Raw genomic sequence first — 54201 nt, 5'->3', positions numbered from 1 at the left:
ACGGCGGAGCAGCTCGCCGGTGTCCCGGCCGCCGCACTCGCGGAGGCCGAGCGCCCGCTGATCGGCACCGCCGAGGAGAACGGCGTCATCGACCCGGACGTGCTGTGGTCCTGCACCACCTGCGGTGCGTGCGTGGAGCAGTGCCCGGTCGACATCGAGCACATCGACCACATCGTCGACATGCGCCGCTACCAGGTGATGATCGAGAGCGCGTTCCCGTCGGAGGCGGGCACGATGCTCAAGAACCTGGAGAAGAAGGGCAACCCCTGGGGCCTGGCGAAGAAGCAGCGCGTCGAGTGGACCAAGGAGGTGGACTTCGAGGTCCCGATCATCGGCAAGGACGCGGAGGACCTCTCCGAGTTCGACTACCTCTACTGGGTCGGCTGCGCCGGCGCCCTGGAGGACCGGGCCAAGAAGACCACGAAGGCCTTCGCGGAGCTGCTGAACATCGCGGGCGTCAAGTTCGCGATCATGGGCGGCGACGAGAAGTGCACCGGCGACTCGCCGCGCCGCCTGGGCAACGAACCGCTGTTCCAGCAGCTGGGCCAGGAGAACGTGGCCATGCTGAACATGGCGTTCGGCGAGGACGACGACGACCCGTCGACGAAGAAGCCGAAGTCGGCGAAGCGGATCGTCTCGACCTGCCCGCACTGCTTCAACACCATCGCGAACGAGTACCCGCAGCTCGGCGGCGAGTACGAGGTCATCCACCACACGCAGCTGCTCCAGCACCTGATCGACGAGGGCCGCCTCACGCCGGTCACGCCGGTCGACGGGCTGATCACGTACCACGACCCGTGCTACCTGGGCCGGCACAACAAGGTCTACACGCCGCCGCGCGAGATCATGTCCGCCGTGCCGGGCCTGCGTCAGCAGGAGATGCACCGCCACAAGGAGCGGGGCTTCTGCTGTGGCGCCGGTGGCGCGCGGATGTGGATGGAGGAGCGGATCGGCAAGCGCATCAACAACGAGCGCGTCGACGAGGCCCTGTCCCTGAACCCGGACATCGTCTCCACCGCCTGCCCCTTCTGCCTCGTGATGCTCACCGACTCGGTGAACGGCAAGAAGAACGACGGCCAGGCCAAGGAACACGTCCAGGTGGTCGACGTGGCACAGCTGCTGCTGGACTCGGTGAAGACGCCGGGCCCGACGGAGGCGGAACTGGCCGCGCTGGCGGCGGAGGCCGAGGCGGAAGCTGCCGCCGAGGCGGAGGCCGCGGCGGCGAAGGCCGCTGCCGAGGCGGAGGCCAAGGCGAAGGCCGCTGCCGAGGCGGAAGCGAAGGCGGCTGCCGAGGCCGAGGCGAAGGCCAAGGCGGAAGCGGAAGCGGAAGCCGAGGCCGAGGCGGAAGCCGAGGCGAAGGCCGCTGCCGAGGCGGAAGCGAAGGCGGCTGCCGAGGCCGAGGCGAAGGCCAAGGCGGAAGCGGAAGCGGAAGCCGAGGCCGAGGCGGAAGCCGAGGCGAAGGCCGCGACTGAGGCGAAGGGCGAGCCCGAGGCGAAGGCCGAGGCCGCGCCGGAGCCCGAGCCTGCGGCGGAAGCCGAGCCGGCCGCTGAGGCGAAGCCCGAGGCAACGGCGAAGCCCGACGCCGAGGCCGAGGCCGAAACCAAGTAGGGCGCGCGCAGCACCGGAACGGCCGGTCCCCCACTCGGGGGACCGGCCGTTCCTGCGTACCGCCACTGGTACGGCGAGGACTCAGCCGTGGCAGCGCAGTACGGAGAAGCCCACCCCGGCCGCACCCGCCGCGACCGGGCCGCCGCCGGAGGCGACCAGTACCGGGGTGCCGGCTCCCGCCGGGTCGACCGTGTACGTCTCGATCAGCCTGCCGCTGAAGTCGTACACCCAGCTGTTCCCGCCGCCCCTGCCGTCGATGACGACGAACTTCACGCGCTCGCCGTCCCGGACGAGCTTGTACGTCCAGCCGTCGTGGTACGTGCTCGAACACCCCGGGTCGACCACGCCCAGCGCACGGCCGTTCGGCAGGGAGATCTCGGCGCGCTTGCCGTTCGGTGCGTCCACGAGCTTGGCGATCCGCCCGTCGGACAGAGCGAGCCGCACCGAGCTCTCCTTCCTGACGTCCTTCCCGGCCTCGGGCCTGACGAGGGGCTTCGGCCTCGGCTGCGGATTCGGCTTCGGCTTCGGCTTCGCCGATCCGTCCATCCAGGAGGTGACGGTGCCGTTCGGCCGGAGCACGACGTGCAGGCCGTTGTTCTGCCCGTACGACGCGGCCCCGCCCTTGCTGACCAGCGTGTCCAGCCGGGTGGAGCCGGCGAGGATGTCCGCCTCGAAGTGGTTGCTGGTGATCCTGTAGACCTCGGCGACGGCCCCGTCCGCCAGCTTCACGGTGGTGACGTACGCACGGACACCCGGCTTCGGCTCGGCCGCCGGCAGCACCCCTCGCTCCGGTACGGCCGGGGAGTCCGCGAAGGCGGACCCGACCGGGAGGGCCAGGAGGGTGGCGGCTCCGGCGACGACGGCGGCGCTGCGGAGAGTGGTGCGGCGAGTGTTGCGCATGGTGTGGGCTCTTCTCGTACTCGTTCGGCGACGAGTACGAAGCTACGGACCCGATATGTGCGTATTCCGTCGAGGACGTAACGGAAAGCCGCAGACTGCGATGCAGCCATGTAAACCGGACACGCGGTCAGGTCTGACGCAGGGTGGGGACAGCCCCTCGGGGATCCCCTAAGGGATGTCACAGGTCAGCCGCAAAGGGTGGCTGTTCCGGGCGACCGGCCACCGACGCCCGCCGGACCAGGTACGTTCGATCACGTGGCTGGATTCAGGATCGGACGCGGCCGGGACAACAACCGCTCTCCGCAACAACCCCCGCAGCAGCAGCAGTCGTACGGTCAGCAGCAAACGCCGCCGCCGTACGGCCAGCCGCCCTACCCTCCCGTCGGCGGGCCGCCACCGCAGCAGCAGTGGCCGCAGCCGGGCGCCGGGGGGCAGGGCGAGCCGGAGTACTTCGACCCGTACGGGCAGCAGCAGCCGCACGCGCAGCAGCCCCCGTACGGCCACGGGGGGCACGGCGGCGGGGGCTACACGAACGACAACCCGGGGCACACCCAGGTCTTCGCCGTCGGCGAGGATCCGTACGGCCAGGGCGCGACCTACCACGCGGGCTCGGCCGCGGCGGCGCCGTCCGGTCCGCGGCTGCCGTGGAAGGAACTGCTCCGCGGCATCGTGACGCGGCCGGGGCAGACCTTCCTCCAGATGCGCGACTACGCCGTCTGGGGCCCCGCCCTGATCGTGACCTTCCTCTACGGACTCCTCGCGGTCTTCGGCCTCGACGACGCCCGCGAGGACGCCATCAACGCGACCCTGGCGAAGGCCGTCCCGATCGTCCTCTCGGCCGGTGTGGCCTTCGTCATCTGCGGACTGATCCTCGGCGCCGTCACCCACACCCTGGCCCGCCAGCTGGGCGGCGACGGCACCTGGCAGCCGACCGTGGGCCTGTCGATGCTGGTCATGTCCATCACGGACGCGCCGCGCCTGCTGTTCGCCGTGTTCCTCGGCGGCGACAACATGGTCGTCCAGGTCCTGGGCTGGGCCACCTGGGTCGCGGCCGGTGCGCTCTTCACCTCGCTGATCAGCAAGACGCACGACCTGCCCTGGCCGAAGGCCCTGGGCGCGTCCGCGATCCAACTGGTCGCACTGCTGTCGATCATCAAGCTGGGCACCATCTGACCCGTCCCGCCGAGGCGCTGGACGCCGTTAGGCCGATGTGAAAGGGCCCGCCGCGCGAGATCTCGCGCGGCGGGCCCTTTCACATCGGCCTGACGGCAGGGACGGGGCCAGGACTAGGCGTCGAGGACCTGGCCCTCGCGCTTCACGACGGGCGGCTCGACGGACCAGGGGAAGTTGATCCACTCGTCGGTCTTCTTCCACACGTACTCGCACTTCACGAGCGAGTGGGACTTCTCGTAGACGACGGCGGACCGCACCTCGGCCACGTGGCCGAGGCAGAAGTCGTGGACGAGCTTCAGCGTCTTGCCGGTGTCGGCCACGTCATCGGCGATGAGGACCTTCTTGTCGGTGAAGTCGATCGCCTCGGGCACGGGAGCCAGCATGACCGGCATCTCCAGCGTGGTCCCGACACCGGTGTAGAACTCGATGTTCACCAGGTGAATGTTCTTGCAGTCCAGCGCGTACGCCAGCCCGCCGGCGACGAACACTCCGCCGCGGGCGATGCTCAGGATGATGTCGGGCTCGTAGCCGTCGTCGGCGATCGTCTGCGCCAGCTCGCGCACGGCGCGCCCGAAGCCCTCGTAGGTCAGGTTCTCGCGTACGTCGCTCATGCCTCGTGCCTCACCTGAGTGCGGTGGAAGTTCTGGAAGGAGCGCGAGGCGGTCGGCCCGCGCTGCCCCTGGTACCTGGATCCGTAGCGCTCACTGCCGTACGGGAACTCGGCGGGCGAGCTGAGCCGGAACATGCACAGCTGCCCGATCTTCATGCCCGGCCAGAGCTTGATCGGCAGGGTGGCGAGGTTCGACAGTTCCAGGGTCACGTGGCCCGAGAACCCGGGGTCGATGAACCCGGCGGTCGAATGCGTCACCAGGCCGAGGCGGCCCAGGCTGGACTTCCCCTCCAGCCGGGAGGCGATGTCGTCGGGCAGCGAGATGACCTCGTAGGTCGAGGCGAGGACGAACTCACCCGGGTGGAGGATGAACGCCTCGTCCCCTTCCGGCTCGACCATCCTGGTCAGATCCGCCTGCTCGATCGCCGGATCGATGTGGGCGTAGCGGTGGTTCTCGAACACCCGGAAAAACCGGTCGAGACGTACATCGATGCTGGAGGGCTGCACCATCGACTCCTCGAACGGGTCGATGCGAACCCGTCCGCTGTCGATCTCGGCCCGGATGTCTTTGTCAGAGAGAAGCACGTCCCGAGGATACGCAGAGCGCGCGGGCCACCCCCAATCGAGAGGAGCGACCCGCGCGCCCGGTCCGGCGTCTACCGCTGCCTAGCGCTTCGCGCCACCTACGGGCACGGCATGCCGCAACCGCGCACACCGCGGACACCGCAGCAGCCGCCCGGGCCCGATCCGGCCGGCACCGAGGTGCTGCAGCGGGAAGGAGGCGGTACTGAAAACGTGCCCTTCGGCACAACGGACGACGGTGTGCTCCATCGAGTCCCTTTCCCCAACGAGCCGTACTGCGACGAATCGCCACATTAGGGGATGATCGGCACCCGCTCCAGCCGCCGCTCCGAACCCACACGGTACGCCCCAACTCCCGCACGCACACGCCTCGGTGCATGCCACACACGACAACGACCCCGCGGCAAATTCACCGGGGGTCGATCATGAGGTAGAGTGAGCAAAGCCAGGGATCCAAACAACTGGCTTGCTGTGCGGATGTAGTTTAATGGTAGAACATGAGCTTCCCAAGCTTATAGCGCGGGTTCGATTCCCGTCATCCGCTCTTCTATGAAGCCCCAGGTCAGCGACCTGGGGCTTCGTCATTGTCTAGACCCATCCAGGCGCCGCGCACCACTTGCGCACCACCCGCCTCCCCTGCGCGGCCTGCTCGGCAACCTCCTGCCGCGCGGCGCGACCATCCCGTTCGGCCCCGCCAGCGCCTCCTTCCGCCTGTGGTTACCAGAGTGCCGGTAGATCAACGCGGCCTTGTCCGAGGGCTGGCATGCGCGAACCATGGAGTCCTCCAGGGTGGCAGCGACCCGGAGAGCAATCCGCACTTCGGAATCACCAGACATGTGACGGTGTAGCACCGAGAGCAGCGGCTCATACGACCCATGTTCGTCCGCCTCGCGAAGGGAGTCTGTAGGGCAAAGCCCACATTGCTGCGATGCCCAGCGAATCCGCGATGAAGCCGAATCGGCATGGGACGAATCCCTGGCCAGGCCCGGGAAGGGTCCAGCCCCACACTTAACCGATACTCCGTCGTCAACGGCAGCGGGCCCCCATAGGCCGCGCAAGACATCGAATCCACGAGGGCCTCCTCCACTGCTGTGCAGCGCAATACTGGGCGTGAGCCCTCACCGCCATCCAACTGATCGTCTCTACCGTCAAACCAGAACTCCGCAGCCAGACAATGCCGTTGTCGTGAGTAGCTCGCACGTCAAGGACCGAACAGCCACGTACTCGTAGGGCGTCCCACTCTGCCCTGAAATCAACTTCCACAGAGAGCAACACAGTGGACCTCCTGGTAAGGATCAGTCCGGTATAGACCATCCTTCGCGGATCGAAGATCGAAGTCAGCTGCATACATGAGGCTTTTGTGGATCTTGGGTTGAGGCCCGCACAGGCCGACGGGCACCAGCTCACCGCGAGCAGACCACCGGGCGGATGTGGTCCGGGCCCTCGCCCTTCGCGATTCCCCCTCGCGGAGCTCAAGGCCACCACCGGGCGGGTGCTGCGTCGAGGGGGCCAAAGTCACGGACAGGAGGTGCCGGTCGCCGGATAGAGGGAGACATCCTCGGCTCGCATGCGGACGGCATGCTCGGAAGAGAAGCGACCACGCGCCGGGGAGGGATCCCACACCCACAGGTCGGTGCCTTCCCGAGGGAACACCAGGACCGGCCGGCTCGTCGGGAGCGGGCCCGGCTGGACGGAAATCGGTTTGGCCGGGTCAACCGGTCGCACGCAAACCAGCCGCCCGTTGATACCGAAGTATCCCGGAGGCTGCTCGCCCTTGACCGCCGCCGAGTATGTACGTTCCGCAGCAGCCTGGACCTCCTTCAAGGTCAGCTCCGCCACTCCCAGGGCGGCGAGCAGAACGAGCAGGGGAAACACCCCATTCACCATCACGCCTTGTGAGATGTGCAGGTTGAAATACTTGGCCCATCCGTAGAGGGACACGTAGATCAGTGTGATCACAAGAGTCAGCGCCACCGGCTTGAGTGCCACAGAGGAGCGCCAGTAGAAACTGATGTGCACGGCCGGCTCGGGGATTCCCAACACATCTTCGAGATAGGCCGTGTGAAGGAAGGAACCGATCCAAGGGAGCACGAACGGAAGCGGCGCGATGAGCACGGGCAGAAGCAGCAGCAGATTGCGGCTCAGCCACGAGCGGGAGAAGGCGTGCCAGCAGCCGAAGGCGGTCACCACCATCAGTAGCCCCTGGGCAAACCCCCAGAACTGGGCTCCGAGCCCGGCTGGGCCGTGCACCAACCACTGGTACACCACCCAGGTGGAGCCGCCCACGACGAGCGCACCGCACGCGAGGCGCATGAGCCGGGGCCTTGGCTCGTTCGACGTGATCCAGTGGCCAACCGGCCCGAAAGAAGTGAGAGGCGCCAGTAGCGCCAGAAACCGCCACGGGGAGGAGAACGACGCAATCGTCCAGGCACACAGCAGCGGGAAGGCTACAGCGAGCAGTGCCATCGTCACGGGTCCAAAGCGTCGCAGAACATTACTTGGTGACGATGACCCCTCTGTCTCCCGTCTCGGCCTGGGCCCGATGGAAAGGCGAAGGTCGTGGATGTCGTCGTCGAACACCGCAGATCCCTGGGTGAGACTCGCCCACTGCTCCTTCACCCTGGCCTTCAGCTGCTCACCGTCCTCCCCGGGGACGAGCGGAACAGTCAGCACATGGCCGGTATCGGCTCCGCCGAGGGCCTCGATGTGGCGTCCAAGCCAGCAGCGGAACCTCCCAGCTCCCGGCGGCGTCCGCCGCACCACCCGTACCAGGGTGGTGCCCCGCTCCTCCTCGTACCGGGCGAGTCTTGCCTCCCGGATCCGGAAGTTGACTGGAGGCTTCCTCAGCAGGCGGACCGCCTGCTCCCGGACAGCACCAACCGCCGTCCTCCGCTGGCCGTACGCGAGGGCATCGATGACCAGGACAACGCGCCCATCTGTCACCATCAGCCTGTCGTGCGACTGTGCGGTCCGTACCTTCCAGCCCGGCTGGGATCCGAGTGCCTCGACCGCGCGCCGGGTCTCATCCGGGTCGTCGGGACCCTCAACGATTACCCAGACGCGCTGAGTGGCAGCAGAGAGCACTTCACCCGCCGGGCCGCCGTCGGGCTGACCGGCATCGGCCCCGGCGGCACTGGGCTCATCTCTCTGCGGTGGCACCACCGCCGGGAAGTGGGCCCGCCCAGGGCGCCTCACCTGTACTAACGCATTCAAAAGTCCTGCCATCGTCTTCCTCCTTCTACTCCTGTGAAGTTGAGGAAAAAGAGTGACAGCAGGCACTGACAGAGCACTCACCGGGCAACGTTGCGGCCATTGCGCGCTTGTGCACCACCTAGCCGGCTACGAGGTCACGGGCCTTCGGCCGTTCTCACGTCGTCGCAGGCGGAGACAAGAACCCGTACATGGCCCGGCCGTCCGCCCGGGCGCCCTCGTCGGCCAGTTGGCGCCAAGCTGCATGCTGCGGATCGCTCAAGGCCTTCGCGAACGCGAGCTTCTTACGGTCGCCCTTGTCGAGTTGATCTCTGAGTTGCAGCGGATTGGCGGGCAACGAGAGCAAGAACGCCAGATCGCGGTAGTGGCGCTCCGGTGAAGCGGTCTTGATGCTCACCGCTGCAGCCTTCGCCACGATCGCCCCCAACAGGCTGGGGCGTCGGATCCGGCCCGTCCTCGACCCCAGTCGCACTCTCATAGCCTCGGTTCTCTGCGCAGCCTGCCGGCCGCCCGGCACCTCCAGCGTGCGGCCGGGCGGCGTCGTTGTGAGGTCTGCACGGGGGCCGAGGTTGTCGGGCGCCAGCAGATCCACCACCAACCGCTGCGGCTCCACACCGCGCTGATAGCGGTGCAACAAGTTGCCCTGCGGCGACATGCCGGCGGGGGAGAATCCGAGCCGTTCGAGCGCCGCGACCAAACGACGCAAGCTCTGCTGGTCCGACTGCACGTCAGCCAGGACATCCAGGTCGGCGCTCGCCGCCGGTGGAGTCCGACCGTGCTCCAGGCCGTGCAAGAGCACCATCTGCCCACCGATCAGCGACCATGCATCCGGCACCTGCTCCGAAAGGTCGAACAGCACGCCCCACAACTCCACCAGCGGGCCGGGGAACAGGTCCGACTCCAGTCGCACATCGGGCAGATCAGCCGCCATGATCACACCTTCCGAGGCTGCGCGTAGCGAGTCAGCAGGGACTCGAGCAACCCGGCTGCGGCAGCGTCGGCTCGGCTCTCATGGAGGTCCAGCAAGTCGGCCGCCACCACTGAGGCGGGGACGTCATGGCCCTGCCCTGGGGCTTCAGACCTTGAGGTCAAGAACGGCCACATCTCCGACGGGGGGATTCGGACCGAGACATTGCCCCGCTCTTCATCACGGACCATGCCGAACGCGGCTTCCAGCTTTTCGACCCGGTCGGGGTGTACATAGATCTCCGCAGGGCCGAGGGAGATGTAGTCCGCCCCTGCCTGTGCCGCAGCACTCGCTCCTCCCCGCACCACATCCTGAGCGGCGAGCAGAACTGGCAGTACGCCTGAATGAACGCGGTACGAGCGAACCTCGGCACGGGCGGCAAGGAGTTCCTGGACCAGAGCTGGAGACAGTTGCCCGTGGGCAAGGAGGTTCCGCAACCGCGTCCTCACCCGCGACTTCTCTGCATCGGACAGGCCCACCGGCTGATGGCCGTCCAGCACCGCCAGAACGCCCCATGCATTGCGGGCCGACAGCGGTCTCCGCGAACGGCGGCCCCGGTCTTTGCGATCCCGGACGCTGTCCCCGGCAACCAGCCAACGGCCACCGACACGCTGCCCCTGCAGCTTTCCGTCATGCAGCAACTGACGGACGCGGGAATCATCCACCCCGAGCAGAGCCGCAGCCTCTTTCACCGACAGCAGTTCCATGACCATCTCCTTGCGCCTCCCCTCACGAAACCATGAGAGAACACGCAAGCAGCCTCCCACCCAGACCCCCTTGCGTCAAGCCTCCCGCGATCAGGAGTCAAGGCGCAACCGCCGAGGCAGGGACGTGCCGCACGACCCAGGCCAACGGGCGCGTGCCCCATCCGTGCCCTTCCGAGCGGCGAACAGCGGTCAATACGGGTACGGGCGGACCCTCGAGGCAGCCCTCCCAGAAGGCTGTTTGCGCAGGTCAGATGCCATATGGACACCCCAGGCAACATAGATTCCCAAGCTTATAGCGCGGGTTCGATTCCCGTCATCCGCTCTTGAACGAAGGCCCAGGTCACAGACCTGGGCCTTCGTCGTTGTCCAGACCTGACCTGCGTCGTACGGCTGCCACTGCCTCGTGAATTCGCTCTCCCAAAGAGGCGGTTGGCCGGAAGAGTCCGGGGGCAGACCCGCGACGGGACTACCTCGTGCTCCTTCCCCGCCACCACGCGGTCGACGGCGATGGGGCGGCTCATGGCCCGGCCGTGCCAGTGAGATGGGCGCTGGGATCACCGTTCAGGGCGCCGCGGACCCACCCCACCGGCTCACGCACCGATGGACTGCACGTCGCAACCGGCGGACCCCCCTGTTCCCGAAACGCTGCACCCGGGGGGAATCAATATCTGTCCCCGCGGTCAGAGAGTTTAGTGGACCCCGCGGGGAGAGTTTTTTCGCGCCGCACACGATGGAGATATTTCACGCACACAAACAGTTGCGGCGTGCTACTGTCGATCTCGGTTGCAGTTTTGGTACCCAAAAACTTCAAGCGCCCCAGTCGGCTTTCGCCACATTCGAGCGCTTCATATTTCCGGTCATTTTCCGGCGGGGCATCATCGCGGCGACACGGTGTCCGTACAGTGCGGACGCCGGTGTACTGCCCCAAGGAGATATGACATGGCATCTGGCACCGTGAAGTGGTTCAACGCGGCAAAGGGATTCGGCTTCATCGAGCAGGACGGTGGCGGCGACGACGTCTTCGCCCACTTCTCGAACATCGCCGCCCAGGGCTTCCGCGAGCTGCTGGAAGGCCAGAAGGTCACCTTCGACATCGCGCAGGGCCAGAAGGGCCCGACGGCCGAGAACATCGTTCCCGCCTGACACTGACGCGCATTTCGTAGCTGGGGCCCGCATCCCTCGGGGTGCGGGCCCCAGCTGCACGCATTTCCCGCAACGGTGTCACCCACGGGACGAAACACTCAGGGTAAAACCTCCTCGGAGTTTCAACCCCGCTCGATTTTGCTGCATTTCGCGTCCACATGACGCCACCCTCAGCGCCTGCGACCGTACAGAATCCCTGTAGTCCAGAGTCGCTTTCGCATTCCATTCGGCCCGTTCTTGCGATCCCCTGCGCTTCGTTTCCGTTGCGGGAATTCCTTGATACGTGCCGCATCAAGGAAGGTTCTGAATGAACCGCACTCGTACGAATGACCGCTCCTCCCGCACCCGCAGCCGCACCGGCGGCCCCGCTTTCGGCGCTGCCGCCGGTTCGGAGCGGGGCAGCCGGTTCGGTTCGTCGACCCCGAGCCGTTCCGGACGTCCGAGCCGCTCGGGCGGCTACGGCCGCCGGCCCGCCGCAGTACAGGGCGAGTTCGCCCTGCCGAAGACCATCACTCCCGCGTTGCCCGCCGTCGAGGCCTTCGCCGATCTCGACATGCCGGCCGAGCTGTTGGCCGCTCTCGGCGCGCAGGGCGTGACCGTGCCCTTCCCGATCCAGGGCGCCACCCTGCCCAACACCCTTGCGGGCCGTGACGTGCTCGGCCGCGGGCGCACCGGCTCCGGCAAGACGCTCGCCTTCGGTCTCGCCCTGCTGGCCCGCACCGCCGGACAGCGCGCAGAGCCCCGCCAGCCGCTCGCCCTCGTCCTCGTCCCCACCCGCGAGCTGGCCCAGCAGGTGACCGACGCCCTCACGCCGTACGCCCGTGCCGTGAAGCTGCGCCTGACCACCGTCGTCGGCGGCATGTCGATCGGCAAGCAGGCCGGGGCGCTGCGCGGAGGCGCCGAGGTCGTCGTGGCCACGCCCGGCCGGTTGAAGGACCTCATCGACCGGGGCGACTGCCGTCTGAACCAAGTCGCGATCACCGTCCTGGACGAGGCCGACCAGATGGCCGACATGGGCTTCATGCCGCAGGTCACCGCTCTCCTGGACCAGGTGCGTCCCGAGGGACAGCGGATGCTGTTCTCCGCGACCCTGGACCGCAATGTCGACCTGCTGGTTCGTCGCTACCTGACCGACCCGGTCGTGCACTCGGTGGATCCCTCGGCCGGTGCGGTGACGACGATGGAGCACCACGTGCTGCACGTCCACGGCGCCGACAAGCACCGGACAACCACCGAGATCGCGGCGCGCGAGGGCCGGGTGATGATGTTCCTCGATACCAAGCACGCCGTCGACCGGCTGACCCAGGACCTGCTGAACAGTGGTGTCCGGGCCGCCGCCCTGCACGGCGGGAAGTCGCAGCCGCAGCGCACCCGCACCCTCGCCCAGTTCAAGACCGGACACGTGACCGTGCTGGTCGCGACGAACGTGGCGGCGCGCGGGATCCACGTCGACAACCTCGACCTCGTCGTGAACGTCGACCCGCCCACCGACCCCAAGGACTACCTGCACCGGGGCGGCCGCACCGCCCGCGCCGGCGAGTCCGGCAGCGTCGTCACCCTGGTAACCCCCAACCAGCGCCGCGACATGACCCGCCTCATGCAGGCCGCGGGCATCACCCCGCAGACCACCCAGGTCCGCTCGGGCGAAGAGGCCCTGAACCGGATCACCGGTGCCCAGGCCCCCTCCGGAATCCCCGTCGTCATCGCCGCACCGGTCGTCGAACGCGCCAAGCGCAGCACGGCCTCCCGTGGCAGGCGACGACCCGCTTCGACGGTCCGGCGCGTCAGCGTGCGGCAGTCCGCCTTCGATGCGGCGGCCTGAGAACCACGTGATCAGGAAACTGACCCATCTCTGCAGGAGGCACGTTTTGACGCTGGTCCAGATGCAGCCCCGCTCGGCGAACGCCAACCCTGTACACCGGACGGTGGGCGACGCGATGCAGGCGGCCGGTCCTCAGGTCTGTGACGACATGACGGTCGAGGTGGCCCTGGCTGTCATGGTCAGCTCCCGCGCGGGTCATCTGCTCGTCTGCGACGAGGACGGCCTGTGCACCGGGCTGGTCACCCAGGCCGGGCTCGCCGCCATCCGGGTCAGCGCCGCGTACTCGGACCAGGTTCGTCTCCGCGACCTTCTGGGAGACCTCGGGCCAGTCACCTCGCCCGTGACCACGATGGCCGAAGCCGAGCACGCGATGCGCTACCGCAGGCTCGATGCCCTGCCGGTCGTCGATGACCAGGGCAGCGCTCTGGGCGTCCTCGCCCTTGCCCGCTGAACCGCCTCACCGCGGAACGACCGTCCCCTTCTACTTCCTGTGAGGCAACATGCGCTGTGTCATCGCCCGTTTCCCGTTCGACCTGACCAAGAGCGGTGTCCTGGAGTCGATGAAGGGCATCAAGCCCGAGCAGGTCGTCGGCGAGTCCGTGATCATCGGGCGCCGTACCTACCCCGTCAAGCAGGTCGGTCAGGTCATCACCCGCCAGGACCGGCGTGACTTCAGTGCCGGTGAAGTCCTCCGGGCCATGACCCAGCTCGGTTTCACCTGCCGCGGCCTTCCCCGGGCCGCCGTGCCCACGCATGTCCTCAGCCCGCTCCAGCAGGCTTCCGCGATGCTCGGCATCCCGGTGACCGTCTGACGGACAGCACCGGCGCAAGCCGACACCCGAACAGTGAAGAGGGCCCGACCGGCAAGCGCGCCGGTCGGGCCCTCCCGCGTACCGGGGGTTACGCGAATGTCGGGTCAGTGGTCGGAGTAGCTGAAGTCGCCCATGGTCCAGGCGCTGACGTCCGCGATCGAGACGCGGTACATCCCGCCCGTCTCCGGGATCCCCACCGTGCCCTGGAGGATGCGGGCCACATGGAAGTGCAGATGGGTAGGCGGCCCCTCTTGGGGTGTCGTGGTGGTGAAGATGGCGGCGAACTCGCCCAGGCGGGCGGAGTCCGTCAGGACCTCCGACACCCGCTGCCGCCACACGGCTTCGGGTGCCAGCCGACCGGTGATGACAGCGCCACCGGTGACAACGGTCAGGGACATCTGATTGCTCTGCCCGGACTCCACCAGGATGGCAACGTCAACGAGCAGCTCGTCAGGCTTCGACATGGGAGCCGATTTTATGCACCGGTCGTCCCGTCCTTTCGACCGGTAGCACTACCGGTCGAGAAGAGCGCTGACCGTCTTCCCGCCGGAGGCCCGACGGGTGACCGCGGTCGCTCGGGCGAGGCGGTTGACCATGGGCCAGCCGAATCCACCGGTACCGCCGTGCAGGTCAGGGGTGCGCATACGCGGCGCGTGCGGGCTGGAGTCGTGGACGGCCACCTCGATGCTCTCCTCATGGGCCGTCAGTTCCAAGGTGCAGGTGCCCCCGCCGTGGCGCACGGCGTTCGTGACGAGCTCGGACACGACCAAGACCACGGTGTCCGCGGCTTCTGCGGCCATCGCCGGCTGATGGAGACCGTCGAGGACGGCTCGCACGGCATCGCGTGCCTCTGCAACATCCGCCGTGGAAAGCACGGTTGCGACGCTCTCGGCCATCGTGTTCATCAGATCACCCTGGTCTCTGGATCGTCCACGTCCGGCCCCTGCCTACCTGGTCGCTGTGCCCCACCTCACTGCCCGCCAACCCGACTCAGGTCTTCAGGAAGGGATCGAAGGCAGTCGAAGCCCGACGCCGATCGACGAGACGCGGGGACCCCACGCGCTCGGCTGCGCCCTCCAGAGCCCCTGACCTGCTGTGCAGTCCGCTCTGCGCATCCTGGGACGGCCGTGAAGCTCTAGCTCTCCTCGGCGAGCACGAAAATCTATGACGGCTGGAGTAGACATTGGGCGGTGGCCTGGTTATGGTTTCTCTCGTAGCTCAGAGAGACAGCAAGGCCCGGCAGAGACGAACTGCCGGGCAGCAGTACCCGTAGTTGCAGTGCGCAGGACGGTGCGGTGGTGGAGTTCCGAAGCCAGGGTTGTTGCAGGACGGCGACGGGACTGACGACCGGACCGGGGGGCCCGCAGTGATCAGGGGCCGCCGAGAGCAGTACCGCAGTTAACGCAGTGGCAGTACCCGAAGTAAGTGCAGTTCGCAGTACCCAGCAGTGAAGTGAGTGAGCAGCACCTCGGTGAAGGCGTCGGCTGCGGGCGCGCGCACCGGGAGGTTCGGCAGTGGGGTTCTAAGCCAGAGCAGACGCAGGATGGGCGACGGGGCTGGCTGCCGGAGAGTGGCGCTGGGTCAGGCCACCAGCAGTATGCAGTACCGCAGTATCAGCAGTGCAAGCAGTAACCCGCAGTTGCAGTCTCTCCCGCTGGTAAGCAGTTGATCACCGAGGGAAGAACGGAGGAGTTGAGGCGCCATCAGGATCGCCCGGGCGGAAGTCTGAGCCCGGGTACCGCAGGACATCGATAGTGAGGTGGTCTCCGGTCAAGCAACCGCGATCCCCGCACTCCCGGCAGCGTGTCGGCCGGGTCGGCGGAAACAGTAGGCCGGCGCAGGACTAGGGCCGGCAGATGGTGTAGCAGTTCCTTCGGGGCCCTGGTGCTGTACGCACCAGGGCCCCTCCTCGTATTCCGACCCCTTTTCCTCTACCTGTTTCGCAGTGAGGTGCGATGACAGCAGACGACTCGTTCGGCCGTCTCGACGACGACGACTACCCCGCCTACACCATGGGCCGGGCCGCCGCCATGCTCGGCACCACCCAGGGCTTCCTCCGCGCCATCGGCGAAGCCCGCCTCATCACCCCACTCCGCTCCGAGGGCGGCCACCGCCGTTACTCCCGCCACCAGCTGCGCATCGCCGCCCGCGCCCGCGAACTCGTCGACCACGGCACCCCCATCGAGGCCGCCTGCCGGATCGTCATCCTCGAAGACCAGCTCGAGGAAGCGCAGCGCGTCAACACCGAGTACCGCCGCGCAGCGGTCGAGATCAGTCCACTGACTGTGGCCTGAGGCAGGCGTGCCCGCCGGTCTCGGCGGGCACGCCTGCCCGTGCACGTCGGGGCCGTGACGCGTGCTCGCGCCCCCTGGTGACAGCCCGTCGTGGGCGTGTAGCGTCTGCGTCAGCTGTCGTGGTTCGGAAGTTCCCCTTTGCCCACGCGTTCGGCGTGGGCGTTTTGCTGTGCTGTGCCGCAGGAGCCAGGGCGATCACCTCCGCCTCCCGCATGGAGCGGGAGGCGTTCATCGACTGGAAGGCGTCAGACATGGCTACGGGAACTGTGAAGTGGTTCAACGCGGAGAAGGGCTTCGGCTTCATCGCCCAGGACGGCGGCGGCCCGGACGTCTTCGCCCACTACTCCGCCATCAACTCCTCGGGCTTCCGTGAGCTCCAGGAGGGCCAGACCGTGACCTTCGACGTCACCCAGGGCCAGAAGGGCCCCCAGGCCGAGAACATCACCCCGGCCTGACCTTCACCACCCGCGGGCACCGAGACCGGCACGTAAGGCTGCCCCCTGCAGCTCGTACTGCTCGACCCGAACAGCGGACCCCTGCGATGTCAGGCAGGATCCGAGGCGTACCGAATCAGGGCCGCGCAGCTGCTGCTGCGCGGCCCTGATCTGCGTCCAGGCCGGGGCGACGTGGGTTTCGACGATGACCTGGATGTCGAGGCGGTTCGCGCGGAGCTCAGGGAGGTGACCGTGCCGGCGTGCCGGAGCGCGGTGGTGACGAGCCGGGATCGTGTCAGGCCGGCTCGGACAGGACGCGGGTGGCCTCGGGGAGCTCGTAGACGTGAGCGGCCACCCCTTGCAGCGGCAGGAGAGGGTGCAGGGGACATGAGGTCGGGGTGTGGTCGTGGTCGACTTCCCAGGTGGGCAAGCGTGCGGCCGGGGCGCAGATGGTGGAGACGGCGTAGAGGGTGCCGGAGCAGCCCCGGCACACCAGAGAAGCGTGGATCACGTGAGTGCCTCCGGATGAACCGACTCGGCTGTGCCTTCCACAGGGCGGGGCTCCCCCGCTCTGTGGAGCTGGCGCCAGGTGCTTTCTGCGGCTGCCGCCGCCGGTCTGTGCGGCGCGGCTGGAGTTCGCCCAATGATCATCCGTCACGTTCGTCAAAACGATTCTTCCATCCTCAAGGACACCGGTGCGGGGTGGACAGCCGTCCCGGGGATTGCCCCGAGCGCCCCCAGGCCGGGGGCCCCTGCGGCCCTGGCACCTGCCGTTCCGGCAGTCCGCATACGGCGGCGACCGGCCGTAGGGCCGGAAGCCGGCGTAAAGGGCCCATCACGACCTTGCCCTCCGCCCGGGGCAGCACTGCCGCCCCCAGCCGCTCCTTGTGCTGCGCATCTGCAGCCCCGGCATCGGCCGTGCGTTCGAGTTCGATTACCTCCTCGTCCGCCATGCAAAAATCTATGACGGCTGGAGTAGACATTGGGCGGTGGCCTGGCTATGGTTTCTCTCGTAGCCCAGAGAGACAGCAAGGCCTGGCAGAGACGAACTGCCGGGCAGCAATACCCGCAGTTGCAGTGCGCAGGACGGTGCGGTGGTGGAGTTCCGAAGCCAGGGTTGTTGCAGGACGGCGACGGAACTGACGACCGGACCGGGGGGCCCGCAGTGATCAGGGGCCGCCGTCAGAAGTACCGCAGTTGACGCAGTGGCAGTACCCGTAAGTGCAGTACCCAGCAGTGAAGACAGTGAGCAGCACCTCGGTGAAGGCGTCGGCTGCGGACGCGCGCACCGGGACGTTCGGCAGTGGGGTTCTAAGCCAGAGCAGACGCAGGATGGGCGACGGGGCTGGCTGCCGGAGAGTGGCGCTGGGTCAGGCCACCAGCAGTATCAGCAGTGCAAGCAGTAATCAGTTGATCACCGAGGGAAGAACGGAGGAGCCGAGCGCCATCAGGATCGCCCGGGCGGAAGTCTGAGCCCGGGTACCGCAGGACATCGATAGTGAGGTGGTCTCCGGTCAAGCAACCGCGATCCCCGCATTCCCGGCAGCGTGTCGACCGGGTCGGCGGAAACACAGGGTCGGCGCAGTATCAGGGCCGACAGATGGTGTAGTAGTTCCTTCGGGGCCCTGGTGCCGTACGGCACCAGGGCCCCTCCATGCGTTCCATGAGAGAGGTTCAATGACAGCAGACGACTCGTTCGGCCGTCTCGACGACGACGACTACCCCGCCTACACCATGGGCCGGGCCGCTGCCATGCTCGGCACCACCCAGGGCTTCCTCCGCGCCATCGGCGAAGCCCGCCTCATCACCCCACTCCGCTCCGAGGGCGGCCACCGGCGCTACTCCCGCTACCAGCTGCGCATCGCGGCTCGCGCGCGGGAGCTCGTCGACCAGGGCACCCCGATCGAGGCCGCCTGCCGGATCATCATCCTCGAGGACCAGCTCGAGGAAGCACAGCGCATCAACGCCGAATACCGCCGCGCCGCCGAATCAGGCGCGCCGCCGGCCTCGGCCTGAGGTGAGGGTGCCCGTCGGCATGGGCGGGCCGCGCACCCAGAGGGCTGCGTTCGCGGAACCGGCCCGCCTCGGTCGTCATCGTCGGGTCGTGGCTGCGCGCCGGGTCGTGGGCGGAGTGCTATTCAGGCGCTGATGCTTCTGCGAGGTCCGCCCCGGCGTCTGCGTTGCGCGCGTCCTGATGGGTGCCGTGCCAGTCCAGACACATGACCGTGGCGTCGTCCTGGAGGCGGCCGCTGTGAGCGTGCAGCACCGCTGCGACCAAGGCCCGGGAGGCCTCGCGGGGGTGGAGATCGCATGTGTCCACGATCAGAGAGGGCAGATCCACCTCGACAGCACGGCGCTCCAGCATGCCGTCGGTGAGCATCACCAGCCGGTCACCCGATTGCAGGTCCAGCCGCTGCACCCGGTAGGCGGCACGGGGACGGACCCCGAAGGGTAGATCCACTTCGGGAACGATCTCCTCGACCCTTCCGTGTCTCAGGCGCAGCGGCCAGGGATGCCCCGCGTTGACGAACCGAGCAGTCCCCGTCGCGCAGGCTGACGTGCAGCAGCTGCCCGGTGACGAAGCCCCGCCTGCCGTGGTCGACGACGGCCCGGTTGGCCTCCAAGGCCTGCACTTCGAGCTCGGCGCCGGCACGTCTGGCCCTACGGAGGGCGCCCACCGCGAGGGTGGCGAGGAGCGCGGCTTCCACGTCGTGGCCCATGGCATCGGTGACGGAGAGCTGCATGGTGTCGCGGTCGACGACGTAGTCGAAGGTGTCACCTCCGACGTGCGTCGCCGGTTCCAGCGCTCCGGCGACCGTGAACTGGGCCGCCTCACATGCCAGCGAGGTGGGAAGGAGCCGGTGCTGGATCTCGGCCGCCAGGTTCAGGGGCCGCGTACGGCGGCCCCACTGGTAGACATCGGTGAAGGACCGGTTCGCGATGACGATGTAGGCCAAGGCATGGGCGGTCACACCGATCTGCCCCATCGCGTCCTCATCGGGGTGATCAGGAAGGAAGAGCTCCAGCAGTCCGATCGCGTCGCCGCGGTTGGTCACGGGCGCCACGACCCTGACCGCTCCGGTGCCCTCCCGCTGCACGGCCGGCCGCTGTGTGCGCACCACGTCCCCGTAGAGGGTGCCGGGCAGAGAGATGCGCCGAGGCGGCTCGTCGGACCTGACGTCGTCGGCCGCTCCCAGCCGTACCACCGAAGATCCGGTGAAGTCGACGATCAGGAACGAGACCGAGGCAGCCTGCAGGCGGTCCCGGAGCAGCCGCGCGACAACGTCCAGGGACTCGACCGGGGAAGTGGTTTCCGCTGCCGCGAGCGCGCCGGCAAGGTCCACTTCCCCCTCCTGCTCTCGGCCGGCACACCACTGCTGGGCGCCCGGATCCCCATCCTCAGTGGGTGGCATGGCCTCGCCCCTTGCCGGAAGGCAGTAGTCGCACTCGACACGAGGGCTGCTGCCCGACTCTCGCCGGACCGCCCGAGGCCTTGACGGTCGTCAACGCAGCCGCGCCAAGGCGCCTGCACGTGGACCGTTCCCGGGCCCGCGGCCACGCCCGGCACCCGTCCGAGGAACCCACCGGACCGACCGGTGCCCACCTTGCCCGAGGACCCGCGGACCGGGGGCCTGCCTGCGCCCGTGAAGGCTGTGCTGCCCGACTGGATCACCCGAACAGCAGGCACGGCTCCCCTGCCGGCTCGCACGGCGCTCACGGCCTCGGCAGGGTCAGCGCGCGGGCATCCGGCGACGATTCCGGGCCGGCGTACACCTTGATGACTTCCTCGATGAAACTCCGGGTACCGTCCGGGCTCAGAGCCTGGGCCTGCAAGTGCGCATACATGTCGCCGTAACGTCGAACGTCGGATCGTTTCTCCAGATAGAGGTCGCTGGTGAACCTCTCCAGATACACCACGCTGCCATCGGTGGCCTCGGCGAACTCGAGCAGCGTGAACTGTCCCGAGACACCCGGGTGCGCACCCGCATCGTGGGGGAGAACCTGCACGGTGATGTGTGGCTGGGCGCTGAGGTGGGTCAGATGCTCCAGCTGTTCGCGCATGACCTCGCGGCTGCCCACGACGCGCCACAGCGCCGATGCGTCCAGCACGACCCATAGGCGCAGCGGGTTGCCCGGGGTGCGCAGCCGGTCCTGGCGCCGCATCCGTATTTCGAGGCGTGTGGCGGCCTGTTCGGCAGTGGCGGGAGGGATCGTTCCTGCGATGACCGCCCGTGCGTAGGCGGAGGTCTGCAGCAGGCCGGGGATCACCAGGGGCTCGTAGCACCGGACCGCGGCCGCCTCGGCCTCCAGGCCGATGTAGGCGCCGTACGGGATGTCGTCGTAGGCGTTCCACCAGCCCTGCCGACCCGATTCCCTGGCCATCTGCATCAAATCGTCAACGCGCCGCTGATCCTGGACTCCGTACAGCCCGCAGAGATCTCGCACATCACGGGGCTTGATGATGCGGCGGCCGTTCTCCAGCAGACTGATCTTGGGCTGGGAGATCAACAGGCATGCCGCCACCTGCTGCGTCGTCATGCCGCTGATCTCCCGGAGCCGACGTAGCTCCGACCCCAGTCGGCGCCTGCTGACGGTGGGATTGACAGTGACACCCACGAGGGCATACCTCCGCTCCAAGAACCTTGCGCTGGCGAGAAGACTGCCACGGCCAGCGCAGCTGGATCCGCCTTTGCTCCACGTCAGGCACCGCAATTCGCGCCGGGCACAGCGCGACCCGAACTTCGTTTTGCATCTCAGCCGGCTGACCATATTTTCCGGTTGCAATGAATAAATGACGGGCATCGCCCGGCCGGTGCGCGGTATTCAGCGCGTCTTCAGCCGGATGTCGCTGCCGGTCCAGGGCTCGCGTCTGTTGCATCGGGTGTGGTGGCGATGAGGATCTGAGCGGCCCGGGTGATGTTGTCGGCGCGGACGGCGCGGGCCATCGCTTCGCGGGCGGCGTCGGCGGTGGTGTCCGGGGGGACCACCAGCAGGGCGAAGTGGTCGTTGTGGCCGCGGGTGATGAGGACGGTGTCGTCGCCGACGGGGTCGGAGTCCAGGTGCACGATCCGGTCGTCGATGACCAGGCGGGTGGGGAGGACGTTCCAGGCGGATGCGTCCACGCCGACCCGGGTGATGGGCCCGAGGTACTCGGTCAACGCGCTGATCAGCGCGGGCAGCTCGGTCTCGATATCGCGTGTGCGCGGCCACCACGCACCGTCCAGGAGCCCCTCCCGGGACCTCGTGGTCTCCAACCGCAGTAGCGCCGTGCCCGGTTTGACCGCCCGGTGGATCGCATCCGGCAGGAGCAGCGGGGGTGTGCGGGGGGTGTCGGAGTCAGTCATGTGGGTCCGCCCGTCTACGGGGGCGCCGTGCCTCGACACAGGTCGCACAGGTGCCGACCTGCGACGTACGCGAGCCCGCCGTCGTTTCACGGTACTCCCGCCGCCCGCGCCAGCGCTCTCCACAGCGCCTCCGCCGGAAAATGCCTGGTCAAACCGGCCACAACCCATCGAACAGGCGTACAGTGAAAGCACCGGAAGTACTTCGCGCACCGGCTTTCACGCAGGTGTCACTTCTGGCGATCGCCTAAAATTCGGACTGCCGACGGGCAGTCCGGGGGCAGGTCCGCATCATGACCACCACCCTTGACCGGACCGCGCCCCGCGACCTCGCCGCAGAGCTCCCGGCACGCTTGTCCCTCACCCCGAGAACCACACTCGCCGGCCGGCTGGACGGGGCCTGGTGGCCCCACTCCCGCGATCTCGAAGCGGAGCTCCCGCCGCTCGCGGCCGCCCTGGAGGAACCCTGGGGCCGCGTCACCCGCGTCTGCGTGAACCCCACCCGCTGGCCCGTCGTACCGCACACCGTGCCCGTGGACGGGCGCGTGCTGCACGTGGGCTGGTTCACCGAACAGGACCCCGACAAGCTGATCCTGCTCTCCTACACCGTGGGGCGCTGGGACCTCCTCGTCATCCCGCCGGAGACCGAGCCCGCCGCCGCGGCCCGCCTGATGGCCGCCGCCGCAATACCGGGCAGCGTCCTCACCGCAGGCGTCCTGATGACCAACGAAGCCGCCATCGGACGCGGCATCCGCGACGCCCAGCGCCAGGAAGCCGGCTGGGAGAGCGAAGGCGGGGCCTGCATGTCCCCCTTCGGGAGCCCGATGGACCGGAGCACCCTGTCGCTGCCCGGAATCGGCTGGAGGTGAGCCCCGTGGAGACCATCGTCCTCATCGCGGTGATCATCCTCGTGACCGGCATCGGAGTACGGCTGATCCACCTGCTCAACGCCCAGCACGACGCCCGGATCGAGGCCTACCGCTTCAGTGACCCCCTGCCGAGACCTCCGGGTCTGCCGGACGACACCGGTCGTCGAGCCCACCACACAGGTGCCGACCGGTGAGGAACAGAGGCCTTCCTCCGACCGGGGGCAGCGGGCGGGGCGCCACGGCGCCCCCACCGCCGTCTTCCCGCCCACTCCGAAAGGGAACACGCCTACGTGAAGTACATCGAGACCCAGACACTGCCGTCGCTCGGGCACGCCGAGGTCCGGATCATCGCGCACACTCCGGAAGCCGCCCGCGCGGTCGCGGAGGCGCTCCGCGGCTGTTTCGCAGGCGCGGAACAGCGCAGCTACCCCGCCCTCGACGGCAACACCCGCCTCCACCTCACCGTGGACACGGCGGCACCCGCCGGCCCCGCCCGCTCGTGGCTGGCCGCCAGTAGGACCCCCGTCGGCACCGGCGCACACTCCGACGAGATCTGAGAAGCCCCGACCGACCCCGGAGCGCGCCCCACCCCACCTACGAAAGGACGCGGTCATGGCCACACTGCGCGAACGCAGGACCTACCGCGACCAGGTGCTCCGGGTCCTGTACGAAGCCGTCGAAGGCAACCGCCTCCTCGGCATCACCGGAGCACAGCTGCGGCGCGACCTCCACGTACCGGAACAGGACCTCGCCGCCGCCTGCACCTACCTGGCCGGCGAAGGCCTGATCACCGTCGACTGGGAACCCGGCAACACCCCCGCGATGGTCACCCTCACCCACCAGGGAATCCGGAACATGGAGGCCGAGGAGGAGGAGCAGGGCTGAATGCCCTTGCACAGGTGAAGGGCCCGGCACGTGGGGTACCCGGTCAACGAAGGCCCAGGTCACAGACCTGGGCCTTCGTCGTTGTCCAGACCTCTCGAATGGACGCATGTCATGGCCCGGTCCGCGTGAACACACGCGACGGGAGCGGGGCGGGCAGGGCCCCTGGTCGGCGGAGCGCATTCGGGTACGGCCCAGAAAGCGGCCGAACCGCCGGGCGGCTTCGTAGGACATGATCGTTTCTGCATGATGCCCTCACCGGTATGACCGCACCCACCCGGCTCGCTCTCGCGGCCGCCATCACCGCCGCCCTGGCCCTGGGCGCTCCGCTGGCGGCCGCCTCGCAGTCCGCTCCCGCAGCCCCGGAGCCCACCCCGGCACCCCTGGTCCGCGCGGCCAACCCGGTACCCGGCCAGTACATCGTGACCCTCGACAAGCTCGTCGACCCGGCCAAGGCCGCCCAGAAGCTCGGTCTGAAGCCGACGTTCCTCTACAACAAGGCCCTCAACGGCTTCGCCGCCCCCCTCACCAGCCTCCAGCTGACGATCGTCCGCAACAGCCTCGGCGTGAAGGCGGTGGAGGAGGACGCGAAGGTCCAGTCCGTGCCGAGGCAGTCCCCGGCGACCGGTACCCGCGCGCCGTCGAGCTCCTGGGGCCTGGACCGGATCGACCAGCAGCAGCTGCCGCTCGACAACACCTTCACCCCCCAGGGCAACGGCGCCGGGGTGACCGCCTACATCCTCGACACCGGCATCGACTACCAGCACGCCGAGTTCGGCGGCCGGGCCACCTTCGGCTTCGACGCGATCGGCGACGGACGCCAGGGCCAGGACTGCAACGGCCACGGCACGCACGTCGCGGGCACGGTGGCGGGCAGGACGTACGGCGTCGCGAGCAAGGCGAACCTGGTCAGCGTCCGCGTCCTGGGCTGCGACGGGAAGGGCACGTACTCGGGAATGATCGCGGGCTTCGACTGGGTGGCGAAGAACGCCGCGCAGCCGGCGGTCCTCAACGGCTCGCTGGGCGGGGACCTGTCGCAGGCCCTCAACGACGCCGCGACCGCCCTCTCCGACGCGGGTGTCCTGCCGGTCCTCGCGGCGGGCAACGACGCGAAGGACGCATGCATGGTGTCCCCGGCCTCGGCCGAGCGGGTGGTCACGGTGGCGGCGAGCAACCGCTACGACGAGGAGACGGACTTCTCCAACTGGGGTACGTGCGTCGAGCTCTACGCGCCCGGTGAGGACATCACCTCGGCCAAGCTCGGCGGCGGGGCCGTCTCCCTGAACGGCACCTCGATGGCCTCGCCGCACGTCGCCGGGGTCGTCGCCCTCTACAAGCAGGAACACCCCAAGGCGGACCCGGCCGAGATCGCCGAGTACCTGGGCGACTCGTCCACCAAGGACGTGCTGTCCAAGGTCAGCAAGAGCTCCCCCAACGAGCTCCTCTTCACCAACGGGCTGTAGCCCCCGCCCCTTCCTGCCCGGATATCCCCGCCCAAGGCCCAGGTCATCGACCTGGGCCTTTCCAGGGGCAGGGGTCGAGCTCACAATCCGGCGCGGTGTTTCGTCGAAGTGCCGAGAGGCGAAGCGGACGAAACGAACCAGGGAGCGGTCGCGACCATGAGCACCCCATCCGAGCCGGGGCCCGACAGGACCGAGGTCGAGCCCGCGGCCTGCCGGCAACTGGCATCCTCGGCCCGCCGACGTATTCACGCCTCTCGGGCCCCGTCGGCTGCGACGGCCGGACAGGCAGGCCTGGTACGGGACTTCAAGGAGGCGTGGCAGGCCAAGGACATCAAGGCACTCGTCGATCTCCTCGACCCCGACGCCACGATGACCGCCGACGGCGGCGTCGGCACCGTGCTGCGCCCGGTCGAAGGCGGCGAGCACATCGCCCAGTACCTGATCCACATCGCCGACAAGGCCCCTGGACTGGCCCTCCTGGAACGGACGGTCAACGGCCGGCCCGGCCTGGTCGCCCAGCTCTCCGGCGTCACCGTGACCGTGGCGGCGTTCAGCCTCGACGGCGGCCGCATCACCCGCATCTGGGCGGTCCGCAAGCCGGAGAAACTCCGCCCGTGGACCGAGAACGGACACGACTGAGAGCCATCGGCCTGCCCCGGCCCCGGCCCCCGCAAGCACCCATGTACCGGAGCACACGACACACATGCGCATACGAATCCTCCAAGCACTCGCCCTGCTCGCCACCGGCCTCCTCGCCGGGGCGTTCGGGTACGGCGCCGCCAACCTCGTCCCCACCTTCAACGCGGTACCGCTCGACATGCGCCTGTCGTTCCACGCCGAGCTGATGAAGATGAACGGCATCACGATGCAGGCCGCGATGGCCGTGTCGACGCTGAGCTCACTCACCCTCGCCACGCTGACGCGCGGACGTGCCCGGCTGATCGCGGGTACGGCGGGGCTGCTGACCCTCGCGTCCTTCCTGATCACCCGGCTCTGCAATGTGCCGATCAACGGCCGGATCAAGCAATGGGCACTCACCGCGGCCCCGGCCGACCACGCGGAGATCCTGCGGCGCTGGGAACTCTTCAACAACCTGCGCACGCTCACCGCCCTCACCGCCTTCGTCCTGCTGATCGTCCTCGTCCTGAGGCGACCGCCGGCCCGGGCATCATCCGAGCAGCTCGCTTCGCAGTCCAGGATGCAGACCGTCGCCGTGCGTGTCAGCGTGATCGGAGAGGAGTCCGTACCCCACGCATCAAGAGGAGTCGCCGTCATGGACGGTAGGCAGGAAAAGGGGCAGGAGCCGGGCACGGGTCGCGAGGCGCAGGAGCACCACCGCCCCGGAGACCCCGCACAGCCCCGGCCCGGCAGGTCGTCCCGCGAGAAGGGACAGAAGGGCGGTCAGGAGAAGACCTCGCGCCGCCGCGAGGACGACCTGCTGCGCGAGGAGGACCTGCACGGCGAGGGCTTCTGAGGTCTGCGATTCTGAGGCCCTGGCCGGCTCTGAGGCCCTGGCCGGCTCTGAGGCCCTGGCCGGCTCTGAGGCCCTGGCCGGCTCTGAGGCCCTGGCCGGCTCTGGGGCCATGGGCCCTCCGACCGGCGCAGCACCGCGTTCGACGGCCTAGATGCGGGCGAACGTCTCGGTCTGCCGGGCGAACTCCTGGGCCATGGCGGCGCTGACCGTGGGCCTGGTGTCACCGATCGTGCGCAGGTAGTCGTCGGTGGTGGGACGGGCCCGGGTTCCGGTGTCGAAGGTGCGCTCGAACTGGACCTGTGAGACCGTGCGCGCCACATGGGCGATGTCAGCGGGGGTGAAGCCCTCACTGGCGGACGCCAGCACCGCGCTGTCGGCCTCCGCGCCCGCTCGGGCCAGGTAGCTCTCCCACAGCGCGGTCCTCGCGCGATTGTCGGGCGGGCCGATCGGCAGCACGTAGTCGAAGCGGCCGTGCCGCAGGAACGCGGGATCGAGCGTGGTCACGTCATTCGTGGCGCAGACGAGCAGCCGTCCGTCCTGGCCCCGGAACCGGACGATCGCCTTGAGCAGTTCGTTGACGACGCCCACGGCGGCCGCGTCCGCACCGCTGCGGGTGCCCGCGATCTCCTCGACCTCGTCGATGAAGACCAGGACGTGGTCGAGCCGGGCGATCTCGTCGAAACGCCGGTTCAGCCCGCTGGCCAGCCCGTACTCGGCGGCCAGCCGGGCAGGGAACAGTTCGAGGAGAGGCCATCCCAGACGGCTGGCGATCGCGTGCGCGAAGGTGCTCTTCCCCGTCCCGGGCGGACCGAAGAGCATCACGGCCCGAGGCGGCTCCACTCCGTGCTGGGCGGCCATTTCCGGATGGGCCAGGGGCAGGACCAGGCGCCGCTCGATGAGCTCCTTCTCCCTCTGCATGCCCGCGACCTTCTGCCACAGTCCCCCGGGCGGCAGCTCCGCTCCCAGCGACGCGAGCATGCTGACCGCCTGAGGGGTCACCCGCCCGCGCTTCTCGAAGAAGACCATGCCCGGCCGGGCGCCGAAGCCGCAGTTGTGCAGGGCCGTGGCACCGGTCTCGCCGTCGGGCAGGACGGCGTGCACCGTTCGGACTCCACCGGCGAACAGCCGGTGCTCCAGGGCCGTGATCAGGTCGCTGCCCAGCCCCCGGTGCCGCCAGGCGGGCGCCATGCTGATGCGCAGGATCCACGCCCGGTCCCCCTCCACCCTGCTCACCACGGCGCCGACCACCACCTCGTCCGCCGTGGCCACCACCGCCGGGTGGAGAGCCTGGAGGGCCGCCACGGCGTCCGAGAGCGGAAAGAGGGGTGACTCCTCGGCCGTGCCGCTCTCCGCATCGACGCGGATCACCGCTTCGAGATCGTCCTGGGCGTAGTCCCTGACGCGCCAACCCGTCATGATCATCTCCGCGTGTTCGGCCGTACTCCCATCATCGGCCGATGTGCACGGGACGCGCGCGACAGGGGCCGCGCACCCCCGCCGTGACAGGTCGACGACCTGGGGCCTTCGTCGTCACCGGGGAGTGGTGTCCCGCCTGCCGCTGCGACCCGGGCCCGGCAGGATCCGAAAGAGACGGCCTAGGATCGCGAGCATGGCCCTGATCATGAGTGACGTGGACCGGTTCGAGACCGCCAGGCCGCGGCTGGAGGCCATTGCCTACCGGCTGCTCGGCTCGGCGAGCGAGGCCGAGGACGCCGTGCAGGAGACGTTCCTGCGCTGGCAGGCGGCCGACGTCGGGCGGATCGAGGTGCCCGAGGCCTGGCTGACCAAGGTCCTCACCAACTGGTGTCTCAACATGCTCACTTCGGCACGCGCCCGGCGCGAGACGTACGTGGGGAGGTGGCTGCCCGAGCCGCTGCTCACCGGGGACCCGATGCTCGGTCCGGCCGACACCGCCGAGCAGCGCGAGTCGGTGTCGTACGCCGTCCTCGTCCTGCTGGAACGCCTGTCGCCGGGCGAGCGGGCGGTGTACGTACTGCGCGAGGCCTTCGACTACCCGCACCGGGAGATCGCCGAGATCCTGGAGATCACCGAGGCCGCCAGCCAGCAGGTCTACCACCGCGCCAAGAAGCACATCGCGGACAGGAAGGCACGCACCGAGATCGACGAGGCCGCCGCCCGGAAGATCATCGAGGAGTTCCTGGCCGCGGCGACCAGCGGCCGCACCGAACCCCTCGTACGCCTGCTCACGCAGGACGCCGTCGCGGTCGGCGACGGCGGCGGAAAGGTCCCGGCCCGTGCGAAGGCGTTCGAGGGCGCGCTCGCGGTCGCGACCTTCATGCGCGGCATGTTCAAGCCCAGCGCGGCCAAGCGGGCCCATGTGGGCGGTACGCCCGAGATCTATGCCGCGAGCGCCAACGGCGGGCCCGCCATCGTGGCGGTCGTGGACGGCCGGGTTGCCGGGATCATCTGCCTGGAGGCCACCGCGGAGGGCATCGCCGCGATCCGCAGCCAGGTCAACCCCGACAAGCTGGTCCGCGCGACCGAGCAGTGGGCCGCCGCGGACCACGGGGAGGCGCCGCTCCACACCCTCTGAGGCGATGTGGCACAGGTCACATTCCGATCCTGTCAGGAAACGTCGGGCTGTCCGGTTCAAGGGGCGAAACCACGCCGGACAACGGCGGGGCCCCGTCCAGACAGGAGCACGGACATGCAGCACCGCATCGTCGTCCTCGGAGCCGGCTACACCGGTGCCATCGCCGCCGGTCGCCTCGCCAAGCGGCTGCACCACGAGGACGTCACCATCACCCTCGTCAACCCCGAGGCCGACTTCGTCGAGCGCGTCCGGCTGCACCAGATCGCGGCCGGCCAGGACCTCAGGCCCCGGCCGTTCGGCGAGATGTTCGCGGGCACGGGCGTGGAACTGAAGCTCGCGAAGGTCACCGCCGTGGACGTGGACCGCAAGGTAGTGACGGTCGCCGCCCCGGTCGCCGCCATCACCGGCCCCGAGCGCGAGGAACTGGAGTACGACACCCTGGTCTACGCCCTCGGCAGCGGCTGGAACGACGGGGGCGTCCCCGGCACCGCCGAACACGCCGACGAGATCTCCAGCCGGCCCGGCGCCCTCCGCCTCCAGGGCCGCCTGGCGGCCCTGGACGCCGGCCGGCCCGTGCTCGTGGTCGGCGGCGGCCTGACCGGCCTGGAGGCCGCGACCGAGATCGCCGAGGCCCGTCCGGACCTCGACGTCGCGCTGGCCGCCCACGGCGCCCTCGGCGAGTGGCTCTCGGAGAAGGGCCGCGCCCACCTGCGGAAGGTGGTGGACGGGCTCGGCATCACGGTCCACGAACACACCGAGGTCGACGCCGTGGAGACGGACCGCGTGACGACCGCCGACGGCCGGACCATCCCGGCCGAGGTCACGGTCTGGACCACCGGCTTCGCCGTCCACCCGATCGCCCGGGCCACCGCCCTGGAGCTCACCGACCAGGATCAGATCGTGGTCGACACCACGATGCGCTCGGTCTCCCACCCGGACGTGTACGCCGTGGGCGACGCGGCGATGGCGATGGGCCCGGGCGGCAAGCCGCTGCGCATGTCCTGCGCCTCGGGCGTCCCCATGGCCTGGCAGGCCGCCGACGCCATCGCCGCCCGTCTCGCCGGCACCAAGGTCCCGCACATCGGCATCCGTTACTCCCAGCAGTGCATCTCCCTCGGCCGCAAGCAGGGCCTGATCCAGTTCGTCACCGCCGACGACCGGGCAGTCGAGCGCGCGCTGACGGGCCGCCTGGCCGCCCGCTACAAGGAACTGATCTGCAAGGGCGCGGCCTGGGGCGTCGCCAACCCGACCGTGGGCATGCCGTCCCGCCGCCGGCGTGTCGTCGGGCAGGAGACCGGCAGCCGGGCACGGACGGAGGCAGCGGTCTGAATCCTGCGGGAAAGGTGTTATCGCCGCGCGCCTCGCGGGTCTCCTTCTGTGTCAGGCCAGGTGGGCCGTCACCTCCGAGGAGATGCGATGCGGGATCTACGCCATCACGACGACGAGTTCGCGACCGACCGGCCGCGTCGGGGCCGGGGCCGGGGCGCGCGCCGGGCCGCGGGTCACCGCGGGAGCCCTCGCAGGGCTCCGGTGCTGGCGGCGGCAGCCGTTGTCCTGCTGGCCGGCGTCGGGACCGCGGCCTACACCCTCGGCTCCGACGGGGCCTCCGAACGCACGGCGGCGGTAGGCACCCGCTCGGCGCTCGGCGGCCGGCCGAGTCCGGCGGGCACGGACCTCGTACCGGCCACCTCCACGGCCTCTCCCACGGCGAGTACGAGCGCCTCCGCGGCCGGTACGACGCCGGTCCCGGGTTCCACCGCATCCCCCTCGCCGGCGAAGACCGGCGACCGGAGCACCGCGGGAGCGCCGGCGGAACGCTCCGCCGGGCCCACCGCGCCGAGTACCCGCCCGGCCGGCAGCGGTCCGACAGGACCGGACCCCAAGGTGCCCGGTGCCCGCACCACGACGCAGGACGTCGGCGAGGCCCAGGCCCTGTCCCTGCACCTGCTGAACGCCGAACGCGCCGCCGTCGGGCGGCGTCCGCTCGCGCTCAAGCAGGATCTCAGCGACTTCGCCCGCACATGGGCCGAGCACATGAAGAACAGCGGCTTCTCGCACTCGTCGTCGGACGACCGCGCGTACCTGAAGACGGGCTCGCGCACGTGGACCGGCGAGAACATCGTCTGGTACAGCGATGCCTCGATGACCGCCCAGGAGGCCGCCGAGAAGTTCCAGTCGATGTGGCGCCACAGCCCCGGCCACTACAAGGCCCAGGTCAACCCGGACTTCACGGAGGTCGGCGTGGGCCTCTACCACGACTCCTCGGGCTGGTGGGGCGTGCACAACTTCTCCGACGGCAAGTGAGCCCCGGCCTCCACGAGTTGCGGCGACCGGGGGTCGACGGGACGTCGTCGGCCCCCGGGCGTGGCCCTATTGGCCGGATCGGTGCTGCGCGAGGCGCGGCCGAGCATGAACGCACCCTCCAGCAGGGCGATCACCGCACTCGCGGTGTCACGCGCGGCCGGCTCGGGAAGGCCGCCGGCCAGGTAGAAGGCGGCGAGGGCGGGGAGAGCACCTGAACACCGGCCGGCCGCACCGGGCCGGCCGCGTGGCCGGGCCGGGCATCGGCGCGGCGCACGACGGGCCGATGCCCCGCCCGGAGGGGGCTCAGCCCGCCGCTTTCCTGATGAGCTCGGCGATCAGCGCCTCGTCGGCCGGGGTCAGCTTCGTGAGGGCGTAGGACGTCGGCCACATCGTGCCCTCGTCGAGGTTGGCCGGGTCGCTGAAGCCGAGCGTGGCGTACCGGGTCTTGAACTTCTGCGCGCTCTGGAAGAAGCAGACGACCTTGCCGGCCTTGGCGTAGGCGGGCATCCCGTACCAGAGCTTCGGGGAGAGCTCCGGTGCACCGGCCTTGACGATGGCGTGGAGCCGTTCGGCGAGGGCCCGGTCCGCATCCTCCATCTCGGCGATCTTCGCCAGGACCTCGACCTCCGGGTCCGGCTTGACTGTGCGCGCACCGCGGCCGCTCCCGGGCACGCTCCTTGATCGCGTCCCGTTCCGCTTGCTCGGGTGGTGGTGCCGGGCGGGGAGTCAGGCGGTGGGGGTGTGGGCCCCGACTGCGGCCTCCCACACGAACCCGTCCGGGTCGGTGAAGGGGCCGCCGTCTCCTCCGATCACGAGCCGGTGGGAGCCGGTGCCGTCGATCGGGACGCCGAGGTCCTTGGCCAGGGCTCGGCGCCCGTACAGCGCCACCTTGAAGGGACTCGACGGGGTGGCGAACTCGACGTACTTGCTGCCGAAGCTCCTGGCCACGGTGAGGCCGTGGTCGACGTAGAACCGCTTGCTCTCGGCCACGTCGGCGGTGCCCAGCAGGAGCACGAAGTCGTCGATCCGGCCGGTCGCGGGGCCGGAGTCCCGCTTGGCGGAGGTCGCGACCTTCCAGATCGTCCCGTCCGGCGCCCGGACGACCCCGCCGTAGCCCCAGAACGACTTCGAGGCGGGCTTGAGGGCGGTGGCCCCGGCGGCGAGGGCGGCGCCGACCAGGGCGTCGACGTCGGCCGGGCGGGGGACGGTGAGGGCGAGCCCGAACCCGCGGAAGCCGGTCGTCGGTGCTTCCGAGGCCTGCAGGCGGACCTGCGTGCCCGGAACGAAGGCGGCGTAGAAGTCGTGGGCGGCCGCGGTGTCGGCCACCTGGAGGGTGAGGGTTTCGATGGAGGTCATGAACATCACGCTAGATGCGGCTGCGGGGCGGATGCTTCTCGAATCCTGACCGGTTGCGCCGGCCGCTGCGCGGTACGCGCGTAGGCGCCCGGCGCCATGCCGACCAGCTCGGTGAAGCGGGCGCCGAAGATGCCCGGCGTCGCGCAGCCGACGGCCCGGCCGACCTCGGCGGGCCCGAGATCGCCGGCCCGCAGCAGGGCCTTCGCCCGCTCGATACGACGCGCCGTCAGGTAGGCGTACGGGGATGCGCCGTAGGCCAGCCGGAACCGGCGGCCGAGGTGCCCGGCCGCCATGCCCGCGGCGCGCGCGAGGTCCTCGACGTCCAGCGGACGCGCGTACTCGCGGTCGAGCCGGTCCCTGACGCGGCGCAGCCGCGCCAGGTCCGACAGGTGCGCCGCCTCGATCAGTGCCTGTCTCCATGCGGGATGACACATGGCCGAGCCCCCTTCGTCGGTCTACCCGCTCAGCGGAGTTCCTGGATGCGGATGAGGTTGCCCGCGGGGTCGCGGAAGGCGCAGTCGCGGACGCCGTACGGCTGCTCGGTCGGCTCCTGGACGACTTCGGCGTCGGCGGCCTGGATCTTCTCGAAGGTGCTGTCGAGGTTCTTGGTGGCCAGCAGGATCCAGCCGTAGGTGCCCTTGGCCATCATTTCGGCGATGGTGCGGCGCTCGGCCTCGGTGATACCGGGGTCGGCGGCCGGCGGGGCGAGGAGGATTCCGGTGCCGGGCCGGTCGGCGGGGCCGACGGTGATCCAGCGCATTTTGCCCTGGCCGACGTCGCTGCGGACCTCGAAGCCGAGGACGTCGCGGTAGAAGGCCACGGAGGCATCCGGGTCGTCGTGCGGGAGGGTGCTCAGGTGAATGCTGATGTCCATGGCCGAAACGCTAACTGCGCCTGCACGAAAGGCGCTTCTCGAATCCTGACCGATTCGGCCCCCTGCCCGACCCCGGTGTCACCGACGCCGGGCGCCGTGTCACGGTTTGCCAGGACGGGCGACACGGCCCTTGATCACTACGGGCTGCGGCCGGGCGGGGGATCGTCGAGCGGCGCTCGGGCCGGCTTCGGCGCAGCTCAGGACGGTGCCGTCACCCGGGCGGCCCGAGGCGCGGACGATCTTCCCGGGGTGCGGCCCCCGACGCGGCGGCATAGGTCTGTGCTCGTGGGCGTCACAGGCGTCCCATGCCCCCGTGCGGGGCCACCGCTGCCTCAGCAGCCCTGGTGAGGAGTCACATGTCACGCATCAAGCGTCGGTCCGCCCGGCGGACCACACACCGAGCCGCCCGCCGAGCCACGATCTCCGTCCTCGTCGCCGCCGCCCTGGCCACGGCCGTGCCCGCGGCCGCGCACGACGGTTCGAGCCGCCCCGAGGAGAAAGCCGCCCTCGGCGCCGAACACGCGCAGGAGCATACGAAGGTCCGCGAGCAGCTCCTCAAGCTGGGCGGGTACTCCCAGCTCGCCAGGATCGACAGCCTGAACTCACTCACCCGCTCCCAGGCGGACGTGAACGCGCGCTTCCACCCCAAGACGTACGGGCAGTTCGCCGAGTACTTCCCGTCCCCGGAGTTCGCCGCCCACATCGCCATGCTCCCGACCGGCAAGGTGCTGCTCTTCTCCTTCGAGCGCATGGAGAGCGACCCGACCGAGGAGCCCGCACCGACCAACACCCTGGGCCGGGCCAACGCCGGCCGCGCCTTCCTGTGGGACCCGCGGCGCGGAACGGGACCGGACGCCTTCAAGAAGGTCACCCCGCCCGAGCTGGTCGTGCCGGACGGCACGGGCGAGAAGCGCCCCGCGCCCTTCTTCTGTGCCGGACACGCCTTCCTGCCCAACGGCATGCTCGGCGTCTTCGGCGGCAACCTCGGCTACGGCGGCGGCGCCGGCGCCAAGCTGTCCCTGGTCTTCGACCCGTGGACCGAGGGCTGGTCCGTGAACAAGGACATGGAGGTCGGCCGCTGGTACCCCTCCGTGGCCACGGCCCCCGACGGACGCCTGCTGATCATGTCCGGCCACACCGACCAGGGCTGGGGCACCTCCACCTCGGTCATCGAGCGCTTCCCCGCCAAGAGCCACCCCGTTCCGTTCGAGAAGACCCTGGTCCCGAAGGACGTCCCGACCGACACCCTGCGCGTCGACGCGCCGTTCGGTGCCGACAGCGACTACCCGCACCTGTTCACCCTGCGCGACGGCAAGGTGTACGGCCTGGGCCGCCATGCCACCAGGCAGTGGGCCTTCGACCCGGTCGCGGAGACCCGCGCCGACCTGCCCGCGCGCCCCGACGGCATCCACCGCGGCTACGGTTCGGCCGTACCGCTGCCCGCCGGACTGCGCGGCCCCGACTCCGTACTGGTCCTCGGCGGCGACCGGGACGACCCCAACACCTACCGGCTGACCAGCGGCGGCGCCTGGGAGAAGCAGCAGCCCCGCGCCTTCGGCCGTACGCAGGACGACACGCTGCTGCTGCCGGACGCGAGCCTGCTGACCGTCAACGGGGCCCACGGCATCCGGGACTACGGCAACGGCGACTACAACCCCAAGTCCGATCTGAAGTACCGGCAGATCGAGACCCGCAACGCCCTCGGCGAGTGGAAGCTGGGCCCGGCGCAGCGGCTGCCGCGCGGCTACCACTCCAACGCGCTCGTGCTCCCCGACGGCCGGATCATGGTCACCGGTGACGAGCTGCAGCAGCTCGCCAACGACCCGAAGATCGACGACGACATGAACGGCAGCATCGAGATCTTCGAGCCGGCCTACCTCCACCGGGGCAGCCGCCCGGTTCTCGACCGCGCCCCCGAGGGGCCGCTGCGCTACGACACCGCGTTCAACGTGGGGACCTCCACGCCCGACCGGGTCAAGAAGGCCGTCCTGCTGGCCCCGACCACGGCGACGCACTCGCTCAACACCAGCCAGCGCCACCTGGAGCTGGGCATCGTGAAGCGCCAGGGCAACAACCTGCGCCTGCAGGCCCCGCCCTCCGCCAATGACGCCCCGCCCGGCTACTACATGCTCTTCCTGCTGGACGAGTACGGGGTGCCGAGCGCGGCCAAGTGGGTCTCCTTGAGGTAACCCGCCGGCTGCTCACCGACGCCGTACGCGACAGCCCCGGGTCATCGGCCCGGGGCTGTGTCAGCGCGGGCGCAGCGCGTTCTGGGAGTCGACGTACTTCAGCATGAGGCGGGCGAACTCGAGGCGTTCGCGCTCGGTCCAGTCGGCCGTCACCTGCTCGAACGCCGCGCGCTGGTGCCGCCGGAAGCGGTCCATCATGTCCCGGCCCTCGGGGCTGAGGTGCAGGATCGTCCGGCGGCCGTCCCGCTGCGAGGCGGCACGGACGAGGTATCCGGCGGAGATGTTGTCGGACACCATGCGGCTGGCCACCGACGGGTCGACGCTCAGGTACTCGGCCACGCCGCCGACGGTGATCTCGCGGCCGTCGCCCTGCTCGGCCTCCAGGACGATGTTGAGGACCAGGGTGCGGCTGAGGTCCTTCTGGGAGATCGGATTCTCGACCTCCAGAAGCATGGAGCGCCGCAGCTTCCCGAAGGCCGGACCCACGGCGTCCAGCAGTTCCTCGTCCGTGGCCGGCTCGTGCTTCGTCATGCCCCTCATCGTACATACGTGAATCTCCACAGGCATGTGTTGACATGAAAACGTGTGCATGTGAGCATGCATATGCCATCACGAACGAATGGAGTTTCCGTGACCCTCCTGATCACCGGCGCCCGCGGCCAGATCGGCCGTGCCGTCGTCGAGCGCCTGCATGCGGCCGGCCTCCCCGTCCGCGCCGCCAGTGCCCGCCCCGCCGAACCGACCGTCCCGGCAGGGGTCGAGACCGTCGAGCTCGTACTCGACCGGCCCGAGACCTTCGCCGCCGCGCTCCGCGGTGTCCGCCAGGTCTTCCTGTACCCCCGGCCCGGCGGCATCCACGACCTGGTCGAGGCCGCCGAGGCCGCCGGGGTCGAGCACGTCGTCCTGCTGTCCTCGTCCTCGGTGCTCGCCCCCGGCGCCGAGAGCGACCCGCTCGCGAGCCACAGCCTCACGGTCGAGCGCGCCCTCGCCGACTCCGCGCTCACCACCACGTTCCTGCGCCCCGACGCCTTCGCCAGCAACTCGCTGGGCTGGGCCCGGTCCATCGGCCACTCGCTGCCGGTCCAACTGCCCTACCCGGACGCGCACATCGCGCCGATCCACCCCGAGGACATCGCCGACGTCGCCGCCCGCGCCCTGACCGGGGACTCCCTCACCGGCCGCTCGCTCACCCTGACCGGCTCCGAGTCGCTCACCTTCCGCGAGCAGCTCGCCGTCCTCTCCGACACCCTGGGCCGCGAGATCCCGGTCGAGCACATCAGCCGCGCCGAGGCGGAGCAGCAGATGGGCCGGCACATGCCCGCCCCGATGGTCGGCTCGCTGCTCGACCTGTGGGAGGGCGCGAACCACGGCCCGGCCGCCATAGGGGAGACCACCGAAACCCTGCTCGGCGTCCCCGCCCGCACCTACCGGCAGTGGGCCCGCGAGAACGCGGCCGCCTTCACGGCCGAGTGACCCACCGCACCACCGATCCGGCGACCCTCCGGGGGAGGAGCAGGACATGAAGCCCATCGGCTACTGGCTCAACCGCACCGACCAGGCCCTGACCGCATCCATGAATGCCGTGCTGGCCGAATTCGGCCTCACCCGGCTCGGCTGGCAGGTCCTGAACGCCGTCAAGGACGACCCGCGGGCCATGGACACCGGCCTCCCGGCCGCCCTGGCGGTCCGCACCGGCAGCGACGGCAGCACCGGCAGCGAGGCACTGACCGCAGCCGTCGAGGCGCATCTCGCCGCCGGCCGGTTGTCCCGCCCGGGCCCGGGCCGCCTCGCCCTGACCGACGACGGCCGCGCCCGCATCGCCGAGGTCGGGCGGCGCGTGGAGGCCTTCCGCGAACTGTCGGCGGCGGGCATCACGCGCGAGGAGTACGTCACCGCCGTCAGCGTCCTGGAGCGCATGACCCGCAACCTTCGGCCATCGGACCGAATCTCCCCTGCAGACGTCACCGGCGGCTCCTAGGCAAGGATCTTGGCCTTGGCCCGGTCGAACTCCTCCCGGGTGAGGTCGCCCTTGTCCTTGAGCGCGGAGAGCTTGTGCAGCTCGTCCGCCGAGCCGCCGTCGGTCCCGGCCGTCTTCTGCACGTAGGAGCGGAAGGCCGCCTGCTGCTGCTCCGCCTGCTTCAGTTCCCGTTCGTGCATGCTGTCCCCGCGGACGATCAGGTACACGAGGACGCCGATGAGGGGCACCACCAGCACGAGGACGATCCAGCCCGCCTTCCCCCAGCCGCCGAGGGTGTGGTCACGGAAGACATCCGTGATGACCTTGAAGAGGAGGAAGAACCACATGATCCAGACGAAGAACCACAACATCGTCCAGAAGAGGTTGAGAAGCGGGTAGTCGTCCATGCTCGACTCCGATCAAGCCCGTGGTAATTCATTCATACAGGCGACCCCGGCCATCCGCATGCCGACGCCGGCTCCGGTCGCGCGATGGGCCTGCGGCCGTTCTCCTGAACCCATGGAACGCAACGCAGCCGCGCAGCGCCGACGCGCGCTGCTGGGCCACCTCCTGCGCTCGATGCTCTCGGCCGTCCTCCTGACCGGGCTCTACTTCGTGGCGCCCCTGGAGGGCGGGTTCGGCGTCGTCACCGTCCTGACGCTCGTGCTCGGCCTGGTGGTCTTCGGGCTGCTGACGACCTGGCAGATCTCCGCCATCTCCCATGCGCAGTTCCCCCGGATGCGCGCCCTGGAGGCGCTGGCCACCGGCGTACCGCTGTTCCTGGTGCTGTTCTCCGCGACGTACTACCTGCTCGCGGAGCAGGACCCCGCGTCGTTCTCGGAGCCGCTGACCCGCACGGACGCCCTCTACTTCACGATCACCGTGTTCGCCACCGTGGGATTCGGGGACATCGTCCCCACCGTCCAGGGCAGCCGGGTACTGGTCACCTTCCAGATGGTCGCCGACCTGATCCTCATCGGGGTCATCGCCAAAGCACTCGTCGGGGCGATCAAAATCGGCATGCACAGGCGCAGTTCACAGGCCCCCGGCCTGGAGGACGAGCCCTGAGCGGCGAAGTACGCCCCCGGGGTGGACCATCGAGGAAGCGGAAAGGAAGTGAGCCATGCCGCAGTCGCGTCCTCGATCCGAACCGCCCCCCGGCGGAACGCAGCCGCAGGAGGCCGACGTCCTCAGGCAGACCCTCCGCAGCCCCGGATACCTCAAGCTGCTGCTCTTCTGCGCACTCATCAGCATCCCGGTCTCCCTCGCCTCGTTCTGGTTCCTCGCCGCGCTCCACAAGATGGAACGCGCGATGTGGGCGGACCTCCCCGAGGCCCTGGGCTGGGACGCTCCGCCCTGGTGGTGGCCGTTCCCCCTGCTGTTCGTCGCCGGCATCGTGGTCGGTCTGGTCGTCACGCACATGCGCGGCAACGGCGGTCACCTCCCCGCGGCCGGCCTGCACACCGGCGGGGCCTCCGCCTCCTACCTGCCGGGCGTCGTGATCGCGGCGGTGGCCAGCCTGCCGCTCGGCGCGGTGCTGGGTCCGGAGGCCCCGCTGATCGCCCTCGGCGGCGGGCTGGCCCTGCTGTTCCGCAACCTCGCGCAGGCACCCGTGACCCCGCAGGGCACCGCACTGGTGGGCGCGGCGGGAGCCGCGGCGGCCATCTCGACGATCTTCGGCAATCCGCTGATCGCCGCGGTGCTGCTGATCGAGGTGGCGGGCGTGGGCGGGCCGCAGCTGTTCGCGGTGATGCTGCCGTCCCTGCTGTCCGCCGGAGTCGGGGACCTGGTCTTCACGGGCCTCGGACGCTGGACCGGGCTGCCGGTCGGAAGCCTGAAGCTCGACCTGGGCGTACCCGTGCCGCACCTGGACGCTCCCGACGTGCTCTGGGCGGTGCTCATCGCCGCGGCCCTGGCCGCCGCCCTGCACCCGGTGCTGACCGGATCCCGGTACATCGCCGCGTACGTGCTCGCGAAGCGGCCCGTCCTGCGGACCGTCCAGTGCGCCCTGGCCGCGGCGGCCTGCGCCGCCCTCTACGCGCTCATCACCGGCCGCTCGCCCGCCGAGATCGCCGGATCGGGTCAGTCGACCATCGGCGAGCTGGCCGCCGACCCGCACGCCTGGGGCGTGGGCGCGCTGATCGGCGTACTGATCTTCAAGGGCGCCGGCTACGCCATCTGCCTCGGCAGCCTGCGGGGCGGTCCCGTCTTCCCCGCCCTGTGCCTCGGCGCCGTGGCGGGCGTCCTGCTCGGTCCGCTGCCCGGCCTCGGCACCGTCCCCGCGATGGGGGCCGGCATGGCGGCGACCGCCGCCAGTGCGCTGCGGCTGCCGGTGAGCAGCGTGGTGATGGTGGTCCTGATGCTCGGCGGCACCGCGATGATCCCGGTCGTGATCATCGCGGCCGTGGTCGCCTTCGTGGTCACCGAGCTGCTGCCCGCCGGCCCGCCGATCCCCGACCTGCCCGCCGTACCCGCCGCAGCCGCGGCGCCCGCGGCGCCCGCCGCGAAGTAGCCGGCACCCGTACGAGAAGGACCCCGCCCGGCTCCCCGGGCGGGGTCCTTCGTGCGCGGAGTGCGGAGGCGAATCAGCCGGTCAGCACCGCTGGCCGGTGGCGGCGGCCGTGGTGGCCTGGTCCAGCTGCTCGATCTGCGGCTGCAACTGGGTGCGCGCGTCCTTGCCGGTCGTGTCCCCGGGCAGGTCCTGGTAGCTCTTCTTGAGGTTTTCGGCTGCCGACTGGACCGCGGCGCGTTCCGCGTCCTTGAGCTGGTTCGCGTTCTCCTTGACGTTCTCCCAGTCCTTCTGGACGGCCTCGTAGGCGTCCTTGACCTGGTCCTTGGTCGCGTTGGCCGGGTCCAGGGCCTTCAGCTTGGCGTTGTCGGCCTTGAGGGCGTTGAGGTCGGTGCACAGGTCCGCGGCGGCCTGGCTGGCCTCCTCCGCGGGCGAGCTGTCGTCGGAGCACGCGGAGAGACCGAGAATCGCGCCGACGCAGAGCACACCGATCACCGGGAAACGCTTCATGGGGGACCTTCCTCAATCAGACAAACCGGCTGTACGGGATCTTCCGGTACACCCACAAAATATGCAGATACCGGAACACTCCGCATCTGCACCGCTACGGCCGGATGTTCTGGTTCAGGTGGAAAAGGTTCCCTGGGTCGTAGGCGCGCTTGACCGCGACCAGGCGGTCGTAGTTGCCCTTGTAGTTGGCCCTGATCCGGTCCTGGTCGTCGCCGGCCATGAAGTTGATGTAGCCGCCCTCCTCCGAGTGCGCGGAGGTCGCCTCGTAGTAGTCGCGCACCCAGGCCGTACCGGCCTCGTTGGTGGCGGGGTCGGGCCACATCCCGGCGATCACGGTGGCGAACGAGGCGTCCCGGTAGGCGAAGGCCGTCGCGTCCGGTGCGACGCGGTGGCAGGCGCCGTTGATCGGGTAGATGTGGACCGTCGAGTTCACGGCGGGCAGCCCCGGCGCGTACCGCAGGTGCGCGTCGATCACCTCGTCGGTGAGCTCGGACACGAAGTTGGCCTTCCAGTAGTGCTGGAGGCCGGGCGGTACGAGTGCGTCGAAGGCCGCGTTGAGCGCCGGGTACGGCATCGGACCCACGTGCTCGGCGACGACCGGCGCGAAGTCGTGGAAGGCCCGCAGGGCGCGCTCCCCCTCGTCGAGCGGCCCCGACCAGCACGCCACGATCAGCGCGAAGGGCTCACCGTGCCGGTCCGCCGGGATGAACGGGAGCGGCGGGGCGATCTGGAAGGCCGGGAAGCCGCCCAGCTCCTCCGGGGCCCCGGCGATGTGGTCGGCGAAGGAGCGCAGCACGGTGGCGGCGTCCTTCAGCTCGAAGAGCATCGGTCCGCCGTAGATGTCCTTGACGGGGCTCAGCCGGTACTCGAAGGAGGTCACCGCGCCGAAGTTGCCGCCTCCGCCGCGCAGGGCCCAGAAGAGGTCTGCGTTCTCCTCCTCGCTCGCCACGACGAGCCGTCCGTCCGCGGTCACCACATCGGCCGAGATCAGGTTGTCGCAGCTCAGGCCCAGCCCGCGGGCCAGGTAGCCGATGCCGCCACCGAGGGTGAGTCCGCCGATGCCCGTGGTGGAGATGATCCCGCCGGTCGTGGCCAGCCCGAAGGCGTACGTGGCCGCGTTGAAGTCGCCCCAGGTCGCTCCGCCCTCCGCGCGGGCCGTCCGCGCGGAGGCGTCGACGCGGACGCCGCGCATCGCGGACAGGTCGGCCACCACGCCGTCGTCGCAGGTGCCGAAGCCGGGCACGCTGTGACCACCGCCGCGCACCGCCAGGTCGAGCCCGTTCTCGCGGGCGAAGTCGACCGTGGCCATGACGTCCCCCGCGTTGGCGCAGCGCACGACCGCGGCGGGCTTCCGGTCGATCATGGCGTTGTTGACCTTGCGCGCCTCGTCGTAGGACTCGTCGTCGGGGGTGACGACCGCCCCGCGTACCCGTTCTCGCAACTGGTCGATCGAGAGCTTGCCCATGGCCATCGCTCCTCGTGCATCACGTCGGTTTCGGGCTGCGTAGCTCCACGGCTCAGGGCTGCAGGTGGCTGAAGCCCACCTCGAAACGTTCGACCGAGATGATCTGCTGCCCCTCCCGCTGAGCGGTCTCCTCGCGGATCCGGGCGCCCTCCTCCTCGCTCTCGCTCATGGTCCGTTCGTCGTCCCACAAGGTCAGCGTCTTGGCCACGCCCGTGGTCCGGTCGATGAGGTAGTAGACACCCCGGAAGCCGGGAACGTCCTGGACCTGCCTGACGATCGCCTCCGAATTCGCGCTCACGTCTCCCTCCGCGGGGACCGGTGAACCCTGGTAGGTACTCAGCCTCGCGAACATCTGCGGCAGTCCTTCCTCGCAGGGCCGCCGGTCGGGTCACAGGCGGCTCCACGACCAGCGTCCTCCGCCGCGCCGCCCCCCGCATGCCGGAGCGGCGCGACAATGGTCTTGCCATGGCTGTTTCCATTGCCGAGAGGCGGGACGTCGAGGTGCCGTACATAGCTGTGACCGCCCTGAGTCATGCCGGTCTGGTGCGCGAGCACAACGAGGACAGCCTCGTCATCGGACCGTGGACCCTGTGCGGGACCGTGACCCAGAATCCCCAGACCCTGGTCTTCCCCCTCGGCAGACCGCTCGTCGTGGCGGTCGCGGACGGCCTGGGCGGTCAGCCGGCCGGTGAGGTGGCCAGCGAGCTCGTGGTGCGCCAGCTGTCCTCGCTCGGATCCACGCTGGACGGCCCCGAGGCCGTCGGCGATGCGCTGAGCCTCTGCAACCGCGCCGTGCACTCGGCCACCGAGGGGCGGCCGGAGCTGGCCACCATGGGGACGACGGTCGCGGGCGCCCTCGTCCTGACGGACTCGCTGCTGGCGTTCAACGTCGGCGACAGCAAGGTGTTCCACGCCACGCCGGACGGACTGCGCCAGATCAGCGTGGACGACAGCCCGCCACCCGCACCCGGGCACCGCACCACCTCGGCGGTCACCCAGGTCCTCGGCGGCAGCCGCGCGTACAACGACATCACCCCCCACATCGCGACGCTCGCGGTGACCGAGGGCGATCGCTACCTGGTGTGCAGCGACGGGCTCACGGACCCGGTGCCGAACGAGGAGATCGAGGCGCTGCTCCGGGTGCACGACGACGGCAGGGCCGCCTTCGAGCTGTGGAAGGCGGCCATCGACGCGGGCGGCCCGGACAACATCACGCTGGCCCTGCTGCGCATCGGCGCGTAGTGCCGCCGGCCACCCGGGCGGCCCGCACGTCAGGGCGTGGTCACGCTCTTGGTATAGGCCTCGCCGAGGTCGCGGACGTCCACCGAGGCGTGGACCACCAGGCCCCCGGCCTTCGCCGTGTGCCGCTCGACCAGTTCCAGCACCGCACGGGTCAGGCGGGACTTGGTCTGCGCGGTGCGGCCCCGGGCGATGGCCAGCTCGACGTGCACGACCACCGACCGGCCGTCGGTGCCCTCCCCGACGACGGATTCCTCCAGACGGTGGAAACGCGTCTTGCAGTTGCCGATCGCGGTGTCGAGGATCTCGACCGCCAGCGCGTGCAGTTCGAGCGCGAAGACCCGCCGGTCGAAGGCACCGGTCAGCGAGTCCGAGTAGTCGACGACTGCGTGGGGCACGGAGTACTCCCTGCTCTGCGGATGCGGGGCAACGGGCCCCGGCCCCGCGCCGGTTGGCGGGGCCCTGAGCGACGGTATCCGAGCCGGCGCACCGGTCGGCACGTCCCTGCGGGAACGATTCCGCGGAAAACCATGGCGTTCATATGATTTCCAGGTTCAAAAATGCGCCGCTCCGGGTGCGGAATTTCGGTTCGGGCGCGAGGAAATTTCCGCTGCCATCGGCTCCCGCTGTGCTACGGTGACGTCCGTTGCAGTTGTGGTTCCCAAAAACTTACAAGTGCTCTCACTGGATTTTCCGGTGGGTGCACTTTTTATTTCCGGTGCATGCAGTGAGAATTACGCGTTCCGGTCGGGGCAATCATCACGGCGACACCGGTCCCGCACAGTGCGGATCCGGGCACTGCCCCAAAGGAGAATTCATATGGCATCTGGCACCGTGAAGTGGTTCAACGCGGAAAAGGGCTTCGGCTTCATCGAGCAGGAGGGCGGCGGCGCCGACGTCTTCGCCCACTACTCGAACATCGCCTCTTCCGGCTTCCGTGAGCTTCAGGAAGGCCAGAAGGTTACCTTCGACGTCACGCAGGGCCAGAAGGGCCCGCAGGCCGAGAACATCGTTCCCGCCTGACGTTCGCGCAGACGCGGCCGAGGCCCGCACCCTGGGGTGCGGACCTCGGCCGTCCGCGTTCCCCGGAGTTTCCCGGAATTCGTACGGCCGGTCCGCGGGCACCCTTGCTAGAGTCCGTGCCCATGTCGATCCCTGACGACCTGCTCCTCGATCTCGCCACCATGGTCGAGTCGGAGCAGACCAATCAGATGTCCCTGACCGTCGTGGTCCACGGCGCCGTCATCACAGGCCGGCTCGCCCCCGAGAGCGTCTGGCGTCAGCGGGTGGCCGAGGTCCTGCGGGACTCCGACCAGCTGGGCCCGTTCGCCGAGATCTTCAGCTCTCCGGAACGAGGCGACAGACAGCAGGCCGGGGCACCCTCCCACCTGCATTTCCACGTGGCACGCATCCTCCAGGGCACCCTGGGCATCCCCGAGACCGGCGGTATGTACCGGATCGCGGTCAAGGACGTCAGCGCCTGGACCGTAGGAGACTTCAGCTACTCCGACAAATAGCCCTCCCCCTTCCGGCACGACCGGGAACGGCCCCCGCGATTCGGCGGTTTCTAGAGGCCGTTCCCGACGAACCGGTCACAAGCAGGGCGCCAGGGGCGCATGCGGCCGATGACGGCACCGGCTCCGCGGGGCGCACGTAGCCGGCGCCGCACAGGTCGGCCGTGGCAGCGTCCGCCACCCGATGCGCCTCGGCGATGGCGCACGCGGCACCGTCCGCCCGGGCGGGGATCGGCACGCCCCGGCGGGTACGGCGGGTGGGCCGTACCGGGCGGCCGCGGCGCGGTCACACGCATCGCCGATTTCCCGGAAACGAAACAGTTGCACTTCCCCCGTGACGGGCAGGCGAAACAATCGCGATCCCACGGGCACACCGCCGGAGCGGCTCCGGCCAAAGCGCCGTTGAAATGCCCGCACTTCGCCCGCGGGACGGTGCGCACCCGAGCGACAACCTGTGGACCATCTCCGACTCCCACCATTTCAGACATACGCCGACACCCCCTCGGACAACGCCGTGGCAATACCATCGGGCCGCTCCGCACAATGTCGCCCTGCGGATCTCGATGCCGGGGCCCGCGCCGCGGTGGGAGCCCGTACGGGACCTCGCGCGGGTCAGCCCGGGCGGCCGACCTCCCGGAGGAACCGCTCCTGGTCGGCGAGGAGGCCGGGCGGGAAGAGGGCGCGCGGGGCGAACACCGCCGTCAGGGTCAGCCGCCAGGAGGAGCGCTCGACCTCGGTGCGCAGCAGGGCGTGGGTCGCCCCCGGATAGCGGCGGACCGTGAGGGTTCCGGGCGCCGGCAGGCTCCGGTGGAGCGCCTCGGTCTCGGCGCCGTCCACATTCAGGTCGTCGGCGCCGGAGATCAGCAGCACCGGGACGGGCGGCATCGCCCGCAGGTCGCCCGTCACATCCGCGGTGTGGTTGCGGCTGATGAACGTCCAGCGCTCCGCCGTGAGTTCCCGGTCGGCGCCCGGACTCGCGCGGTACTCCTCGTAGGTCGCCCCGCGCCGCAGCAGCGCCAGCGTGGCCTCCCGGGTGCGCAGGGCGGCCGCCGTGCGGTCGGCGCCGGCTCCGGCCGCGCGGAGCTCGGCCCGCAGGTTGTACTCCCCCTGGCGCTCCCAGTTCACGGCGGTGCCGAGGGCGATGATGAAGCGCACCCCGGGGGCGGGGGCCCGTGCCACCACCTTGGGCATGACCCATCCGGCCTGGCTGGCGCCCCACAGGCCGATGCGGGCGGGATCGATCTCGGGCCGGGTGCGGGCCGCCCAGGAGAGTGCGTCGGTGGTCTCGCGGGCCCGGTCGTCCATGGTCTGGCCGAGCCAGTCGGCGGGCTTGTCGAGGGAGAGCGAGGCGTAGCCGGCCCGGGCGAAGGCTTCCCAGTAGGGGCGGTAGAAGCCGTCGTGGGTGGCGTCGACCTCGCCGTCGCCGTGCACGAAGACCACCAGCGGGAAGGGCCCGCGGCCCCGGGCGGCGGGGGTGGCGAGCACGCCGGGGAGGTCGTGGCCGGCGGCGGGGACGGTGACGCGCTCCTCGTGGAGGTCGTAGTCGTGCTGCCACAGGACGACACCGGCGAGGAGGAGGGCCGTGGTGAGGGCCGGGAGGAGGACGGACAGCAGGGCCCGGCGGAGTCTGCGGGCCGTTGCGGGTGGACGGGGCTCGGTCATCTGCGGCTCCGGGTTCCTCACTCGTGGATTCGTACACTCATTCGCTCACGTCTAGAACGATCGTAGCGGCGACGAACGTATTATGCTTGCAGGTATGACGACGGAGAGCGTGGAGGTACGGCGCGGGGTGCCCGAGGGGGCCGCCGCGCGCGTGGCCGAGCTGTACTGGGAGGCCTTCGGGGGCAAGCTGGGCCTCGCGCTCGGCCCCGCGGCGGCCGGACGGAGATTCATCGCCGAGCACCTGCACGCGGACCGGGCGGTGACAGCACTGTCCGGCGGCGGGGGCCACGACGGCGGCCGGGTGGTGGGTGTGGCCGGCTACCAGCTGGCCGGACGCGGCCTGGTCGGCGGCGACGCGGCCGCGGTCAGGGCCCGGTACGGGCGCGTCCGCGGCTTGTACCGGGTGTTCCTGCTGGCCCTGCTGGAACGCACCCCGGCCCGCGGCGAGCTGGTCATGGACGGCATCGCCGTGGACCCCGCCGAGCGGAGCCGGGGCATCGGCGGGCTGCTGCTGCGGGAGGTCGAGGCGATCGCCGTGGAGCAGGGGTGCCGGCGGATCCGGCTGGACGTGGTCGCGGAGAACCCGCGGGCGCGTGAGCTGTACGAACGGCACGGGTTCCGGGCGGTACGGGTCCAGCGCACTCCCTGGCTGCGGGACGTGCTGGGATTCGGGGCCGTGACGACGATGCACAAGGAGGTGTCGGCGCGATGAGCGGTATCCCCACGCGGATGGTGGTGCACGCGCTGGTCCGCGAGGACGGGACGGTCGCGGGAGGCGAGCTGTACGAGGTCGCCGGGCTGCTCGGGATGACCGACCAGCAGGTGCGGCTGTGCGTGAAGCGGCTGGTGTCCGAGGGCCGGTTCACGGCGCAGGGGCGCGGCCGGCGGGCCGTCCTGCGCCTGGCGGGGGCGGTGGAGCCGGAGCCCGGGCCGGGGCTGCCGCTCGTACCGGAGGTGGAGTTCGTCCGGCACGCCTACCGGCAGGACAGGGGGCTGGAGCCGTGGGACGGACTCTGGCACGCCTTCGCCTTCGCCGTACCGGAATCCGCGCGGGCCGCTCGGGACTCCCTGCGGGACGCGCTGACCGGGCTGGGGGCCGCGCCGGTCCAGGGCGGGCTGTACGTGACCCCGAACGCGATCGGCCCGTACGTACGGGCGCACGCGGCCGAGCTGGGCCTGTCGGAGGCGCTCAGCTGCCTGAGCACCCGGGACCTGACCGTGGGCGGCACCTCGGACCCCCGGGCCCTCGCGAAGCGGCTGTGGCCGCTGCCGGAGATCGCGGCACGGTACACGGAGCTGCGCGCGCTCGCGGAGCAGCCCGCCGGGGCGGCAGCGGCAGCCGCCGGGACGGAGGCCGACGGCGCGGCCGCCGGGCTGGCGCACGCCGTGGCGCTGGCGGCGGCCTTCTCCGCCGCGATGCTCCCCGACCCGCTGCTCCCGCCGGAGCTGCTGCCGCAGCCGTGGCCGGGCGCGACGGCCCGGGCGGCGGCGTCCGGCGCCTGGGCCCGGCTGGAGGCGGCCGCCCCGGCCCCCGGGCCCCGGCTGTTCCGGCTGTACGGCGAGGCCCTGGCCTGACCCGGCGGCAGGGGCCGGCGGACCGGCCCCCGCCGGGTCCACATCGTGGACAACTACGCTCGTTTCATGAACGCAGAAGCCGACGCCCTCGCCGCCGTGAAAGACGCTGACCGGAAGCACGTCTTCCACTCGTGGTCGGCGCAGGAGCTCATCGACCCGCTCGCCGTGGCCGGCGCCGAGGGCTCGTACTTCTGGGACTACCAGGGCAACCGCTACCTGGACTTCTCCAGCGCCCTCGTCTACACGAACATCGGCTACCAGCACCCGAAGGTCACCGCGGCCATCCAGGAGCAGGCGGCCGAGCTGTGCACCGTCGCGCCCGGTTTCGCCGTGGACGTGCGCTCCGAGGCGGCCCGGCTGATCGCCGAGCGCACCCCCGGCGACCTCGACAAGATCTTCTTCACCAACGCCGGGGCCGAGGCCGTGGAGAACGCCGTCCGCATGGCCCGGCTGCACACCGGCCGGCCCAAGGTGCTGTCCGCGTACCGCTCGTACCACGGCGCCACCTCCACCGCGATCAACCTGACCGGCGATGCCCGCCGCTTCGGCAACGACTCGGCGACCGCCGGTGTCGTGCACTTCTGGGGCCCGTTCGCCTACCGCTCGCCGTTCTACGCGAGCACCGAGGCCGAGGAGTGCGAGCGGGCCCTGCGCCACCTGGAGGACACCATCGTCTTCGAGGGCCCGCAGTCCATCGCCGCGATCATCCTGGAGACCGTCGGCGGCGCCCCGGGCGTACTCGTCCACCCGGACGGCTACCTGGCCGGGGTGCGCGCGCTCTGCGACCGCTTCGGCATCGTCTTCGTCCTGGACGAGATCATGGTCGGCTTCGGGCGCACCGGCACGTGGTTCGCCTCCGAGCACTGGGACGTGACCCCCGACCTGATCTGCTTCGCCAAGGGCGTGACCAGCGGCTACCTGCCACTCGGCGGGGTCGCCATCTCGGCCGCCATCGCGCAGACCTTCGCCCGCCGGCCCTACCCGGGCGGCCTCACGTACTCCGGGCACGTGCTGGCCTGCGCGGCCGCCGTCGCGACGATCAACGTGATGGAGGAGGAGGGCATCGTCGAGCAGTCCGCACGCACCGGCGCCGAGCTCCTCGGCCCCGGCCTGCGCGCGCTGGCCGAACGGCACCCCTCGGTCGGGGAGGTCCGCGGACTCGGCACCTTCTGGGCCCTGGAACTCGTACGGAGCAAGGAGACGCGCGAGCCGCTGGTCCCGTACAACGCGGCCGGGGCGGACAACGCGCCGATGGCCGAGTTCGGCGCCGCGTGCAGGAAGGGCGGGCTCTGGCCGCTCCTCGCGGGGAACCGCATCCACGTCGCGCCGCCGTGCAACATCTCGGCGCAGGACGTGGCCAAGGGGCTGGCGATCCTCGACGAGGCTCTCTCGGTGGCGGATGCGCACACCGCCTGACCTGGGGTTCTGTGGGGTCGCCCAAGGCGTGGGTGCTGGTGTTCGGAGGATTTGTACGGGGATCAACCAGCCGCACACATGCTGCAATCCGTACAGGCCGCGAGACACACAACAGGCCAAGCACCTACGAACCGGGATGCACGTCAGGCCCGGGGCGGTCCCTCGGGGAGGGACCGAACGGCGGGGAGCGGGACGTCCTTGATTCGGACGGGCGCTGGACGCCGGGCGTACGGGATCCAGATGACCGGACTCCGTGTTCCCGAGTACCCGAAGGAAGACAGCATGAGCAAGCACGTCCTGGCCCAGAACCAGTACGGCAAGGCCGAGAACCGCATCGTGAAGGTCACCCGCAAGGGCGGCGACGGTTCCTGGCACGAGATCCGCGACCTCAACGTCTCGGTCGCGCTCCGCGGTGAGTTCCGCGATGTCCACCTCACCGGCAACAACGCCAACTGCCTGCCGACCGACACCACCAAGAACACGGTGTACGCCTTCGGCAAGGAGCACGGCATCGACTCCCCCGAAGCCTTCGGCATCCTGCTCGCCAAGCACTTCGTCTCCTCGCAGGAGCCCATCCGCGAGGCCCAGATCCGCATCGAGGAGTACGTGTGGGACCGGATCCCGGTCCCGACGCGCAAGGAGCAGCACTCCTTCGTCCGTAAGGGCCAGGAGGTGCGCACCGCGCAGATCACCTACAGCGAGACGACGGGCCTCCAGGTCATCTCGGGTCTGAAGGACCTGACGGTGATGAACTCGACCAACTCCGAGTTCCACGGCTACATCAAGGACAAGTACACGACCCTGCAGGAGGCGTACGACCGCATCCTGGCGACCAAGGTCACCGCGCGCTGGGCGCACTCGGCGCTGGCCGCCGACGACTGCGGGTACGACTGGGACCAGGCGTACAAGAAGGTCCGCAAGAACCTCCTGGAAGCCTTCGCGGAGACGTACTCGTACTCGCTGCAGCAGACCCTGAACCAGATGGCCGAGCGCGTGCTCGACAACTGCCCCAAGGTCAACGAGGTGCGGCTCAACCTCCCCAACAAGCACCACTTCCTCGTCGACCTGGAGCCCTTCGGCCTCAAGAACGACAACGAGGTCTACTTCGCCGCGGACCGGATGTACGGCCTGATCGAGGGCACCGTCCACCGCGACGGGGTGCAGCCGGTGATCGCGACGTCCGACTGGATCGTCGCGTAGCGGGACCGATTCCTCGCGCAGCGGGACCGATCGTCGCGCAGCGGGACCGGGCTACGGCCCGACGTGCGGCTGCTCGGCCTGCGGCTGCCCCACCAGGAGGTTCCAGCGCCCCGAGCGCCCGGTGAGGGTGGTCACCGACTCCGGCCGTACGTCGAGCCGCCAGAACGCCGCCGCCGACAGTTCCAGTGCGTGCACCACGGCCGCCCGTACGACGGCCTGCTCGACCTCCAGCCGGTGCGTGCCCTCGGGCAGGGCGGCCAGCTCCGCCCCGACGCGGGCAATCAGCGCGTCGACCGACTCCCCGCCCGGCGGCGCGTACGCGGGATCCGACAGCCAGGCCCGCACGGCCGCCGGATCCCGGCCGGCCACCTCGTCCAGGGTGCGTCCCGCCCACTCGCCCGTGTCCGCGCCGCGCAACCCCTCGTGTCCGGGACACGGCCGCGCGTGACCGAAGCGGCCCTGACGGGCGGCTGCGTCCAGAGGGAAGCTGACCAGACGGACTCGCACCAACAGGGTCTTCATAAGGGGAGCGTAAGCGCGGTACGGTCACAAATGACACAATTGAAATGACGACGGTCCGACGGAAGCACGGTGAGAATCCGGCACGGTCGCGCCACTGTGAAACCTCCCGGAGGGGGAGGAAAGTCAGACCCGCCACCGTCGTAGCGAGCACCACTGACCGGGACGCGTGTTCCCCCTGGAGGTTCTGCCATGGCCCACTCCGCCGTGTCCACGACGAACTCACCCGCCATCGCCCCCATCTCGCTCTCCGCACTGGCCCCCTGGGCCGTCTTCGTCGGCATCCTCATGCTCGTCCTGCTGTACTTCGTCGGCGCCGAGCAGGGCGCCACCGCGGTCTTCGAAGGGGAGACCATCCACGAGTGGCTGCACGACGGCCGCCACCTGCTCGGGTTCCCCTGCCACTGAGTCCCCTGCCACCGAACGACGTCTCAGCAAGGGGACCAGAAGCATGACTTCCACTTCTCCGGGTGGGGTCTCCCCCCGGACCCTGCTCGTCCGCGGCATGCTCGCCGGCCTGCTGGCCGGGGTCGCCGCCTTCCTCGTCGCGTACCTCCTCGGTGAGTCCAAGGTGGACGCGGCCATCGCCATCGAAGAGGCCGCCGCGGCCGGTCACGACCACGGCGAGGAGGCCCCGGTCAGCCGGGCCCTCCAGGCCACGGCCGGGCTCGGCACCGGCGTCGTGCTCTACGCGGTCGCGCTCGGCGGCATCGCCGCGCTCGTCTTCTGCTTCGCCCTGGGCCGCATCGGCCGGTTCGGCCCGCGGGCCACGGCCGCACTGGTCACCGGAGGTCTGTACGTCACCGTGACGCTGGTGCCGTTCTTCAAGTACCCCGCCAACCCGCCCGCCGTGGGGGATCCCGAGACCGCCGCCCGGCGGACCGCCCTGTACCTGCTGATGATCGCCCTGAGCGTGCTGCTGGCAGCCGGCGCGCTGATCCTCGGGCGACGGCTCGCGCCGAGGCTGGGCAACTGGAACGCGTCGGTCGTCGCCGGCGCGGCCTTCGCCCTGGTCATCGGCATCTCGTACGCCGTGCTGCCCGGCATCGACGAGGTCCCGGCAGGCTTCCCGGCCGCGCTGATCTGGGACTTCCGCCTCGCGTCCCTGGCCATCCAAACGGCACTGTGGACGACTTTCGGCCTGGCTTTCGGTTTTCTAGCCGAACGAGCCCTTGTGCCCACCTCCACACCCAAGGAGGCTGTGCAGCCGACGAGTTGAGCACGAGGGGGCCGGTAGTACATGGCGACGGCGATCAGGGAATGGCGGGGCTGGACGGGCGCGGCCCCGTTCTGGCTGAACTCGTTCCTGCTGCTCCTGGCCCCCTGCTGCGCCATCACGCTGTTCGGCCAGATCGGCATCATCGCCGCACTGGCCGCCCTGGGCGGGCTGGCCCGTCACCTCTGGTACGGGGACTACGGGCACCCGGCCATGCACCTGGCCGCCGCGCTGATGGGAGCCGGCACGGCGGCCGTCGTCATGTGACCCCCGGGGTCATCGGCCCCGCACGGCTCTCACCCCTTCGGGCGCATGGCCGTCAACCCCGGCAGCCGGTGGGCGGACCCGTCGCCAACTGCAAAGACTCCCCGCTCGGGCGCGGACACGCCCGTGACGTGACGTCAGTCCACCGTGTTGCACGGGGTGCCGACGGGCAGAGGAGGTGTCCACTGCTCACATGACCCGGCCGCACGAGCCGGACAGGAGGGAATCCCATGCCCCGCGCCAAGTGGGTCGTCGCCTCGCTGACGGTGGTTCTGCTGTCCACCGGCATCGCGGTGTTGCAACGGACCGAGGGCGCCCGGCCCGCAGCCGTGACCACCGACGACGCACTGCCCACCCGGGCGTTGGGGCTGTCCGGCCACCGCCGTCTGGTGCGGGAACTGGAGCAGTCGGGCGAGCACGTCACCGGTGTGGGGGCCCGGTCACCGAGGACCGCCCCCGGACCCCTGCGGACGGTCACGGGACCCTTGCGGGCCGCGCGGCCGCTGCGGTTGCGCATTCCGAGCCTGGGCGTCGACGTACCGCTGACGGGTGACCGCGAGGAGGCCGCCTGGGACACCGAGGGTCCGGCGCCGGGTGCGGCCGGGACGGCCCTGGTGACCGGAGAGGGCCTTCGCCTCGGCGAGTTGCGGCGGGGACGGACCATCGAGATCGCCCGCGCCGACAGCCGTACGGCCGTGTTCACCGTCGTACGGGTCTCTCCCGGCAGGTCCTCCGGCCACGAGGACCCGGCCGGCCGGGCCCAACTGCGGCTGGTCGGCGGCGAGACCGCCGTGCTGGCCCGGCTGACCGGGCAGCGCCGCGCCCGCTGAGCCCGTGCGGTCCGGTGGCGGCCTGTCAGCCGTGGGGGGTGTCTTCGTCCCCCGGTCGGGGGCTTCTTGAGGTCCACCCGGGAGTCTCTCGGCGTGGCGGGGCACACCCCTCGCATGAGCGGGAGGCACCACGCGCGTTCGGCACTGACCAGGGCTCTGACCGTGGCTTGTGTCGTGCTGCTGTGCGTCTTCGGCGCCGGTCCGGCCGGCGCCGCGGCCGCCGAGTTCCGCCCCGCCTCCAGTGCGCCCGCCGTGCCGGCCGCGCCCGCCGAGTCCCCCGAGCCCGGCGAGGGCCAGTCCGATCCGGCCCCCGACCCCGAGGCACGGGCGGCCGTACGGACGGTCACGCGCGGGCTGCCCGTCGTACGGCGGGCGCCGATCCGGGTGTTTCACGTGAAACACCCGGATGCCCCGTCGTGCGGGCCGGCCGCGGAGGCGGCCGAACCGCCCTTGTCCCGGCGGACGGTGCGGAGCGTGGTCCTGCGCTGCTGAGCGGACCGAGGTCCCGATGCAGCCCACCACAACCCCCCTGAGCACCGTGAGGTTCCGCCATGCCCATCGACCCGTACGCCGCACTGAACGCCATGCTCCGCGCCGAGGTCACCCGGTTCTCCCCGCCGGTCCGGCAGACCGAGCCGGCCGCGTCACCGAAGGCCACGGCCGTGGAGGCCGAGAGCGAACCGCAGCAGCAGACCGCCCCCGCGGATTCGGCCGCGTAGGGACCGCGCGGGCATACGGCGCGCGCCGGTCCCCCGG

General features: G+C 70.1%; 61 protein-coding genes, 1 tRNA gene and 2 pseudogenes (1 of these 64 cut by a window edge). 38 read left to right on the top strand and 26 right to left on the bottom strand.

The features are described 5' to 3' along the window. Positions 1-1608, top strand: partial view of a 4Fe-4S dicluster domain-containing protein gene (locus IE257_RS23905; RefSeq protein ID WP_444545139.1) — the 3' portion only. 1065 nt of this gene lie to the left of the window's left edge; the window shows 1608 of its 2673 coding nt (coding positions 1066-2673); its start codon lies off the left edge, out of view; its stop codon occupies positions 1606-1608. Between the two features lie 81 nt (positions 1609-1689). Here the strand turns inward: IE257_RS23905 and IE257_RS23900 are convergent, their stop codons facing one another. Beyond that, the gene (locus IE257_RS23900; protein ID WP_189971848.1) at positions 1690-2508 is read right to left on the bottom strand and encodes a hypothetical protein; all 819 of its coding nucleotides are present in this window, start codon (positions 2506-2508) and stop codon (positions 1690-1692) included. A gap of 255 nt (positions 2509-2763) precedes the next feature. Between IE257_RS23900 and IE257_RS23895 the strand changes: the two genes are divergently transcribed. Beyond that, the gene (locus IE257_RS23895; RefSeq protein WP_189971846.1) at positions 2764-3681 is read left to right on the top strand and encodes a Yip1 family protein; all 918 of its coding nucleotides are present in this window, start codon (positions 2764-2766) and stop codon (positions 3679-3681) included. Between the two features lie 113 nt (positions 3682-3794). On the opposite strand, the gene IE257_RS23890 is transcribed toward IE257_RS23895, so the two are convergent. Both IE257_RS23890 and dcd read right to left on the bottom strand, forming a co-directional pair. Beyond that, positions 3795-4292, bottom strand: coding sequence for a phosphoribosyltransferase (locus IE257_RS23890; RefSeq protein WP_189971844.1), 498 nt, complete (start codon positions 4290-4292; stop codon positions 3795-3797). Beyond that, complete coding sequence (gene dcd / locus IE257_RS23885; protein ID WP_030009868.1) at positions 4289-4876, bottom strand: dCTP deaminase; 588 nt, start codon at positions 4874-4876, stop codon at positions 4289-4291. Before dcd ends, IE257_RS23890 begins: the two co-directional genes overlap by 4 nt. Before the next feature lie 470 nt (positions 4877-5346). Here dcd and IE257_RS23880 point away from each other — a divergent pair. Then, positions 5347-5417 (top strand) — tRNA-Gly (locus tag IE257_RS23880). 971 nt (positions 5418-6388) lie between these two features. On the opposite strand, the gene IE257_RS23875 is transcribed toward IE257_RS23880, so the two are convergent. The 3 genes from IE257_RS23875 to IE257_RS23865 all read right to left on the bottom strand — a co-directional run bounded on the left by IE257_RS23875 (position 6389) and on the right by IE257_RS23865 (position 9757). Further along, on the bottom strand, positions 6389-8098 hold the full coding sequence (locus IE257_RS23875; protein ID WP_189971842.1) for a hypothetical protein: 1710 nt from the start codon (positions 8096-8098) through the stop codon (positions 6389-6391). Between the two features lie 142 nt (positions 8099-8240). After that, positions 8241-9014 (bottom strand): hypothetical protein, encoded by a 774-nt coding sequence (locus tag IE257_RS23870; protein ID WP_189971840.1) that lies wholly within the window; start codon positions 9012-9014, stop codon positions 8241-8243. A 2-nt stretch (positions 9015-9016) separates the two neighbouring features. After that, positions 9017-9757: a helix-turn-helix domain-containing protein gene (locus IE257_RS23865; protein ID WP_189971839.1), complete on the bottom strand. Its 741-nt coding sequence runs from the start codon at positions 9755-9757 to the stop codon at positions 9017-9019. Positions 9758-10696: 939 nt separating this feature from the next. Here IE257_RS23865 and IE257_RS23860 point away from each other — a divergent pair. From IE257_RS23860 to IE257_RS23845, 4 genes are all read left to right on the top strand, one after another. Then, on the top strand, positions 10697-10900 hold the full coding sequence (locus IE257_RS23860) for a cold-shock protein (RefSeq protein WP_030647895.1): 204 nt from the start codon (positions 10697-10699) through the stop codon (positions 10898-10900). A gap of 307 nt (positions 10901-11207) precedes the next feature. Further along, on the top strand, positions 11208-12722 hold the full coding sequence (locus IE257_RS23855) for a DEAD/DEAH box helicase (RefSeq protein ID WP_189971837.1): 1515 nt from the start codon (positions 11208-11210) through the stop codon (positions 12720-12722). Positions 12723-12768: 46 nt separating this feature from the next. Beyond that, positions 12769-13173, top strand: a complete 405-nt coding sequence (locus tag IE257_RS23850) for a CBS domain-containing protein (protein WP_189971835.1) — start codon at positions 12769-12771, stop codon at positions 13171-13173. Positions 13174-13222: 49 nt separating this feature from the next. Next, a complete protein-coding gene (locus IE257_RS23845; RefSeq protein WP_189971834.1) occupies positions 13223-13534 on the top strand; it encodes an SCO5918 family protein in 312 nt (103 codons plus the stop codon). 104 nt (positions 13535-13638) lie between these two features. Here the strand turns inward: IE257_RS23845 and IE257_RS23840 are convergent, their stop codons facing one another. Both IE257_RS23840 and IE257_RS23835 read right to left on the bottom strand, forming a co-directional pair. After that, positions 13639-13998 (bottom strand): hypothetical protein, encoded by a 360-nt coding sequence (locus IE257_RS23840; protein ID WP_189971832.1) that lies wholly within the window; start codon positions 13996-13998, stop codon positions 13639-13641. Positions 13999-14046: 48 nt separating this feature from the next. Further along, positions 14047-14439 carry an ATP-binding protein gene (locus IE257_RS23835; protein WP_189971830.1) on the bottom strand — a complete coding sequence of 131 codons (393 nt, stop codon included), beginning with the start codon at positions 14437-14439 and terminating at the stop codon, positions 14047-14049. A 1050-nt stretch (positions 14440-15489) separates the two neighbouring features. Between IE257_RS23835 and IE257_RS23830 the strand changes: the two genes are divergently transcribed. Next, complete coding sequence (locus tag IE257_RS23830; RefSeq protein ID WP_189971828.1) at positions 15490-15828, top strand: helix-turn-helix domain-containing protein; 339 nt, start codon at positions 15490-15492, stop codon at positions 15826-15828. A gap of 251 nt (positions 15829-16079) precedes the next feature. Beyond that, positions 16080-16283, top strand: coding sequence for a cold-shock protein (locus tag IE257_RS23825; protein WP_048475199.1), 204 nt, complete (start codon positions 16080-16082; stop codon positions 16281-16283). 274 nt (positions 16284-16557) lie between these two features. On the opposite strand, the gene IE257_RS23820 is transcribed toward IE257_RS23825, so the two are convergent. Beyond that, entirely contained in the window at positions 16558-16773 is a 216-nt protein-coding gene (locus IE257_RS23820; RefSeq protein ID WP_189971826.1) for a hypothetical protein, read from the bottom strand. A 1166-nt stretch (positions 16774-17939) separates the two neighbouring features. Between IE257_RS23820 and IE257_RS23815 the strand changes: the two genes are divergently transcribed. After that, on the top strand, positions 17940-18278 hold the full coding sequence (locus IE257_RS23815; protein WP_189971824.1) for a MerR family transcriptional regulator: 339 nt from the start codon (positions 17940-17942) through the stop codon (positions 18276-18278). A gap of 118 nt (positions 18279-18396) precedes the next feature. Here the strand turns inward: IE257_RS23815 and IE257_RS23810 are convergent. The 3 genes and pseudogenes from IE257_RS23810 to IE257_RS23800 form a co-directional block, all read right to left on the bottom strand. Next, a pseudogene (locus IE257_RS23810) lies at positions 18397-19606 on the bottom strand (PP2C family protein-serine/threonine phosphatase). Positions 19607-19976: 370 nt separating this feature from the next. Continuing rightward, positions 19977-20879, bottom strand: a complete 903-nt coding sequence (locus tag IE257_RS23805) for a helix-turn-helix domain-containing protein (RefSeq protein WP_189971822.1) — start codon at positions 20877-20879, stop codon at positions 19977-19979. A gap of 218 nt (positions 20880-21097) precedes the next feature. Continuing rightward, positions 21098-21607 carry a DUF5994 family protein gene (locus IE257_RS23800; RefSeq protein WP_189971820.1) on the bottom strand — a complete coding sequence of 170 codons (510 nt, stop codon included), beginning with the start codon at positions 21605-21607 and terminating at the stop codon, positions 21098-21100. A gap of 290 nt (positions 21608-21897) precedes the next feature. Here IE257_RS23800 and IE257_RS23795 point away from each other — a divergent pair, with 290 nt between their 5' ends. The 7 genes and pseudogenes from IE257_RS23795 (at position 21898) to IE257_RS38545 (ending at position 26292) form a co-directional block, all read left to right on the top strand. Continuing rightward, positions 21898-22473 (top strand): DUF5994 family protein, encoded by a 576-nt coding sequence (locus tag IE257_RS23795; protein ID WP_189971818.1) that lies wholly within the window; start codon positions 21898-21900, stop codon positions 22471-22473. A gap of 5 nt (positions 22474-22478) precedes the next feature. Continuing rightward, positions 22479-22667, top strand: coding sequence for a hypothetical protein (locus IE257_RS23790; RefSeq protein ID WP_189971816.1), 189 nt, complete (start codon positions 22479-22481; stop codon positions 22665-22667). 96 nt (positions 22668-22763) lie between these two features. Further along, a complete protein-coding gene (locus IE257_RS23785) occupies positions 22764-23030 on the top strand; it encodes a hypothetical protein (RefSeq protein ID WP_189971814.1) in 267 nt (88 codons plus the stop codon). A 55-nt stretch (positions 23031-23085) separates the two neighbouring features. Further along, positions 23086-23358, top strand: a complete 273-nt coding sequence (locus IE257_RS23780) for a hypothetical protein (protein ID WP_189971812.1) — start codon at positions 23086-23088, stop codon at positions 23356-23358. 260 nt (positions 23359-23618) lie between these two features. Further along, positions 23619-24818, top strand: coding sequence for a S8 family peptidase (locus IE257_RS23775; protein WP_189971810.1), 1200 nt, complete (start codon positions 23619-23621; stop codon positions 24816-24818). A 201-nt stretch (positions 24819-25019) separates the two neighbouring features. Further along, a pseudogene (locus tag IE257_RS23770) lies at positions 25020-25457 on the top strand (sigma-70 family RNA polymerase sigma factor family protein); the annotation flags it as partial. Positions 25458-25521: 64 nt separating this feature from the next. After that, entirely contained in the window at positions 25522-26292 is a 771-nt protein-coding gene (locus tag IE257_RS38545; protein WP_229920624.1) for an anthrone oxygenase family protein, read from the top strand. 147 nt (positions 26293-26439) lie between these two features. On the opposite strand, the gene IE257_RS23755 is transcribed toward IE257_RS38545, so the two are convergent. Beyond that, complete coding sequence (locus IE257_RS23755; protein WP_189971808.1) at positions 26440-27708, bottom strand: ATP-binding protein; 1269 nt, start codon at positions 27706-27708, stop codon at positions 26440-26442. 193 nt (positions 27709-27901) lie between these two features. Between IE257_RS23755 and sigJ the strand changes: the two genes are divergently transcribed. The 3 genes from sigJ (at position 27902) to IE257_RS23740 (ending at position 31150) form a co-directional block, all read left to right on the top strand. Next, the gene (sigJ, locus tag IE257_RS23750; RefSeq protein WP_189971806.1) at positions 27902-28846 is read left to right on the top strand and encodes an RNA polymerase sigma factor SigJ; all 945 of its coding nucleotides are present in this window, start codon (positions 27902-27904) and stop codon (positions 28844-28846) included. A gap of 114 nt (positions 28847-28960) precedes the next feature. Then, positions 28961-30175, top strand: a complete 1215-nt coding sequence (locus tag IE257_RS23745; protein WP_189971804.1) for an NAD(P)/FAD-dependent oxidoreductase — start codon at positions 28961-28963, stop codon at positions 30173-30175. 87 nt (positions 30176-30262) lie between these two features. Next, positions 30263-31150 (top strand): CAP domain-containing protein, encoded by an 888-nt coding sequence (locus tag IE257_RS23740; RefSeq protein WP_189971802.1) that lies wholly within the window; start codon positions 30263-30265, stop codon positions 31148-31150. On the opposite strand, the gene IE257_RS39505 is transcribed toward IE257_RS23740, so the two are convergent. The 5 genes from IE257_RS39505 to IE257_RS23720 form a co-directional block, all read right to left on the bottom strand. Next, positions 31096-31332: an LmrA/YxaF family transcription factor gene (locus tag IE257_RS39505; RefSeq protein ID WP_372453152.1), complete on the bottom strand. Its 237-nt coding sequence runs from the start codon at positions 31330-31332 to the stop codon at positions 31096-31098. The two genes, IE257_RS23740 and IE257_RS39505, sit on opposite strands and share 55 nt — an antisense overlap. A 121-nt stretch (positions 31333-31453) precedes the next feature. Continuing rightward, complete coding sequence (locus IE257_RS23735; protein WP_372453147.1) at positions 31454-31822, bottom strand: iron chaperone; 369 nt, start codon at positions 31820-31822, stop codon at positions 31454-31456. A gap of 54 nt (positions 31823-31876) precedes the next feature. Continuing rightward, positions 31877-32506 (bottom strand): VOC family protein, encoded by a 630-nt coding sequence (locus tag IE257_RS23730; RefSeq protein ID WP_189971800.1) that lies wholly within the window; start codon positions 32504-32506, stop codon positions 31877-31879. Positions 32507-32511: 5 nt separating this feature from the next. After that, complete coding sequence (locus tag IE257_RS23725; RefSeq protein ID WP_189971798.1) at positions 32512-32940, bottom strand: helix-turn-helix transcriptional regulator; 429 nt, start codon at positions 32938-32940, stop codon at positions 32512-32514. A 29-nt stretch (positions 32941-32969) separates the two neighbouring features. Then, positions 32970-33380 carry a VOC family protein gene (locus IE257_RS23720; RefSeq protein WP_189971796.1) on the bottom strand — a complete coding sequence of 137 codons (411 nt, stop codon included), beginning with the start codon at positions 33378-33380 and terminating at the stop codon, positions 32970-32972. 356 nt (positions 33381-33736) lie between these two features. Here IE257_RS23720 and IE257_RS23715 point away from each other — a divergent pair, with 356 nt between their 5' ends. Next, the gene (locus tag IE257_RS23715) at positions 33737-35569 is read left to right on the top strand and encodes a galactose oxidase early set domain-containing protein (RefSeq protein ID WP_189971794.1); all 1833 of its coding nucleotides are present in this window, start codon (positions 33737-33739) and stop codon (positions 35567-35569) included. Between the two features lie 60 nt (positions 35570-35629). Here the strand turns inward: IE257_RS23715 and IE257_RS23710 are convergent, their stop codons facing one another. Then, on the bottom strand, positions 35630-36100 hold the full coding sequence (locus IE257_RS23710) for a MarR family winged helix-turn-helix transcriptional regulator (protein ID WP_189971792.1): 471 nt from the start codon (positions 36098-36100) through the stop codon (positions 35630-35632). Positions 36101-36199: 99 nt separating this feature from the next. Between IE257_RS23710 and IE257_RS23705 the strand changes: the two genes are divergently transcribed. Both IE257_RS23705 and IE257_RS23700 read left to right on the top strand, forming a co-directional pair. Beyond that, positions 36200-37042: an NAD(P)H-binding protein gene (locus IE257_RS23705; RefSeq protein ID WP_189971790.1), complete on the top strand. Its 843-nt coding sequence runs from the start codon at positions 36200-36202 to the stop codon at positions 37040-37042. 46 nt (positions 37043-37088) lie between these two features. Beyond that, positions 37089-37547, top strand: a complete 459-nt coding sequence (locus IE257_RS23700; protein WP_189971788.1) for a MarR family winged helix-turn-helix transcriptional regulator — start codon at positions 37089-37091, stop codon at positions 37545-37547. Here IE257_RS23700 and IE257_RS23695 read toward each other — a convergent pair. Next, the gene (locus IE257_RS23695; RefSeq protein WP_189971786.1) at positions 37544-37933 is read right to left on the bottom strand and encodes an SHOCT domain-containing protein; all 390 of its coding nucleotides are present in this window, start codon (positions 37931-37933) and stop codon (positions 37544-37546) included. The two genes, IE257_RS23700 and IE257_RS23695, sit on opposite strands and share 4 nt — an antisense overlap. Positions 37934-38045: 112 nt before the next feature. Between IE257_RS23695 and IE257_RS23690 the strand changes: the two genes are divergently transcribed. Together IE257_RS23690 and IE257_RS23685 are read left to right on the top strand one after the other, a co-directional pair. Then, entirely contained in the window at positions 38046-38594 is a 549-nt protein-coding gene (locus IE257_RS23690; RefSeq protein WP_189971784.1) for a potassium channel family protein, read from the top strand. Positions 38595-38649: 55 nt separating this feature from the next. Further along, entirely contained in the window at positions 38650-40038 is a 1389-nt protein-coding gene (locus IE257_RS23685; RefSeq protein WP_189971782.1) for a chloride channel protein, read from the top strand. A gap of 81 nt (positions 40039-40119) precedes the next feature. On the opposite strand, the gene IE257_RS23680 is transcribed toward IE257_RS23685, so the two are convergent. The 3 genes from IE257_RS23680 to IE257_RS23670 form a co-directional block, all read right to left on the bottom strand. Further along, positions 40120-40545 carry a type IV pili methyl-accepting chemotaxis transducer N-terminal domain-containing protein gene (locus IE257_RS23680; protein WP_229920623.1) on the bottom strand — a complete coding sequence of 142 codons (426 nt, stop codon included), beginning with the start codon at positions 40543-40545 and terminating at the stop codon, positions 40120-40122. A 94-nt stretch (positions 40546-40639) separates the two neighbouring features. Then, positions 40640-42010: an FAD-binding oxidoreductase gene (locus tag IE257_RS23675; protein ID WP_189971780.1), complete on the bottom strand. Its 1371-nt coding sequence runs from the start codon at positions 42008-42010 to the stop codon at positions 40640-40642. A 52-nt stretch (positions 42011-42062) separates the two neighbouring features. Further along, entirely contained in the window at positions 42063-42308 is a 246-nt protein-coding gene (locus tag IE257_RS23670; protein ID WP_229920622.1) for a hypothetical protein, read from the bottom strand. Between the two features lie 203 nt (positions 42309-42511). Here IE257_RS23670 and IE257_RS23665 point away from each other — a divergent pair, with 203 nt between their 5' ends. Then, a complete protein-coding gene (locus IE257_RS23665) occupies positions 42512-43252 on the top strand; it encodes a PP2C family protein-serine/threonine phosphatase (RefSeq protein WP_189972113.1) in 741 nt (246 codons plus the stop codon). A 29-nt stretch (positions 43253-43281) separates the two neighbouring features. On the opposite strand, the gene IE257_RS23660 is transcribed toward IE257_RS23665, so the two are convergent. Then, entirely contained in the window at positions 43282-43647 is a 366-nt protein-coding gene (locus IE257_RS23660) for a 5-carboxymethyl-2-hydroxymuconate Delta-isomerase (RefSeq protein WP_189971776.1), read from the bottom strand. 421 nt (positions 43648-44068) lie between these two features. Between IE257_RS23660 and IE257_RS23655 the strand changes: the two genes are divergently transcribed. Both IE257_RS23655 and IE257_RS23650 read left to right on the top strand, forming a co-directional pair. Continuing rightward, on the top strand, positions 44069-44272 hold the full coding sequence (locus IE257_RS23655; RefSeq protein ID WP_030011983.1) for a cold-shock protein: 204 nt from the start codon (positions 44069-44071) through the stop codon (positions 44270-44272). A gap of 122 nt (positions 44273-44394) precedes the next feature. Continuing rightward, on the top strand, positions 44395-44766 hold the full coding sequence (locus IE257_RS23650) for a GvpU-like protein (protein ID WP_189971774.1): 372 nt from the start codon (positions 44395-44397) through the stop codon (positions 44764-44766). Between the two features lie 609 nt (positions 44767-45375). On the opposite strand, the gene IE257_RS23645 is transcribed toward IE257_RS23650, so the two are convergent. Beyond that, the gene (locus tag IE257_RS23645) at positions 45376-46425 is read right to left on the bottom strand and encodes an alpha/beta hydrolase family protein (RefSeq protein ID WP_189971772.1); all 1050 of its coding nucleotides are present in this window, start codon (positions 46423-46425) and stop codon (positions 45376-45378) included. Between the two features lie 94 nt (positions 46426-46519). Between IE257_RS23645 and IE257_RS23640 the strand changes: the two genes are divergently transcribed. From IE257_RS23640 to pucL, 4 genes are all read left to right on the top strand, one after another. Next, positions 46520-47137, top strand: a complete 618-nt coding sequence (locus tag IE257_RS23640; protein ID WP_189971770.1) for a GNAT family N-acetyltransferase — start codon at positions 46520-46522, stop codon at positions 47135-47137. Then, on the top strand, positions 47134-48000 hold the full coding sequence (locus IE257_RS23635; protein ID WP_189971768.1) for a PaaX family transcriptional regulator C-terminal domain-containing protein: 867 nt from the start codon (positions 47134-47136) through the stop codon (positions 47998-48000). The genes IE257_RS23640 and IE257_RS23635 overlap by 4 nt, the downstream gene beginning before the upstream one ends. 66 nt (positions 48001-48066) lie before the next feature. After that, a complete protein-coding gene (locus tag IE257_RS23630) occupies positions 48067-49416 on the top strand; it encodes an aspartate aminotransferase family protein (RefSeq protein ID WP_189971766.1) in 1350 nt (449 codons plus the stop codon). A 282-nt stretch (positions 49417-49698) separates the two neighbouring features. Further along, on the top strand, positions 49699-50616 hold the full coding sequence (gene pucL, locus IE257_RS23625) for a factor-independent urate hydroxylase (protein WP_189971764.1): 918 nt from the start codon (positions 49699-49701) through the stop codon (positions 50614-50616). 51 nt (positions 50617-50667) lie between these two features. On the opposite strand, the gene IE257_RS23620 is transcribed toward pucL, so the two are convergent. Then, positions 50668-51138: a histidine phosphatase family protein gene (locus IE257_RS23620; protein ID WP_189971762.1), complete on the bottom strand. Its 471-nt coding sequence runs from the start codon at positions 51136-51138 to the stop codon at positions 50668-50670. A 189-nt stretch (positions 51139-51327) separates the two neighbouring features. Between IE257_RS23620 and IE257_RS23615 the strand changes: the two genes are divergently transcribed. From IE257_RS23615 to IE257_RS23590, 6 genes are all read left to right on the top strand, one after another. Continuing rightward, positions 51328-51543 (top strand): CbtB domain-containing protein, encoded by a 216-nt coding sequence (locus IE257_RS23615; RefSeq protein ID WP_189971760.1) that lies wholly within the window; start codon positions 51328-51330, stop codon positions 51541-51543. Between the two features lie 43 nt (positions 51544-51586). After that, on the top strand, positions 51587-52354 hold the full coding sequence (locus IE257_RS23610) for a CbtA family protein (protein ID WP_189971758.1): 768 nt from the start codon (positions 51587-51589) through the stop codon (positions 52352-52354). A 21-nt stretch (positions 52355-52375) separates the two neighbouring features. Next, positions 52376-52618, top strand: coding sequence for a hypothetical protein (locus tag IE257_RS23605; RefSeq protein WP_030956595.1), 243 nt, complete (start codon positions 52376-52378; stop codon positions 52616-52618). 227 nt (positions 52619-52845) lie between these two features. After that, complete coding sequence (locus IE257_RS23600) at positions 52846-53445, top strand: class F sortase (protein WP_189971756.1); 600 nt, start codon at positions 52846-52848, stop codon at positions 53443-53445. A 114-nt stretch (positions 53446-53559) separates the two neighbouring features. Then, on the top strand, positions 53560-53937 hold the full coding sequence (locus IE257_RS23595; protein WP_189971754.1) for a hypothetical protein: 378 nt from the start codon (positions 53560-53562) through the stop codon (positions 53935-53937). A 59-nt stretch (positions 53938-53996) separates the two neighbouring features. Beyond that, positions 53997-54164: a hypothetical protein gene (locus IE257_RS23590; RefSeq protein ID WP_189972128.1), complete on the top strand. Its 168-nt coding sequence runs from the start codon at positions 53997-53999 to the stop codon at positions 54162-54164. Positions 54165-54201 lie beyond the last annotated feature (37 nt).

The sequence above is a fragment of the Streptomyces avidinii genome, from assembly GCF_014650695.1.
Taxonomy (GTDB): Bacteria; Actinomycetota; Actinomycetes; order Streptomycetales; family Streptomycetaceae; genus Streptomyces; species Streptomyces avidinii.
This window is presented reverse-complemented; position numbering and strand designations above follow the sequence as displayed.

Bases quoted from the DNA above. Each gene is read 5' to 3' on its own strand.
- IE257_RS23795 (WP_189971818.1), top strand. From the start codon at position 21,898: ATGACCACCACCCTTGACCGGACCGCGCCCCGCGACCTCGCCGCAGAG.
- IE257_RS23835 (WP_189971830.1), bottom strand. From the start codon at position 14,439: ATGAACACGATGGCCGAGAGCGTCGCAACCGTGCTTTCCACGGCGGAT.
- IE257_RS23640 (WP_189971770.1), top strand. From the start codon at position 46,520: ATGACGACGGAGAGCGTGGAGGTACGGCGCGGGGTGCCCGAGGGGGCC.
- IE257_RS23685 (WP_189971782.1), top strand. From the start codon at position 38,650: ATGCCGCAGTCGCGTCCTCGATCCGAACCGCCCCCCGGCGGAACGCAG.
- IE257_RS23595 (WP_189971754.1), top strand. From the start codon at position 53,560: ATGAGCGGGAGGCACCACGCGCGTTCGGCACTGACCAGGGCTCTGACC.
- IE257_RS23725 (WP_189971798.1), bottom strand. From the start codon at position 32,940: ATGTGTCATCCCGCATGGAGACAGGCACTGATCGAGGCGGCGCACCTG.
- IE257_RS23615 (WP_189971760.1), top strand. From the start codon at position 51,328: ATGGCCCACTCCGCCGTGTCCACGACGAACTCACCCGCCATCGCCCCC.
- IE257_RS23605 (WP_030956595.1), top strand. From the start codon at position 52,376: ATGGCGACGGCGATCAGGGAATGGCGGGGCTGGACGGGCGCGGCCCCG.
- IE257_RS23855 (WP_189971837.1), top strand. From the start codon at position 11,208: ATGAACCGCACTCGTACGAATGACCGCTCCTCCCGCACCCGCAGCCGC.
- IE257_RS23815 (WP_189971824.1), top strand. From the start codon at position 17,940: ATGACAGCAGACGACTCGTTCGGCCGTCTCGACGACGACGACTACCCC.
- IE257_RS23860 (WP_030647895.1), top strand. From the start codon at position 10,697: ATGGCATCTGGCACCGTGAAGTGGTTCAACGCGGCAAAGGGATTCGGC.
- pucL (WP_189971764.1), top strand. From the start codon at position 49,699: ATGAGCAAGCACGTCCTGGCCCAGAACCAGTACGGCAAGGCCGAGAAC.
- IE257_RS23720 (WP_189971796.1), bottom strand. From the start codon at position 33,380: ATGGACATCAGCATTCACCTGAGCACCCTCCCGCACGACGACCCGGAT.
- IE257_RS23620 (WP_189971762.1), bottom strand. From the start codon at position 51,138: ATGAAGACCCTGTTGGTGCGAGTCCGTCTGGTCAGCTTCCCTCTGGAC.
- IE257_RS23590 (WP_189972128.1), top strand. From the start codon at position 53,997: ATGCCCATCGACCCGTACGCCGCACTGAACGCCATGCTCCGCGCCGAG.
- IE257_RS23845 (WP_189971834.1), top strand. From the start codon at position 13,223: ATGCGCTGTGTCATCGCCCGTTTCCCGTTCGACCTGACCAAGAGCGGT.
- IE257_RS23865 (WP_189971839.1), bottom strand. From the start codon at position 9,757: ATGGAACTGCTGTCGGTGAAAGAGGCTGCGGCTCTGCTCGGGGTGGAT.
- IE257_RS23775 (WP_189971810.1), top strand. From the start codon at position 23,619: ATGACCGCACCCACCCGGCTCGCTCTCGCGGCCGCCATCACCGCCGCC.
- IE257_RS23840 (WP_189971832.1), bottom strand. From the start codon at position 13,998: ATGTCGAAGCCTGACGAGCTGCTCGTTGACGTTGCCATCCTGGTGGAG.
- IE257_RS23825 (WP_048475199.1), top strand. From the start codon at position 16,080: ATGGCTACGGGAACTGTGAAGTGGTTCAACGCGGAGAAGGGCTTCGGC.
- IE257_RS23650 (WP_189971774.1), top strand. From the start codon at position 44,395: ATGTCGATCCCTGACGACCTGCTCCTCGATCTCGCCACCATGGTCGAG.
- IE257_RS23800 (WP_189971820.1), bottom strand. From the start codon at position 21,607: ATGACTGACTCCGACACCCCCCGCACACCCCCGCTGCTCCTGCCGGAT.
- IE257_RS23900 (WP_189971848.1), bottom strand. From the start codon at position 2,508: ATGCGCAACACTCGCCGCACCACTCTCCGCAGCGCCGCCGTCGTCGCC.
- IE257_RS38545 (WP_229920624.1), top strand. From the start codon at position 25,522: ATGCGCATACGAATCCTCCAAGCACTCGCCCTGCTCGCCACCGGCCTC.
- IE257_RS23680 (WP_229920623.1), bottom strand. From the start codon at position 40,545: ATGAAGCGTTTCCCGGTGATCGGTGTGCTCTGCGTCGGCGCGATTCTC.
- IE257_RS23870 (WP_189971840.1), bottom strand. From the start codon at position 9,014: ATGGCGGCTGATCTGCCCGATGTGCGACTGGAGTCGGACCTGTTCCCC.
- IE257_RS23710 (WP_189971792.1), bottom strand. From the start codon at position 36,100: ATGACGAAGCACGAGCCGGCCACGGACGAGGAACTGCTGGACGCCGTG.
- IE257_RS23715 (WP_189971794.1), top strand. From the start codon at position 33,737: ATGTCACGCATCAAGCGTCGGTCCGCCCGGCGGACCACACACCGAGCC.
- IE257_RS23630 (WP_189971766.1), top strand. From the start codon at position 48,067: ATGAACGCAGAAGCCGACGCCCTCGCCGCCGTGAAAGACGCTGACCGG.
- IE257_RS23745 (WP_189971804.1), top strand. From the start codon at position 28,961: ATGCAGCACCGCATCGTCGTCCTCGGAGCCGGCTACACCGGTGCCATC.
- IE257_RS23695 (WP_189971786.1), bottom strand. From the start codon at position 37,933: ATGGACGACTACCCGCTTCTCAACCTCTTCTGGACGATGTTGTGGTTC.
- IE257_RS23755 (WP_189971808.1), bottom strand. From the start codon at position 27,708: ATGACGGGTTGGCGCGTCAGGGACTACGCCCAGGACGATCTCGAAGCG.
- IE257_RS23600 (WP_189971756.1), top strand. From the start codon at position 52,846: ATGCCCCGCGCCAAGTGGGTCGTCGCCTCGCTGACGGTGGTTCTGCTG.
- IE257_RS23780 (WP_189971812.1), top strand. From the start codon at position 23,086: ATGGCCACACTGCGCGAACGCAGGACCTACCGCGACCAGGTGCTCCGG.
- IE257_RS23875 (WP_189971842.1), bottom strand. From the start codon at position 8,098: ATGGCAGGACTTTTGAATGCGTTAGTACAGGTGAGGCGCCCTGGGCGG.
- IE257_RS23645 (WP_189971772.1), bottom strand. From the start codon at position 46,425: ATGACCGAGCCCCGTCCACCCGCAACGGCCCGCAGACTCCGCCGGGCC.
- IE257_RS23635 (WP_189971768.1), top strand. From the start codon at position 47,134: ATGAGCGGTATCCCCACGCGGATGGTGGTGCACGCGCTGGTCCGCGAG.
- IE257_RS23700 (WP_189971788.1), top strand. From the start codon at position 37,089: ATGAAGCCCATCGGCTACTGGCTCAACCGCACCGACCAGGCCCTGACC.
- IE257_RS23740 (WP_189971802.1), top strand. From the start codon at position 30,263: ATGCGGGATCTACGCCATCACGACGACGAGTTCGCGACCGACCGGCCG.
- IE257_RS23830 (WP_189971828.1), top strand. From the start codon at position 15,490: ATGACAGCAGACGACTCGTTCGGCCGTCTCGACGACGACGACTACCCC.
- IE257_RS23655 (WP_030011983.1), top strand. From the start codon at position 44,069: ATGGCATCTGGCACCGTGAAGTGGTTCAACGCGGAAAAGGGCTTCGGC.
- IE257_RS23690 (WP_189971784.1), top strand. From the start codon at position 38,046: ATGGAACGCAACGCAGCCGCGCAGCGCCGACGCGCGCTGCTGGGCCAC.
- IE257_RS23890 (WP_189971844.1), bottom strand. From the start codon at position 4,292: ATGAGCGACGTACGCGAGAACCTGACCTACGAGGGCTTCGGGCGCGCC.
- IE257_RS23610 (WP_189971758.1), top strand. From the start codon at position 51,587: ATGACTTCCACTTCTCCGGGTGGGGTCTCCCCCCGGACCCTGCTCGTC.
- sigJ (WP_189971806.1), top strand. From the start codon at position 27,902: ATGGCCCTGATCATGAGTGACGTGGACCGGTTCGAGACCGCCAGGCCG.
- IE257_RS23675 (WP_189971780.1), bottom strand. From the start codon at position 42,010: ATGGGCAAGCTCTCGATCGACCAGTTGCGAGAACGGGTACGCGGGGCG.
- IE257_RS23730 (WP_189971800.1), bottom strand. From the start codon at position 32,506: ATGACCTCCATCGAAACCCTCACCCTCCAGGTGGCCGACACCGCGGCC.